This is a genomic window from Paenibacillus xylanilyticus, from assembly GCF_047246825.1.
Lineage (GTDB): Bacteria > Bacillota > Bacilli > Paenibacillales > Paenibacillaceae > Paenibacillus > Paenibacillus xylanilyticus_B.
The window spans coordinates 2543892-2601562 of record NZ_JBFOLB010000001.1; the positions used below are offsets into that span (position 1 = coordinate 2543892).

58 protein-coding genes, 6 tRNA genes and 1 riboswitch (2 of these 65 cut by a window edge) are annotated in these 57671 nt (G+C 48.4%); of the genes, 21 read left to right on the forward strand and 43 right to left on the reverse strand.

The window, feature by feature from the left end; genetic code table 11:
* Window positions 1–547: the 5' portion of a deoxyribonuclease IV gene (locus tag AB3N00_RS11335; protein ID WP_413034615.1), read on the reverse strand. It extends 581 nt beyond the left edge of the window; only the first 547 of its 1128 coding nucleotides appear in the window; it begins with the start codon at window positions 545–547; the stop codon falls past the left edge of the window.
* A gap of 168 nt (window positions 548–715) precedes the next feature.
* On the opposite strand from AB3N00_RS11335, the gene AB3N00_RS11340 reads away from it, so the two are divergent.
* On the forward strand, window positions 716–1186 hold the full coding sequence (locus AB3N00_RS11340) for a DUF2621 domain-containing protein (protein ID WP_413034616.1): 471 nt from the start codon (window positions 716–718) through the stop codon (window positions 1184–1186).
* Window positions 1187–1336: 150 nt separating this feature from the next.
* A complete protein-coding gene (locus AB3N00_RS11345; RefSeq protein ID WP_413034617.1) occupies window positions 1337–2248 on the forward strand; it encodes a TIGR01777 family oxidoreductase in 912 nt (303 codons plus the stop codon).
* Here AB3N00_RS11345 and AB3N00_RS11350 read toward each other — a convergent pair.
* From AB3N00_RS11350 to AB3N00_RS11425, 16 genes are all read right to left on the reverse strand, one after another.
* Window positions 2237–4018, reverse strand: a complete 1782-nt coding sequence (locus tag AB3N00_RS11350) for a DUF6382 domain-containing protein (protein ID WP_413034618.1) — start codon at window positions 4016–4018, stop codon at window positions 2237–2239. The two genes, AB3N00_RS11345 and AB3N00_RS11350, sit on opposite strands and share 12 nt — an antisense overlap.
* An 86-nt stretch (window positions 4019–4104) precedes the next feature.
* Window positions 4105–4614, reverse strand: coding sequence for a prepilin peptidase (locus AB3N00_RS11355; protein ID WP_413035252.1), 510 nt, complete (start codon window positions 4612–4614; stop codon window positions 4105–4107).
* A gap of 16 nt (window positions 4615–4630) precedes the next feature.
* A complete protein-coding gene (locus tag AB3N00_RS11360; RefSeq protein ID WP_413034619.1) occupies window positions 4631–5662 on the reverse strand; it encodes a TadE/TadG family type IV pilus assembly protein in 1032 nt (343 codons plus the stop codon).
* A gap of 29 nt (window positions 5663–5691) precedes the next feature.
* A complete protein-coding gene (locus AB3N00_RS11365; RefSeq protein ID WP_413034620.1) occupies window positions 5692–7836 on the reverse strand; it encodes a hypothetical protein in 2145 nt (714 codons plus the stop codon).
* A 68-nt stretch (window positions 7837–7904) separates the two neighbouring features.
* Window positions 7905–8576 (reverse strand): TadE family protein, encoded by a 672-nt coding sequence (locus AB3N00_RS11370; RefSeq protein ID WP_413034621.1) that lies wholly within the window; start codon window positions 8574–8576, stop codon window positions 7905–7907.
* A complete protein-coding gene (locus AB3N00_RS11375; RefSeq protein WP_175398267.1) occupies window positions 8560–8748 on the reverse strand; it encodes a Flp1 family type IVb pilin in 189 nt (62 codons plus the stop codon). The genes AB3N00_RS11370 and AB3N00_RS11375 overlap by 17 nt, the downstream gene beginning before the upstream one ends.
* 11 nt (window positions 8749–8759) lie before the next feature.
* On the reverse strand, window positions 8760–9629 hold the full coding sequence (locus tag AB3N00_RS11380; RefSeq protein WP_413034622.1) for a type II secretion system F family protein: 870 nt from the start codon (window positions 9627–9629) through the stop codon (window positions 8760–8762).
* Window positions 9630–9641: 12 nt separating this feature from the next.
* Entirely contained in the window at window positions 9642–10409 is a 768-nt protein-coding gene (locus tag AB3N00_RS11385; RefSeq protein WP_413034623.1) for a type II secretion system F family protein, read from the reverse strand.
* A gap of 56 nt (window positions 10410–10465) precedes the next feature.
* Window positions 10466–11728: a CpaF family protein gene (locus AB3N00_RS11390; protein WP_413034624.1), complete on the reverse strand. Its 1263-nt coding sequence runs from the start codon at window positions 11726–11728 to the stop codon at window positions 10466–10468.
* The gene (locus tag AB3N00_RS11395) at window positions 11725–12945 is read right to left on the reverse strand and encodes a ParA family protein (protein ID WP_413034625.1); all 1221 of its coding nucleotides are present in this window, start codon (window positions 12943–12945) and stop codon (window positions 11725–11727) included. Before AB3N00_RS11395 ends, AB3N00_RS11390 begins: the two co-directional genes overlap by 4 nt.
* A 171-nt stretch (window positions 12946–13116) precedes the next feature.
* The gene (locus AB3N00_RS11400) at window positions 13117–13500 is read right to left on the reverse strand and encodes a VOC family protein (protein ID WP_413034626.1); all 384 of its coding nucleotides are present in this window, start codon (window positions 13498–13500) and stop codon (window positions 13117–13119) included.
* 230 nt (window positions 13501–13730) lie between these two features.
* A complete protein-coding gene (locus AB3N00_RS11405) occupies window positions 13731–14594 on the reverse strand; it encodes a DUF6612 family protein (protein ID WP_413034627.1) in 864 nt (287 codons plus the stop codon).
* A 98-nt stretch (window positions 14595–14692) separates the two neighbouring features.
* Window positions 14693–15115 carry a thiol-disulfide oxidoreductase DCC family protein gene (locus AB3N00_RS11410; protein WP_413034628.1) on the reverse strand — a complete coding sequence of 141 codons (423 nt, stop codon included), beginning with the start codon at window positions 15113–15115 and terminating at the stop codon, window positions 14693–14695.
* A 150-nt stretch (window positions 15116–15265) separates the two neighbouring features.
* Window positions 15266–15544: a hypothetical protein gene (locus AB3N00_RS11415; RefSeq protein ID WP_175398259.1), complete on the reverse strand. Its 279-nt coding sequence runs from the start codon at window positions 15542–15544 to the stop codon at window positions 15266–15268.
* Between the two features lie 150 nt (window positions 15545–15694).
* Complete coding sequence (locus tag AB3N00_RS11420; protein WP_413034629.1) at window positions 15695–15940, reverse strand: zinc ribbon domain-containing protein; 246 nt, start codon at window positions 15938–15940, stop codon at window positions 15695–15697.
* Between the two features lie 205 nt (window positions 15941–16145).
* Window positions 16146–16565, reverse strand: a complete 420-nt coding sequence (locus tag AB3N00_RS11425; RefSeq protein ID WP_175398258.1) for an organic hydroperoxide resistance protein — start codon at window positions 16563–16565, stop codon at window positions 16146–16148.
* 434 nt (window positions 16566–16999) lie between these two features.
* Between AB3N00_RS11425 and AB3N00_RS11430 the strand changes: the two genes are divergently transcribed.
* Entirely contained in the window at window positions 17000–18295 is a 1296-nt protein-coding gene (locus tag AB3N00_RS11430) for an Nramp family divalent metal transporter (RefSeq protein WP_413035253.1), read from the forward strand.
* 166 nt (window positions 18296–18461) lie between these two features.
* Here the strand turns inward: AB3N00_RS11430 and AB3N00_RS11435 are convergent, their stop codons facing one another.
* Window positions 18462–19145, reverse strand: a complete 684-nt coding sequence (locus AB3N00_RS11435; protein WP_413034630.1) for an HAD family hydrolase — start codon at window positions 19143–19145, stop codon at window positions 18462–18464.
* Window positions 19146–19292: 147 nt separating this feature from the next.
* Window positions 19293–19688: a hypothetical protein gene (locus AB3N00_RS11440; protein ID WP_095289178.1), complete on the reverse strand. Its 396-nt coding sequence runs from the start codon at window positions 19686–19688 to the stop codon at window positions 19293–19295.
* Window positions 19689–19807: 119 nt separating this feature from the next.
* Window positions 19808–19981, reverse strand: a riboswitch (cyclic di-AMP (ydaO/yuaA leader).
* Between the two features lie 377 nt (window positions 19982–20358).
* On the opposite strand from AB3N00_RS11440, the gene AB3N00_RS11445 reads away from it, so the two are divergent.
* Complete coding sequence (locus tag AB3N00_RS11445; RefSeq protein ID WP_413034631.1) at window positions 20359–20835, forward strand: glutathione peroxidase; 477 nt, start codon at window positions 20359–20361, stop codon at window positions 20833–20835.
* 143 nt (window positions 20836–20978) lie between these two features.
* Here AB3N00_RS11445 and AB3N00_RS11450 read toward each other — a convergent pair.
* A tRNA-Leu gene (locus tag AB3N00_RS11450) sits at window positions 20979–21061 on the reverse strand.
* Window positions 21062–21486: 425 nt separating this feature from the next.
* Between AB3N00_RS11450 and AB3N00_RS11455 the strand changes: the two genes are divergently transcribed.
* The 3 genes from AB3N00_RS11455 to AB3N00_RS11465 all read left to right on the forward strand — a co-directional run bounded on the left by AB3N00_RS11455 (window position 21487) and on the right by AB3N00_RS11465 (window position 23360).
* Entirely contained in the window at window positions 21487–22188 is a 702-nt protein-coding gene (locus AB3N00_RS11455; RefSeq protein ID WP_413034632.1) for an urease accessory protein UreF, read from the forward strand.
* Window positions 22189–22455: 267 nt separating this feature from the next.
* On the forward strand, window positions 22456–22659 hold the full coding sequence (locus AB3N00_RS11460; RefSeq protein WP_175398254.1) for an XRE family transcriptional regulator: 204 nt from the start codon (window positions 22456–22458) through the stop codon (window positions 22657–22659).
* A 56-nt stretch (window positions 22660–22715) separates the two neighbouring features.
* Window positions 22716–23360 carry a hypothetical protein gene (locus AB3N00_RS11465; protein ID WP_413034633.1) on the forward strand — a complete coding sequence of 215 codons (645 nt, stop codon included), beginning with the start codon at window positions 22716–22718 and terminating at the stop codon, window positions 23358–23360.
* A 21-nt stretch (window positions 23361–23381) separates the two neighbouring features.
* On the opposite strand, the gene urtE is transcribed toward AB3N00_RS11465, so the two are convergent.
* The 5 genes from urtE to urtA form a co-directional block, all read right to left on the reverse strand.
* On the reverse strand, window positions 23382–24077 hold the full coding sequence (urtE, locus tag AB3N00_RS11470; protein ID WP_413034634.1) for an urea ABC transporter ATP-binding subunit UrtE: 696 nt from the start codon (window positions 24075–24077) through the stop codon (window positions 23382–23384).
* Window positions 24055–24864 carry an urea ABC transporter ATP-binding protein UrtD gene (urtD, locus tag AB3N00_RS11475; RefSeq protein ID WP_413034635.1) on the reverse strand — a complete coding sequence of 270 codons (810 nt, stop codon included), beginning with the start codon at window positions 24862–24864 and terminating at the stop codon, window positions 24055–24057. The genes urtE and urtD overlap by 23 nt, the downstream gene beginning before the upstream one ends.
* Window positions 24827–25918 (reverse strand): urea ABC transporter permease subunit UrtC, encoded by a 1092-nt coding sequence (gene urtC, locus AB3N00_RS11480; RefSeq protein ID WP_413034636.1) that lies wholly within the window; start codon window positions 25916–25918, stop codon window positions 24827–24829. The genes urtD and urtC overlap by 38 nt, the downstream gene beginning before the upstream one ends.
* Window positions 25919–25940: 22 nt before the next feature.
* Complete coding sequence (gene urtB / locus AB3N00_RS11485) at window positions 25941–26846, reverse strand: urea ABC transporter permease subunit UrtB (protein WP_413034637.1); 906 nt, start codon at window positions 26844–26846, stop codon at window positions 25941–25943.
* Between the two features lie 150 nt (window positions 26847–26996).
* Window positions 26997–28247: an urea ABC transporter substrate-binding protein gene (gene urtA, locus AB3N00_RS11490; RefSeq protein WP_413034638.1), complete on the reverse strand. Its 1251-nt coding sequence runs from the start codon at window positions 28245–28247 to the stop codon at window positions 26997–26999.
* Window positions 28248–28486: 239 nt separating this feature from the next.
* On the opposite strand from urtA, the gene AB3N00_RS11495 reads away from it, so the two are divergent.
* The 6 genes from AB3N00_RS11495 (at window position 28487) to AB3N00_RS11520 (ending at window position 33608) form a co-directional block, all read left to right on the forward strand.
* The gene (locus tag AB3N00_RS11495) at window positions 28487–28810 is read left to right on the forward strand and encodes an urease subunit gamma (protein ID WP_413034639.1); all 324 of its coding nucleotides are present in this window, start codon (window positions 28487–28489) and stop codon (window positions 28808–28810) included.
* 18 nt (window positions 28811–28828) lie between these two features.
* Entirely contained in the window at window positions 28829–29218 is a 390-nt protein-coding gene (locus AB3N00_RS11500) for an urease subunit beta (RefSeq protein ID WP_413034640.1), read from the forward strand.
* Window positions 29215–30933, forward strand: coding sequence for an urease subunit alpha (gene ureC / locus AB3N00_RS11505; protein WP_413034641.1), 1719 nt, complete (start codon window positions 29215–29217; stop codon window positions 30931–30933). Before AB3N00_RS11500 ends, ureC begins: the two co-directional genes overlap by 4 nt.
* Before the next feature lie 315 nt (window positions 30934–31248).
* The gene (locus tag AB3N00_RS11510; RefSeq protein ID WP_413034642.1) at window positions 31249–31944 is read left to right on the forward strand and encodes an urease accessory protein UreF; all 696 of its coding nucleotides are present in this window, start codon (window positions 31249–31251) and stop codon (window positions 31942–31944) included.
* A 64-nt stretch (window positions 31945–32008) separates the two neighbouring features.
* Window positions 32009–32731, forward strand: a complete 723-nt coding sequence (gene ureG, locus AB3N00_RS11515; protein ID WP_413034643.1) for an urease accessory protein UreG — start codon at window positions 32009–32011, stop codon at window positions 32729–32731.
* The gene (locus AB3N00_RS11520) at window positions 32646–33608 is read left to right on the forward strand and encodes an urease accessory protein UreD (RefSeq protein ID WP_413034644.1); all 963 of its coding nucleotides are present in this window, start codon (window positions 32646–32648) and stop codon (window positions 33606–33608) included. The genes ureG and AB3N00_RS11520 overlap by 86 nt, the downstream gene beginning before the upstream one ends.
* 89 nt (window positions 33609–33697) lie before the next feature.
* Here AB3N00_RS11520 and AB3N00_RS11525 read toward each other — a convergent pair whose 3' ends face one another.
* The 4 genes from AB3N00_RS11525 to AB3N00_RS11540 all read right to left on the reverse strand — a co-directional run bounded on the left by AB3N00_RS11525 (window position 33698) and on the right by AB3N00_RS11540 (window position 34660).
* Window positions 33698–34114: a helix-turn-helix domain-containing protein gene (locus AB3N00_RS11525; RefSeq protein WP_413034645.1), complete on the reverse strand. Its 417-nt coding sequence runs from the start codon at window positions 34112–34114 to the stop codon at window positions 33698–33700.
* A 209-nt stretch (window positions 34115–34323) separates the two neighbouring features.
* Window positions 34324–34406: transfer RNA gene (locus AB3N00_RS11530), tRNA-Leu, on the reverse strand.
* A gap of 17 nt (window positions 34407–34423) precedes the next feature.
* Window positions 34424–34499 (reverse strand) — tRNA-Lys (locus AB3N00_RS11535).
* A gap of 89 nt (window positions 34500–34588) precedes the next feature.
* Window positions 34589–34660 (reverse strand) — tRNA-Glu (locus AB3N00_RS11540).
* A gap of 313 nt (window positions 34661–34973) precedes the next feature.
* On the opposite strand from AB3N00_RS11540, the gene AB3N00_RS11545 reads away from it, so the two are divergent.
* Together AB3N00_RS11545 and AB3N00_RS11550 are read left to right on the forward strand one after the other, a co-directional pair.
* Window positions 34974–35750, forward strand: a complete 777-nt coding sequence (locus AB3N00_RS11545) for a DeoR/GlpR family DNA-binding transcription regulator (RefSeq protein WP_413034646.1) — start codon at window positions 34974–34976, stop codon at window positions 35748–35750.
* Between the two features lie 4 nt (window positions 35751–35754).
* On the forward strand, window positions 35755–36651 hold the full coding sequence (locus tag AB3N00_RS11550) for a Cof-type HAD-IIB family hydrolase (RefSeq protein WP_413034647.1): 897 nt from the start codon (window positions 35755–35757) through the stop codon (window positions 36649–36651).
* A gap of 31 nt (window positions 36652–36682) precedes the next feature.
* Here AB3N00_RS11550 and AB3N00_RS11555 read toward each other — a convergent pair whose 3' ends face one another.
* Window positions 36683–37354 carry an MgtC/SapB family protein gene (locus AB3N00_RS11555; protein ID WP_413034648.1) on the reverse strand — a complete coding sequence of 224 codons (672 nt, stop codon included), beginning with the start codon at window positions 37352–37354 and terminating at the stop codon, window positions 36683–36685.
* A gap of 204 nt (window positions 37355–37558) precedes the next feature.
* Window positions 37559–38158 carry a flavin reductase family protein gene (locus AB3N00_RS11560; protein WP_413035254.1) on the reverse strand — a complete coding sequence of 200 codons (600 nt, stop codon included), beginning with the start codon at window positions 38156–38158 and terminating at the stop codon, window positions 37559–37561.
* A 156-nt stretch (window positions 38159–38314) separates the two neighbouring features.
* Between AB3N00_RS11560 and AB3N00_RS11565 the strand changes: the two genes are divergently transcribed.
* Window positions 38315–39013 (forward strand): ArsR/SmtB family transcription factor, encoded by a 699-nt coding sequence (locus tag AB3N00_RS11565; RefSeq protein WP_413034649.1) that lies wholly within the window; start codon window positions 38315–38317, stop codon window positions 39011–39013.
* A gap of 217 nt (window positions 39014–39230) precedes the next feature.
* Here the strand turns inward: AB3N00_RS11565 and AB3N00_RS11570 are convergent.
* The 3 genes from AB3N00_RS11570 to AB3N00_RS11580 all read right to left on the reverse strand — a co-directional run bounded on the left by AB3N00_RS11570 (window position 39231) and on the right by AB3N00_RS11580 (window position 40022).
* Window positions 39231–39319 (reverse strand) — tRNA-Ser (locus tag AB3N00_RS11570).
* A gap of 6 nt (window positions 39320–39325) precedes the next feature.
* Window positions 39326–39401: transfer RNA gene (locus AB3N00_RS11575), tRNA-Asn, on the reverse strand.
* Between the two features lie 150 nt (window positions 39402–39551).
* On the reverse strand, window positions 39552–40022 hold the full coding sequence (locus AB3N00_RS11580) for a SprT family protein (RefSeq protein WP_413034650.1): 471 nt from the start codon (window positions 40020–40022) through the stop codon (window positions 39552–39554).
* A gap of 121 nt (window positions 40023–40143) precedes the next feature.
* Between AB3N00_RS11580 and AB3N00_RS11585 the strand changes: the two genes are divergently transcribed.
* Together AB3N00_RS11585 and cmpA are read left to right on the forward strand one after the other, a co-directional pair.
* Window positions 40144–40500 (forward strand): hydrolase/acyltransferase, encoded by a 357-nt coding sequence (locus AB3N00_RS11585; protein ID WP_413034651.1) that lies wholly within the window; start codon window positions 40144–40146, stop codon window positions 40498–40500.
* Window positions 40501–40716: 216 nt separating this feature from the next.
* Window positions 40717–40860 carry a cortex morphogenetic protein CmpA gene (gene cmpA / locus AB3N00_RS11590; protein ID WP_413034652.1) on the forward strand — a complete coding sequence of 48 codons (144 nt, stop codon included), beginning with the start codon at window positions 40717–40719 and terminating at the stop codon, window positions 40858–40860.
* A gap of 145 nt (window positions 40861–41005) precedes the next feature.
* Here cmpA and AB3N00_RS11595 read toward each other — a convergent pair whose 3' ends face one another.
* From AB3N00_RS11595 to AB3N00_RS11620, 6 genes are all read right to left on the reverse strand, one after another.
* Window positions 41006–43225 carry a Tex family protein gene (locus AB3N00_RS11595; protein ID WP_413034653.1) on the reverse strand — a complete coding sequence of 740 codons (2220 nt, stop codon included), beginning with the start codon at window positions 43223–43225 and terminating at the stop codon, window positions 41006–41008.
* Between the two features lie 277 nt (window positions 43226–43502).
* Window positions 43503–45692, reverse strand: a complete 2190-nt coding sequence (locus AB3N00_RS11600) for an alpha-galactosidase (RefSeq protein ID WP_413034654.1) — start codon at window positions 45690–45692, stop codon at window positions 43503–43505.
* 226 nt (window positions 45693–45918) lie between these two features.
* Window positions 45919–46269, reverse strand: coding sequence for a type II toxin-antitoxin system PemK/MazF family toxin (locus AB3N00_RS11605; RefSeq protein WP_024630714.1), 351 nt, complete (start codon window positions 46267–46269; stop codon window positions 45919–45921).
* 3 nt (window positions 46270–46272) lie between these two features.
* A complete protein-coding gene (locus AB3N00_RS11610) occupies window positions 46273–46554 on the reverse strand; it encodes a CopG family ribbon-helix-helix protein (RefSeq protein ID WP_056699650.1) in 282 nt (93 codons plus the stop codon).
* A gap of 262 nt (window positions 46555–46816) precedes the next feature.
* On the reverse strand, window positions 46817–48004 hold the full coding sequence (alr, locus tag AB3N00_RS11615) for an alanine racemase (RefSeq protein ID WP_413034655.1): 1188 nt from the start codon (window positions 48002–48004) through the stop codon (window positions 46817–46819).
* A 438-nt stretch (window positions 48005–48442) separates the two neighbouring features.
* A complete protein-coding gene (locus AB3N00_RS11620; protein ID WP_413034656.1) occupies window positions 48443–49657 on the reverse strand; it encodes a DUF4367 domain-containing protein in 1215 nt (404 codons plus the stop codon).
* Window positions 49658–49854: 197 nt separating this feature from the next.
* On the opposite strand from AB3N00_RS11620, the gene AB3N00_RS11625 reads away from it, so the two are divergent.
* The gene (locus AB3N00_RS11625) at window positions 49855–50142 is read left to right on the forward strand and encodes a serine hydrolase (protein ID WP_413034657.1); all 288 of its coding nucleotides are present in this window, start codon (window positions 49855–49857) and stop codon (window positions 50140–50142) included.
* 146 nt (window positions 50143–50288) lie between these two features.
* On the opposite strand, the gene AB3N00_RS11630 is transcribed toward AB3N00_RS11625, so the two are convergent.
* Window positions 50289–52148, reverse strand: a complete 1860-nt coding sequence (locus AB3N00_RS11630) for an ABC transporter substrate-binding protein (protein WP_413034658.1) — start codon at window positions 52146–52148, stop codon at window positions 50289–50291.
* 131 nt (window positions 52149–52279) lie between these two features.
* Here AB3N00_RS11630 and AB3N00_RS11635 point away from each other — a divergent pair, with 131 nt between their 5' ends.
* Entirely contained in the window at window positions 52280–53530 is a 1251-nt protein-coding gene (locus AB3N00_RS11635) for an MDR family MFS transporter (protein WP_413034659.1), read from the forward strand.
* A gap of 256 nt (window positions 53531–53786) precedes the next feature.
* Window positions 53787–55901 (forward strand): serine hydrolase, encoded by a 2115-nt coding sequence (locus AB3N00_RS11640; RefSeq protein WP_413034660.1) that lies wholly within the window; start codon window positions 53787–53789, stop codon window positions 55899–55901.
* Between the two features lie 97 nt (window positions 55902–55998).
* On the opposite strand, the gene AB3N00_RS11645 is transcribed toward AB3N00_RS11640, so the two are convergent.
* Window positions 55999–57054: a hypothetical protein gene (locus AB3N00_RS11645; RefSeq protein ID WP_413034661.1), complete on the reverse strand. Its 1056-nt coding sequence runs from the start codon at window positions 57052–57054 to the stop codon at window positions 55999–56001.
* Window positions 57054–57671 carry the final stretch of an HSP90 family protein gene (locus AB3N00_RS11650; RefSeq protein WP_413034662.1) on the reverse strand. 1218 nt of this gene lie beyond the right edge of the window, so 618 of the gene's 1836 nt are visible here — the last part of the coding sequence; the start codon falls outside the window, past its right edge; it ends in the stop codon at window positions 57054–57056. The genes AB3N00_RS11645 and AB3N00_RS11650 overlap by 1 nt, the downstream gene beginning before the upstream one ends.

Here is a 57671-nt window from a genome sequence, read left to right on the forward strand (position 1 = left end):
TATGGCATGTGTCCATACATACGGCAAGGCGTTCGTTGTGTGTTACTTTCTCCATGATCTGTGCGATCTCTTCGAAGCTGCGGCCCATTTCGGTTCCTTTGCCAGCCATCGTTTCAAGAGCGATTTTGACATCGGTCTCTTTAACACCGTCGAGCACTTCATTCAATCCTTCGGCAATCCGTCCGATGCCATAATGGGCATCCTTGTCCGTAAAAGCACCGGGATGCAGCACGATATTTTTGACGCCAATGGCATGTGTCCGGCGGATTTCTTCCTGAAGGAAGCTTACAGCCAGCTCATACGTGTTTTCTTTGTAAGAACCAAGGTTAATAATGTATGGCGCATGGACAACAATATCTTCCATTCCGCCCTCCTGCATGGCAAGCTTGCCTTCCTCAATATACATGGACTCAATAGGCTTGCGGCGCGTATTTTGCGGAGCACCTGTATATATCATAAACGAACTGGAACCGTACGAGGACGCTTCCTTCGTTGCACTCAATAATCCCTTGTCCGAAAAGGACACGTGGGAGCCGATTTTCAGCATCATTGATCCCCCTTTTTTCTGAATTATCCCTTATTCTAACGCGATTATCGAAATAAATCTAGAAATGCGCTATAATTCGGGATACAGGCTATTTTTTACAGCTAATTTGGAACATGGTGGGCGGAATCCGTCTTTCCGTGAAAATCAATGAACCGAGGTGACTCCGCAATGATTTTCGGATCCTACGCTATGACGTTGGCCAGCAGTTCCCCCAGCAATTGGTTTATGAATACGATCGCATTCTGGACCTTTCTTTTGCTTGGCAGCATGTGTATCGGCGGATTTTTTATGATGCGCAAGTTTTTGAAAGTGCTCCCAAAAGCGGACGGCAAGTCCAAACTGGATTGGCAAAATTATTGGGTCGAAGCGAGCCGCCACTTATGGACGGATGAAGCCAAGGCTTTCCTGGATCAACTCGTAGAGCCCGTACCGGGACCGTTTCGCGATATCGCCAAACATTCCATTGCTGCAGAGATTGGTAAAATCGCTGTTGAAAACAAAGCAACAGAGGTGTCCAGAGATCATTGTATTAAAGGATACATTATAGCCACACCTAAGCGTGATAATAAGTTTCTGGTTAAATTTCTGGAGAAAAACAAAATTGATTATTCGCCTTACAAACATTTAATGAATAAATAAGAACCATTCCAAAACGTGGATGGAATAGTCCACTCATGGTCCAACACACAAGCCCCACCAGGTAAGTCATACCCAGTCAGGCATTGCTTACCGCCGGGGCTGTTTGTTGATCCAATTTATGAAGTATAACAATATAGGGAGGGCAGAAACATGAAGATTGCCATTTGTGGAGGAACAGGATTTGTAGGAAGTGCACTTGTAGATTACTGGCTGCAAGCAGGACATCAGGTTCAGATTATTACTCGCAAACTGCCTGATCTTCATGATCCCGGCGAACGCCTTACATATATTAATTGGGAACAGTTAGAGGAGATGCCTCACTTACTGGAGGGTTTGGATGCGTTGGTCAACCTTGCCGGAGAAACACTGAATCAGCGCTGGACGACCAAAGCCAAGCTCGAGATTGTGCAATCCAGGGTAACGACTGTATCCAAGGTAGCCCGTCTATTAGATAAGCTGAAACATAAACCGGAAGTTGTCGTTCAGGCATCAGCCATGGCTATCTACGGAACATCCCAAACAGAGACATTTGATGAGAGCTGTCCGCAAAAATCAATGAACTTCCCATCTCGTGTCGCTGAGCAATGGGAGATCGCTGCAGATGCCATAAAAAATGTGAGACTGGTCAAAATTCGTGTAAGCCTGGTTCTTGGTCATAAAAGAGGAGCTTTTCCGTTAATGAAGCTGCCATATATGCTCGGGGTAGGCGGCAGAATTGGAAGTGGCAAACAGTGGACGACCTGGATACACATTTTGGATATTGTTAGGCTTATTGATTTTACGATTCAAAACAGGGAAATCTCGGGTCCGGTTAATGCATCCTCGCCGAACCCCGTGACCAATGACGAATTTGGACGCACGGTTGGCAAAGTATATCACCGACCACACTGGTTCCCGGTCCCCGGATTCCTGATTAAAACCGTGGTTGGAGAACTCTCTGTTGTGCTGCTTCAGGGGCAGCGTGTCATCCCTCAGAAGGCACTGGATTACGGTTTTCAATTCACATTCCCAACCCTCACCGATGCCCTGGAAGATTTGAAACATCGCGGTTTATCCGACTGAACGATAGGTATAAACGGATTCGGCCAAAGTAAATGTGTCCCCATCTTCCAGTGGATATTCTTTATAAGGTGCCAGCGGTTTGCCCTGAAGAATGGTTCCATTCACGGAGCCGAGGTCCTTAATAACATAGCCTGATTTGTTCCGGCTCAGTTCCACATGAGCCCGGGACACACCGGTTGTCGCATCCACCCACTGAACCATCTCTGCCGACCTGCCTATCACAAAAGAAGCTCCACGTACATCCATCCGTTCATTCCGATCACCTGCTGCCGATCTACGCTCCAGATAGAAGGCTGGAAATGCAGGAGCCACATCCTTCCCTGCTTCGACGGAGATACTCTGCAAATTTACGGTAGCCTCCGTTCCAAGGTCGTTTTGGTTTAACTCAGATGTTGATGCAGAGGCATAATCGGAATGTTGAGTTATGGGTACAAATTCTGATTCTGTATGTAACTGTTGAAAACGGGAATTCAAAGTGGTACCCGCATACCCCTGTTCAGGCGTATTGTTTTCCACCTTCGCATCAGAAGCATTCCAGCGCCAGCTTTCCTGATACATCTCCTCTGCTTCCTCTTCGTTTTTGTTTTTACCCAAGCCCAGAAAAGAAGCTTGATCAATCTTCTTAAGTTTTACGGCTTTTGATAAGCTGAATTTTCCTTTACTAATCCATGCCCAGCCTGCAACTGCAAGCAATGCAAGACTTAGAACGATGGATATGATCATTGGTGTTTGCCCGGGCTGTTCCATGTATGCGAATCTCCACACCAAGGCTATGCTGACCATGCAAATAAGGATGATATATGTTACCTTCGACGTTCCGGTCTTCGGATCCATTTCCAAGTCTTCCCCATGTGGAAGTTCGCTAGATTGGTGCAACGATGGATCTACGCTGCCTGCCAATGGTGGTGAAGCTTCCCTAGAGGGACGTGAATTTAGAAAGCTTGAAATCGGCTTACTGCCCTTCACCCCTTCCTGTTCTGGTAACGCGTCCGACTGCTGATGAAGATTGGACTGTTCATCCCGCATTTTGCCATGCTTGATCATTGGAAGGTCACTCTGTCTAAACGAACGTTGTACTTGAGGAAGAGCATACACTGGTTCAACATGAGCAGGACGTTCGTCGTTTCCATTCCCATTTTCTCTTGTTTCGATGGCACGGGATGACAGGAAAGCAGAACTACCTGATCCTCCTTGCTCATCTGCATATAGCTCAAGCAATAATTCACGCAGTTGTCCAATATTCCACCGTTCGTTATCACATAATTGCAGAACTCGCTGAATTCCTTCTCCCTGCAATTCCTGAACATAAGCCATCAGCCTGATTACCAGCTCGCGAAATTGTCCCGGAGTCGGATCTGCAGCCAACGAATCCTGAACAGGTACATAAACCATGCCCAGCTCTCCTTGCTCCAGTGATCCCTTTAAAAATATACTCTCTTCCTGCAGCATTAATTTACGAGGTTCCAGCATATATTGACGGCATTCCGTGAATGTGTCTGCGAGTTGAAACAACAGACCGTACAGCACATGCAGCTTGATTTTGCCTGCTTTCAAAACCTGCGACAACATTTTATACCCGGAAATATCATACTGAAGAGTGACATTCCGATCCATCTCACGTATGTGGAGAGGCAATAACCGTGGAATATGATTGGAGGACATCATGCCCGTCTGTACACGGCTTAATTCGTCCATCCGCAGCCCTTCCGCTTTTTCCAATACCATAAATGCTCCGCCGTTTCGAATAAAATCTTTCGTTAATCCATACATGCCAATCCTCTCTTTCCATTGATATGTTCTGCACTTTCCGTTATGGTGTGAAATTCATATTCATCTTACATATCTGATATATTTATTTAAATCATATAGACGTAGGCACTGATAAATCCTGGCATTACAGCCAGCATAAACGGAAATTTCAATGTTTTCTCCTTGCTAACCAGTTTGAGCGAACCCATCATGAAAAAGCCTGCAAGCCCACCTGCCATATGACGAATCCGTTTGGCTGAATCCCTGCGGAACAACAGAATGATTAATCCAATTGCTCCGGCATACAAAACGGAATACACAACAACGTGTATTCCAAAAGAGAGCCCCACCCAAGCTCCAATCCCACCAAACAGTTTCACATCTCCTGCACCTACTGCCCCGATAGCGTACATTAGAAACAAAATGCCGAAACAGGCTGCGAATCCCGCAGCAGAGAACAGTAAACCTTCCCAACCTCCCCAAACTCCATGGGCCAACACACCCAGGGCGGTCACAGGCAAGGTCAACCGATTCGGAATTTTCATGGATCGCACATCTGTTACAAAGGCAGCCATCACATATAAACCACAGGCTATATAGAACCAATCCACCTCCATCACCCCTTAAATATCCTCATTTTCTGGAAGCTACATTAAACTCAGTTTCTGTTTTGACTCCATCAGCGGTTTCCACTACAAATGTCCATGTGCCTTCCGTTGTACGTGTACCTACAAACCAGTTCCACTCAATTACACCATTCTCATCTGCTGTCGCCCAGCCGATATGTTTAGCCGTGCTCTCCCCCGACTTGTAAAATATCGTTAAGTTCGCCGTTGCCCCCGGCTCTACCTTAACCTTGATTGTCGCATTGTTCCCTATGTATGCCGGCTCCGGCTTGGATAACACGGTTACTGAACCTGAGACGTCCCCATTTCCCTCACCGCTGTTCGAACCTTCGCCCGTATCCCCGATCCATACACGCTCAGCGGCTGCAGCCTGAATCCGCAATGGTTTGCCGATGAAAGGTACTTTGATCGGCAGTTCATAACTTAATTCCAGCCTGAAATACGGATTGGTTTTGTTTTTGAGATCCGGCACAGATATACCGTTAACATGTACACGCTCCATATCCAGCAATACCGGATCAATAAATGGTTGAAGCAAAGGTTTCACGGCTGGATCAAGTACAGTTTCCATAACGGATGTCTTAATCTCCTGCAAAGGCTGCTCACCGCTGGCTGCAGCCGCACGCACCCAATGACTTAGCGGTTCCGGAAGCGATGAGGCGTACTCTTCAGCCCACTCGGTCAGGGATAACTCAGGTATTTTCCAGCCATTCCCCGTCTCTCCGCCGCCAGCCGAATCTGAGGGAGTGAACACAAGGGAGACCGGGTATATCTTGGTGGAGAGCTGCTTCACAGCTTCACCTGCTGTGCTCTGCAAGGCTGTCGAGATCAATGTCATTTGCACGATATAGATCAGAAACATGACAAAGAATAGAAATACAGGCAGAACGAGCGAAGCTTCCAATACGATGCTGCCTTGTTCCTTTCTCGTAGAGCATGCCTGCTCATACAATGACTTTAATCTTCCCCGTTTGCGCAACTCCGCTAACCGAATCCGCAATCGTGCATATTCCTTTTTCTGTTGATGCTGCTTCGCCATAATCCCTCCAATTGAAAAAACTGCATTATTCAATAGGAATAATCCGTCTTCCGATCTATGAATAACCGCCCATCTTCAACCTGGTCTGCATTACCCATAACCGCACCTATACTTTTCACAACTCCGGGTAAAAACCACAGTTTGATACTGCTGCGGATGTTACCTGAAGCATATGTTTGTTTTTCATCAGGATTCACGCCTGTATTCATTCGGATCAAAGCCAACATTCTGGACATCTTGCGTTCATTGTTACTATGCATTAACAGGAATAATCTTAGGTGGTCCCTGTATGTAAGCTGGACTTTGATATATCTGGACAACTCCACACTACCCTCTTTGCCGAGTTTCACCATATCCGCTATGGCGTGTGTAATCCCATATAAAATTGCAGCAGATAACACCAGAAGCGGATTGCCGAGCTTACTATTTTCAATCAAGCCCTCTGCCGTTCGAATCGCTAAACGCATACCAAAAATCTCTGCATATGCAGTAGCAATGTTACCTGAAGGATTATGAAAACCGTAGATGATATACTCCAGTTCCTGATTCTCCAGTTTGAAGACTTCACTTGAATCCCCGTTCCCTTCAGTCCAATCCAGCAATTGCCCAAAATCCATCGAATTGAAATAAGCGAGCGCGTACTCATTCTGAAACAATTCATCCCCAAGACGATCCAGAAGACCAGACATTCCGCCAAACAAACTGTCCATACTATTCATAGCGTCACCGCCAGAGTCGTACGGGTCGCCAGCAATTTCTGCCTTCTTGGCTTCCTCACGGCTTGCCTGGTTAAATGCAATATTTGCATTGTAATACTGCTCTAACTGCTTGAATGCTTCCGTTGATCCGGAGTGCCCCCTTTCAATCTGTGACAAAATTCGCTGCATGTCCTTTAATTTCCCCTTGGACTCTTTGTCATTAGCCTTACGCTGGGCATCAGATCCCCGACCATCCTCCAGCAGCTGTTTACTGAGAAGGATGACATTGGACGGACCGCTTCGTACATAAGTGTCCATGTATCGTTCCGTGACCTGACTGGCCTGTCTAACCGCCGGCTTAACAGGAACACCACTCTGACCAGTGACATTGCGAAGCTGTGTATTCAGTTCGATACTGTCTTTTCTAACATTATTAAAATCTGAAGTTTGAGAACGAATCCGTTCATTCAACTGGTCGAACAACGAGTCAGCTCTGACTAGCTCGGAAGCAAGCGAGCGTGTGTTTTTGGCTTCGCTGCCCGATCCGGTAGATGGTGGACTTTGTCCGGGAAGGGTCGAATTCCCTACTTTTTCATAACTCGCATTCTGTGGACGATTCTCTCCCTCAGCGATGACCCGCTTCATTTCCTCGTTGATTTTGCGCGCTTCTTCAATTTTGGCCTGAGCTTCCTCCAGTTTCGACTGATGAGCCTGTTGTGCCGGTTGCAGGACCCTGCTTATGCCTGTCACCACATGACCTACACCTGTCCTGTAACGAGCCAGCTCCAGAATATATTGCTGCTGGTTGAAGGGCAGTCCCTCGTCTGCTTGTTTTTTGCTCAAATAATCCGTATACCGTGCCGCGATCTCGGCAGCAGTCTCTGGTGTCTCTTCCATCATCTCATCGTAAATGGCAGGTGAAGGTGGGCTCATAATCAAAGCCGGAAGATCCTTCAATTTATTGGCTGAATCTGTCTGATTGGCTATCGCCTCATCCAGCAATTCCTCGCGCTTGTCATACAGCTTCTGCAATTTTTTGAGCAAGTCTACAGTATGTGCAGCTTCTTTCATTTCCTCCGACATCGGCTTGAAGCGATTGACCACTTCTAGTGTAAAATCAACCGGAGCCCGATATTTCATATCCTCCTGGATCTGGCGATTGAAAATGTCATATCTGCCCAATTCGCGCTCCATGCTCAGGGAAGTTGTATCCCACTGGATATCCAAAATTGGAAACCCGTCCTTCACCGCCGACGGCTTCACACTATCATTCAGCACCTTGGCCATAATAGCTTCACCACCGCTGTCCCCATACCCGAACAAGCCATACTCCCGCAGCGAAGTATCATATGCAGACATCACCGATCTCATCGCCGCGTGTGTCATGCGCTCTGCCTGTACTTTGAAAGCGGCTATCCGTGCATAATCAATGAACACAGCCACAAACATATAGATTCCAGCCAGGATTAAAATCAAGAACAGGGTTACAGCTCCAGATTCACCATTCTTTTTTCTGAACAGCGCTGCTCTCCTCCTTTCTCTGCTTATTGTTTTTTGCCAAAATGCTGCAGAACCTGCCCTGCTTCAGCCGCTGTGCCTGCTGCGGCTCCACCACTTCCCTTAAACTTGGCAGCATAATAACGGATCAGATCCACCGTTCGGATAAATTCTGCCGGCTCTACAACTGCTGATGATCCTTGCGTCAGAACATTGTTAGCTGAATCAAATAAAAAAGATGGCAGCGGCAAAGATATAACCTGCTCCAGCTCGGTTGTAACTTTTCGCTGGACCAGAGAATTCTGATACTCAATCGTTCCGCGCATGCCACTCGGCATGCCTTGTACTGCTTGGGATAATTTCTTCTCGGTGAGATTCCCTCCTGCCCCTGCTGGCACCGGAACACTAATCTGATTATCCGCGCCGGCCCACCCAAACAAGGCTCCGAGCAATCGGTCATCTGTTAGTCTCCAGTACAGATTGTCATGTTCATCTGCCACAACTTCACCTGTCATGGGTTGCTTGTGACTGTTATCCCAACTGTAGGCGGCACGTTCCGCTGCTGCATATGCATGTTGGTTTAAAAAGGTCTTTTGGTACATGTACATGGAGAAAAACAGAATTAATACGAGAATAAACAGCACCACCGGGAAGACCAGGGAAGCTTCAATTGTGAAGCTCCCATCCTCCTTTTTGAACCTTTTACTCAAAGAATTCATCACTCTTCTTGCTAACTTGACCAAGTAACCGAGTGACCAAGGTTTTAATTTGATCTTTGAAGATCAAGGCAATAATGATAATGACGCCAATAATCAAAATCAGCTCCAGCGTTCCAAGCCCGTCCTCTTCCTTCCAAAATGCACTTGCCTTGCTTTTCATCAATTCCTGCATCCCAATTCCCCCTACATATTCATCATCATAAAAGCAGGTGCACCGATCATGACCACAATCGTAAAAAAGATCAACACCATCGGAAACACCAGTTTGGAAGAAGCCTGCTCCCCCTTTGCCCGACTGACAGCCTTGCGTTTCTCCCACAACACATGTGACAGATCCCGCAGCGCGAGTACAAAGTCACCTCCCCCACGCCGGAAATTCAGCAGCACCGTCGTCGTAAAAATCGTGACTTCCTGCACACCGCAGCGGCGGCTGAACTGTTCAAACGATTGTTGAAACGAGTAGCCATTATTCCAATCGCCCACAGTCTTTCGCAGCTCGTTGTACAGCGGATGGTCGCGGTCTCCCTGACTGGCAACACAGTGAACGATAGCCCTTTGCACGGTTTCTCCGGCACCTACCAGCAATACAATCCGGTTTAACAACTCAGGCAGCTCCATGAGAATATCCTGATCCCTTCGCTGCACCTTGGTATGAAGATCCTTGTAGAGTGCAAAAGGCAGTGCAGCACCAAGGGCAAGCCCGCCTGCCATGCCTCCGAGGCCCATATCCCCAACAAGGGATAGCAGACAGCCCACAAGCAGCATCAGCCAAGCATAAGTCAACATTTCAGCACTATAGAGCATCGTTTTCTCTCCACTGTGCTGTATGCCGTACATTTTCTGAATGGCATGCTGCATGCGGAACATCAGCACAGGCAATCTGCGGCCTGCCTCGAATCTGTCCAGTAAAAACAAAAAGGGACCATGCAGCTTTTTCAGACGCAATCCCTCCATATGAAGTTTGCGCAGATGTCGGTAGGTCTGTCCTCGCGTTCGATCCAGCACCAGCCATCCCGCTCCGAGCAACCCACCGAATATAACGGGAAGCAGCATCGAATCAGCTCCTTATACTTTGATATCCATAATGCGTGCAATCCACAGATAACAGCAGGCAAGTACTGCCAAGGCCCCACTGGAGATCAGATACCCCATTCCGCTGTACAGCGGCTCCATAAAATCCTTGGCCGTCAAATTTAAAAAGATTAGAAATATAAACGGAGCGGCGAACATCGCCTTGGACTCAAACCTTTTCTGAGCCACAGCGACCATAATATCCTGTTGAATGTCCAGCTTCTCGCCAATCACAGCAGAGGTTCGGCGGACCACCTCAACCAGATCTCCGCCCGTCCGCTTGCAGGTGATGAATACATCGGCAAAATTCGTAATATCTTCGATACTGGCCCGGTCCGAAAAGTCCTGCAGTGCCTCCTCAATGGGTTGACCATACTCCATCCGTGTCCGCAAAATGGTGAACTCACGGATCAGATCGGTATCCGATTCGGGATTGAGCATCCGGAGATCCTCAACCGATTCCTTAAAGCCATTTTCCACCGATTTTCCCGCAGCCAATGCGGAAGATAACGCATATAACGCTTGTTTAAAATGCAAGCTGAGGGTCATTCTTCTTCGTTCCAGCAGCACCTTTGTCCAGTGTTTCGGCACCCATATGCATCCCGCAGCCAAAATCATTCCAGCCAGCCAGTGATGATAGAACAGAATACCGACACCGAAGAATAGTACTCCACTAATCAGCATGCAGACGATTCGTTGTCTACGGGATAGCGTATATACGGTGTAATCCGTTAATGCCTGTCTGGATTCACCCAACCTCATCACCTTCCAATAGCTTAAATTCTCGTTGTTATCCGATCCTTTATCTCATTGTAGTATCATCCTATGTACTCATTCAGCCAATCTCCCAGCCCGGCCATTTGGATTTTCTCCACCTGCTTCAGCGTTCCGACCTGCACCAATCCGCCAATGATCTTGCCTTCACGTTCTTCCCTCTCCTGAAAACGAAAGAGTGGATTCAGCAGCACTTCTCCGTCCTGCATGCCGATGACTTCACTGATCTCCGTCACCCGTCTTGAACGGTCTCTCAACCGGGATAAATGGACAAAGACATCAATAGCTGAGCTGATCTGCTGCCGCACAACTGCAATTGGAAGTTCCGCTCCACTGAGCACCATTGTTTCCAATCTGCTGATCATGTCCGTAATATTATTTGCGTGGCCTGTGGATAAGCTTCCATCATGCCCGGTATTCATGGCCTGCAGCATATCCAAAGCCTCTGCACCCCGCACCTCACCAATCACAATGCGATTCGGACGCATCCGCAGTGAAGACTTGATCAGATCCCGAATGGAGATTTCACCCTTACCCTCGGTATTGGCGTTCCGTGTTTCCAGCGATACCAGATTTGGTACCGTGACAATCTGCAGCTCGGCGGAGTCTTCAATCGTAATGATTCGTTCATCCGCAGGGATAAACTGGGATAAGGCATTCAGAAAAGTCGTTTTCCCAGACCCGGTCCCGCCACCGATAAAGATATTGTATTTGCTGCGTACCAACTGCTGAAGCAGCTCTGCAGCTTCCTCATGCAAGGCACCTTTATCGATCAGGTCCGACATTTTCATCGGCTCACTCGGAAACTTACGGATCGTCATGGTAGGACCTTTCAGAGCAATCGGCGGCAACACAATATTGACCCGGGAACCATCCTTTAACCGTGCGTCCACAATCGGGGAGGACTCATTCACAATTCGATTCACCCCGGATACAATCATCTGGATAATATCCTCCAGCCGTTCTCTGGATTCAAATTCAAGCTGAATTTGGATCACTTCACCATCCTGCTCGACAAAGATCTCCCGGTGACTGTTAATCATAATCTCCGTGATATCAGGATGATCCACAAGCGGCTGAAGAATATCCAACCCCCGAAACGAATCAAACAGCCGCTGGACCAAGGTGTGCCGTTCTCCAGAAGTCAGATCATCAAGCATCGGATCAGACAGCACTTTTCGCTCAATCCCCTGCCATAGTTCCTTGTCTCCGGCAGTAGAGGTTAAATCCAGGCCTGCCCTGACTTCCCGACGCATGTTCTGGAATTGTTCTTCACGGTCCATCATTCTATTGGATACATCGCTCATATTGCCCACCCATCGCCATTTTGGATGCGACCTGTCTGTTTCAGATCCTCTTCTCCGTTCTCTATAAGCATGGCACACAGCCTCTTTATTTCACGCTGAAATATGGGAGAGCTTAGCATCACTTCCTCCTGGCTAAGCTGCTTCCAGGAAGGAATATAAGGCAGCACCGCATTCAGCTGCAGATCAGGTCGTGGTAAAGCATTAACTACACTGTCCCGGTATTTATTCACAACAAAGCAGGCACGATCCAGCACACTTTGGTGCAGATCTGGCTTTGTTCGCTCGGCATGCAGCATCCACTGTCCCCATCGGTGCATGGCGGCCAGATCATCTTCAACCAGCCATACCAATGCATCTGCTGCTTCCAGAATACCTTCACTTCGGCCATCCCAACCAGAATCTCCATCCAGAATAAGCACGTCATACTGCCCAGCAATGGATAAGTATTGAATAAGTCCCGTCGTATCTTCACACGACATTTGCAGCAATTCCTTCCGGTTCGATAATGGCCAGAAGACATCTGCCTTCAGCCCTTCATGCCGGAGTACATAACCATCGGTCCCCTTGGTTAAAATTTGTTGCTCTTGCTTGCCTGATCCCTTTTTGCTGGCCTTAAGGTCATACAACAGTCTGGACAACCCCGTTTCTGCATCTGGCATACGCTGTACACTGCGGTTTAATCCCTTCTCCAGAAATGGCAGCACACTATCCAGCGTCTCCAGATTGAGATAAAGCACAGCGTATCCGGCCAGCCCCAGCTGCTTCGCCATATGCAGTGCAACAGCGGTCTTTCCGCTCCCTCCCGAAGCTGACACCACTCCAATGGAGAAGGTTTGCTGTCCTCGACGATGTACCTTTTTACGACGCGGCTGCCGGCTTGCATTCAGAACCGCATCCAGCAATGTGGGCAGAGGTTGATACTTCATCAATCGCTTATCTTCCTCCACATCCTCATGACCTTCACTGAGCAGCAGCCAAGGAACATCCGCCCCCCCCCCCATACTCTCCAGCCAGGGATTCAGAAATTCAGGTTCTGCAATAACCAGATCCGGCAGTTCCTGTGTTTCATGTTCATGCACATACTCCTGAAACGATTCCCACTGTGAAAAGGCGGTAAATCGCATCGTTGCACCAAACGGGCTCCCCTGTACAAAATCAAGCCAGGCACTGATGTACTCTCTGTCTTTTGAAGCAAGTACGGCCTTCAGTACAATCAATTTCTCCTTCCCTCCCTGTACATAAGCACAAAAAAAAGCACCGTCCACTATCCGCATGAAATGCAGAATATGGACGGTGCTTCCGTCACGTGCTATGAATGTATGGATAATATAGCATACAATTTCTGGACGAGCAAGAGATTTATACAATTAACAATACTGTCGGCATCCTCATGAATGATAAGGTGCAGCAAATTCAATGATGTTACGGTCTGGATCCAGGATAAAGATCTGCGCAAACCCGGCAACACTTTCCGGTCTCGCTTCGTACTCAATCCCCTGCTGTTCCAGCCAGGCTATCGTGTCTTTATGACTTTTCACCCAGATGGCAAAATGACCATCCGTTGTATCAATCCCTGCCTCACGCAGCGTATGTCCCTGAGGGTGCTGAAGCAGATGCAGCTGCTGACTGCCAATCGCATACCACGTGCCTGTGGAGCGGAACGGTGGACGTTCAATCTCCTGCATGCGCAGCAGCCCCGAATAAAATTTCTTGGCTGCTTCCAGATCACGCACAGCCAGGCTAACATGGTGTATATGAGCATACTCAATCATCGCTTGAATCTCCTTCCACTTTTATGACATCACATTGTTTAATCGCTTCCACGACTATACTATAACATCATGCTCGCTGACCAGTTGTTGGAGAAAAAGAAAACACCCCTGATTCAAGATGGCCCCCCTGGGTTCGCACATACTTGAATCAAAGATGTCTTCAATTTATAAACCAATAAACCAAGTTACATTGATGGCCAAGGGATCATTTCTATGATCTTACCATTCCCCTATTTTGTACTGTCCAATGCTTCCTGCGGAATTTCAATCGCTTCTACCTGGTTATGGTTGGAGAAGCTGCTGGTCATTTTCATGTCCATCGTAACTTTTTGTCCCTCCTGCTCCATCTCCATAACCATGTTTACATCCGTACCAACAGGCAGATAAGACTCCTTGTTCACCATATATTTCATCTGCATGCTCGTAATATTCATTTGTTCAAGCATCGCTTGCGTCTGGGCGTCCGATCCGTTCTGCTCCATTACGGATTGAGCCAATTCCTTCACGTTATCCCCAGATACGTCAGCGTTAATGACATAATTGTCGCCCTCTTCGGTAATTTCGGTGTCTTCCGCAATCTTGTTGAATTGCTCCAATTCACCTTCCGGGTTCATGCTTGCCTGCATTTGCTCAATCAGCTGTTTCGTTTGATCATCAGGAATTTTAACCCATTGGTCTCCCACCTGCGAATAGATCGTATCGGCAGTGATATACTGCTTCACGTTTTGGGCTTCCTGTCCGGACATTTCCATGTTCATTTCCTGATAGATCATCATCGGATCCTTGATGATATCCATCTTCAGCGATGTTTTAACCTGCTGATCCTGCGACTGCTCGCCAGCCTCCAGTTTCAGGTTTTGATCAATGGTTGCATCGCTTGAGAAGCTTTTCATTTCTTTGGCAGCTTCGCTGGTTTTGGTAATCAATTCTTCCAATGTAGGAATCTTTGTTTCCTCCACTGCAGGTGTATTGCCCTCGTTTGTCGTTTCGTTACCCGCTGGCGGCGTTGCAGTGCTGTTATCTGCATCGCTTCCGCATGCTGTCATGCTTACTGCCAATAATGCCCCGATAATGAGTGTAGTCCACTTTTTCAAATGTTTTTCCTCCCAAAATAAATATGATCCGTACTCATTACCCAAATGTTTCCTTTATTAATCATATTTGCGGATACAATGTGTTGTAAAATAGCATTTTATAAAAATCGATTCTTGATCTCTGGTGTTGGCAGCATGCATGCATCGTCCTTGCCAAACCACCGGTAACGATTGCGAGCTACCCAGTTATATACCGCATTACGAATGAATTTTGGCACAATGATGAAAACATATAGTAATGGATATGGAAATTTCAATCCTTTGGCCAACCTCAGTGCAGCTGTTGAACGTGTATAATACTGGCCATCTTCAATGAGGACAAAGGTATCCATGCTGTCTGTCGATAAATTTCCTTTCTTCAGCAAATCCTTGGCTACATCGGATTGAAGTGATGCAAAATGATATTTCCCTTCCGGATCACGTTTAATAATCCATTTCGTTAATCCCTGACAGAAGTGACAAATCCCGTCCACGAGTACAATCGGGTGTCCTTGATGCTGATCCGCTCGAATTGATGTCATAATCGTGACCTCCTCATATATGGCTGTTAGATTAACTTACCCATTTTTGCCCTTCACGTTCGGCACTCGCAGAAGATTATACAATCCATAAGAAAAATAGAATAGAAAAAGAGCGCAGGCTTTAAGCCTACGCTCGTATCTGTTCGGCAATTACTCAGCAATCGCCTTTTCCATCCACTCGTCTTCAATCATTTGTTGATGCAGGTCACCAGCCCATTGGTCCATGCATTTGCAAATAAAGTCTTTGCGGCATACCGGACAAGGCGTTTTCTGCAGACGGCTGATCGCTGTCATCTTCCATTCAGGAGATTTGGAGTAGAATACGCGGCACTGCGTGCCATCTACCAGCTTCATTGTAAATTCATACAATCCGTCTTTTTCGTTTTTGCTAGCTACTTGCAATTTTGCAATACTTGGTCTATAAGACATGGATATCACCTGTCAATTCAAATTTGTTTCCTGCATGACACTTCTCAGTACTAAGTCATATTAAAGAAATTTTTGTTCGATGTCAACTCAGGGTGGGACGAACTGTGCTGCTTTTTTGAATTGATTCCAAGCGGACCAAGTTATGCCACTCTATCCGCCGAATAAAATATCCAAAATCGTTCCTACCTGACCCTGTTTTTTTCCCTTTAATACGTCCGGGTCGAATACCTCCACATAACCACAGGCAGAACAGGCTACAAACAAATAGTGATTATGCTGAATGTCGAACATTTTGCTAAGACCGGCTCCCGACATGGACACTTCCTTGATATTGCAATCCGTTCCCCGACATTTCGTACACACAAACCTTCGTTCAATCATCTCTTCAATACTCATTTGCGTTCCCCCTTTTCAGATGCCTGGCATGAAGCAAGAGTATAATTATGTAAAAGAGTACGCGATCTGACCTGCAATTTCCTGCATTTCATTTGAAATATAAAATACAAAACCCTGCCGTTTGCCAGCAGGGCTTGTACCGTACACAGGTATCCCATGATAGCCTGCTTCATATTTCTATCCCTTTACTCCAGCGAGTACAGGTTTAAACAACGTTTAATACAACATCGATGTTGCCACGCGTGGCTTTGGAATACGGGCAAAAATCATGAGCTTTGCGAGCCAGATCCTCTGCCTGACTGTGGTCAACACCTGGCATGCTTACATCCAGACGAACCGACAACTGAAATCCATCATCTGCAGGGTCTTTTCCAATGGATACATTACTTGTTACAACCACATCTTCCAGTTTTACACCAGCCTTGCGCGCTACGTTTGCAAGAGCACTTTCGTAACATGCGCCATATCCCGCTGCAAAGAGCTGCTCAGGGTTCGTACCTTCTCCGCCGGAGCCGCCCAGCTCTTTTGGCATTTTCAAATCGTGTTTGAGCACACCATCCGATGATGTCACTGAACCTGTACGTCCACCTTTGACTGTTGCTGTTGCTGTATATAAAGCTTCCATTAGAAATCTCTCCTTCACTCCAATATTTTTTGCTGCCTACACTTCAATTTAAACTTCTGGCTCATTTTGAAACGTTTGCTGATTACAATCAGTTTCTGCATCCATGCCCTTTCCATGCATCTGCCTTCCATTTCGATAGCGTCATATATTATTTGGGGCGTAAATTTGTTAACTTCCCAAGGTTGGGTAATATACTAAAGGCCTGCTCCCTTTTCAGTTTATTTTGTCCATCTACATAAAAGTTGCACTAGACAAAAATTATTGAATGAGTACAATGTAAGTAAAGACATATACTTTCAGACATATCGAATGAAAGCTTCCGGCCTTCATCCTCAGAATATCAATACAATCAATATTAAAAAGTCAGGTGATTACGCATGAGTAAAAAAAATCCATTCAACTCCCCTTCGGTTGAGCCGTTGGCTGCGGCAGGCATGGCTCCTTCCCTCGGGGAAGCTCACAGCTCCATGAAGGTTCCAAAAAACGCCGCCTGGTGGAAAAAATTCCTCGCCTTTGTCGGCCCCGGTTATCTGGTCGCTGTTGGTTATATGGACCCAGGTAACTGGGCAACAGATATCGCCGGTGGTTCACAATTCGGTTATACCCTTTTATCCGTCATTTTGATCTCAAATCTTATGGCAGTGGTACTGCAGTCACTCGCTGGCAAGCTCGGTATTGTTACAGGACGTGATCTGGCACAGGCTTGCCGCGAGCGGTTCAGTATGCCGGTTGTTATTATGCTATGGGTTTTGTGTGAACTGGCCATTGCAGCCACTGATCTGGCCGAGGTCATCGGTTCAGCCATCGCGCTGAAGCTGCTGTTCAACATTCCCATGTTGTACGGCGTCATTATTACGGCCGTGGATGTCCTGCTTATCCTTTTGCTGCAAAATAAGGGCTTCCGCGCACTGGAAACGTTGGTTATCGTGCTAATGGCAACCATTGCCCTGTGCTTCGGGATTGACCTGTTCCTTGCCAAACCCGATATGGGTGGAGTACTCACCGGTTTTGTACCAAGTGCCGAAATACTGCAAAATCCGGCGATGCTGTACATTGCCATCGGTATCATCGGAGCAACGGTCATGCCGCATAATCTGTATTTGCATTCTTCGATCGTACAGACCCGTCAGATCGAACAGACGCCTCAGGGAAAAAGAGAAGCCATCCGGTACTCCACCATGGATTCAACCATCGCGTTGACGCTGGCCCTGTTTATTAACGCAGCCATACTCATTGTGTCCGCCGCTGTATTTCACAGTGCAGGCATGACTCAGGTTGCTGAGATCACAGATGCATACCACCTGCTTACACCACTGCTGGGCACGACAATTGCGAGTATCCTTTTTGGTGTCGCACTGCTAGCGTCAGGTCAGAACTCTACATTAACAGGCACACTCTCCGGACAGATTGTCATGGAGGGATTCCTGAATATTCGAATTCCGGCTTGGCTGCGCCGCTTGGTGACCCGGTTGATTGCAATCATTCCTGCTGTTATTGTGACCGCCATCGCCGGGGAGCACGGAACCGAAGAATTGCTGATATTAAGCCAGGTGATCCTCTCGTTGCAGCTGCCGTTTGCCGTCATTCCACTCGTGATGTTCACAAGTGACAAAAAAAGCATGGGGGCATTCGCCAACAAGCTGCGGCTCAAAATCATCTCCTGGATCATCGCTGCCGTGATCGTTGTCCTAAATGTCTATCTGATCATCCAGACCATCATGTTGTTCTAATCTGAAAATGAGGGCAACATGGTCCCGTTAGCCGGATGTCAACTCAAAAAGGCTGATCGCTTCAAGTAGTTATACTTGAAGCGATCAGCCTTTTTATATCGCCGTACATTTGCCTTGTCCACTATTTAATGACGCTCCCAAGGCTTCTATAAAGATACCTTACCCGCTATTCTTCGATAGACACGAGTAAAGGAATAAGCTGTTCCAGAGTTTCAATCGTCCAGTCCGCGTGCTCCTGACCCTCCAGTTCAGGCTGAAACCGTCCATAACCCTGCAGAATCCGAATTGTTCGCATCCCCAGCTTCTTGGCAGGAATGATATCGTTATCAATCCGGTCTCCAATCATTACAGCTTCCTCGGGCTCGCATCCGGCCTGTTTCAGAGCCACTGCATACAGCTCCGGGTCGGGCTTGGATACGCCTTCTTCTGCCGAACAGGCCAGTACATCCACGTATCTGCGCAGACCATAGCTCTCCAGGCGCTCTCCTGTCCCCGGGCTCTGGTTGGCAATAATGCCAATCCGATAATGGCGTGACAACTCCTTTAGCACAGCATCAGCTGCAGCGAAAGGCTTCTCCAGCTCCTTCCGGAACTTCAGCTTCTCCTGAATCTGCTCCCTATGACGTTCATCACTAATTAATGTTCGAATCGCTACCTTCATGGGCCACTGCTCATATTTACGGTAACAGGAGGCGAATATCTCTCGAACCATCTCAATTTTCACCGGATATCCAAGTGAACAGGCTTCTCTTACGAACTGCCCGATAATATCATCCACCGGCTCCCATTCGTCTACCAACGTATCTCCTACATCAAAGAACAACCATTTTAATCCATGTACATCCGGCACGCCTACTCCTCCTTGTTAGCCATGAACGCAACCTTTATCAATAAAAAAGAAGACCCACCATCATGCATGAGTCTCCTCAGAATTCCATTTTTCCATAAATTCAATTATAACAGGCACCTCACACCGGATCAATCGGCAGTCATCACATTAACCATTAAGCAAAAAGCCAACCTCTCCATTGAGGGAATACACAATTCGGTCTGCTCCCATTCCACGGTAAATGCCTTTGGGATGGCTCTGTTCGGTGATCACGCATAGCGATTTGGAGGTCCATGAACGGCAGATCTGCAGATAGCGGCAGGTCAGGTTCAGACTGTTCTCAAAAATAAAAACGTTGCCTACGCTGGACTGCGGTAGAAACCACTTCTGTGCTTCAGCCGTATTCATGCGGATCACGTTCTCCACTCCGATTCTGCGGAGTTTCCGCTCTTCCCCTGCACTGTTGGTCAGAACGGCAAACGGCATCTTTTTGTACATCAACAGCTTGATAAACTTGCGCCCCGCTTCATTCGGTGCAGTTACTAAAATCATCTCATTATCCATCGTTCGTTCCTCCCTTGGCGTGAAAAGACAACAAAAAAGAAGCGTGGGGGACCAAGGCCTCCCCGAACGCTTCTTAAATAACCCATGACGAAGACGCCATGAATATGCGTGCGGCTTGTTGCCTCTCCCTTTAACGCTTACGAGGTTAGCTGACGGATTCGGGCGCGAGAGTCGCCCTATTTCCGGCTTGCACCGAAAAATTCACCCCATGGATCAGCTGCATTGGACAGCCATTCCGATTGGTTCCCCCGTTTCCCACCCATGAATGAATGGAAACTCAGCGATTAAAACATCGTTCGAGTTTCGTGTATTGATCAGAGCGATATTATCGTTTGTTTCGTTTTTCATGTTAAGTTTAATTGAAATAGAAATTACGATATGAATCATACACCCGCGCCATGTTGGTGTAAAGTCTGTACAGATCACCGAATTGACGAATTTATGCCATTACATATTAATAATAGCGCTTACAACAACTCCGTTCTCCATCCATCTCGATCAAGCTCACTAATTCTCGTCCTTATGAAAAATGTCTGGAATTTAAGGATCATTTAAACATCCAATAAAGGGCTAATATCACATAATTAATTTTGCATTATCTAATTGTAAACAATATAATATAAGTATACGAATAAAGAACTCAAATATCATTATATGGAGGCGATACATCATGACCGTTTATGACTACAAAGTCAACACCCTTCGGGGACAGGAAGTGGAAATGTCCGACTATCGCAACAAGGTGCTGCTGATTGTAAATACGGCGAGCAAATGCGGACTGACCCCGCAATTTGAAGGTCTGCAGGAACTCTACGACAAATTCAAAGACCGTCAGTTTGAAGTATTGGGATTTCCAAGTAACCAGTTCGCCCAGGAAAAAGGATCATCCGATGATATTGCCGAGTTCTGCCAGATGAATTACGGTGTAAGCTTTCCCATGTTTGAGAAGATCGACGTGAACGGCTCAAGCGCTCATCCTCTCTTCCAACATCTGACTACAGAAGCACCTGGACTGCTCGGTTCCAAAGCCATCAAATGGAACTTTACCAAATTCCTTGTCGATCAGGACGGACGTGTCGTGAAACGTTACGCTCCAAAAACGACACCTGACCAAATTCAGGCAGATATCGAGAAGTTGTTGAAATAAAGGCACCACACAGAGGCCATCATCAGCACAGAACCCCAGGAATTCAAGGTTCTACTGGGAATGGCCTTTTGTGGCGCTATTTACAAACGCAAAAAGAAGAGGCTTTCCTCCATCGGAAAACCTCTTCTTATCGTACTTTATAATGCGGTCGAGAGGACTCGAACCTCCACGGGCATACGCCCACTACCCCCTCAAGATAGCGTGTCTGCCATTCCACCACGACCGCATGTCGTAAATAATCGGCAACAAAAATGATTATACAGGGTTATGATATAAAAGTAAAGCACTTTTTAAAATGTGCCCTTTTCCTGTGTTTTTTCTGCAAATATCGGTTCTTATCGTCATGATCGCTTAACGATTGCATACATTAAGTTTCGAATTATTTTCCATCTATATTCATGTAATTTGGCATCCCAATAAGACATTCCCTCGAGTCCCATCCCCCTTTTTACATCTAACTTACCTATTTAAGTTATATAAGTTAACATTAAAATTGTTTTGAACTAAATTTCAAAGATTATATTGACAAAATACGGATATTTGTGTGAATATATATATCATATAATTCGGATTTTTAAACATAAGAGGCACGAAAGAGGAATATAAATGTTATTTAACATAACATTTAACGAACATAGGAGGCGAAAGACCGTGAACCGTGGGAATAAGCTGCTCGATTATGTCAAACTGCTTGATTCCTCCATCCAGGTCGGAGGTTTTACCCATTCCTTTGGTATGGATGTGCATATCACTGAAGGTAGTATTCGAAATGCTGCAGATCTGGAATCCTTTATGCGCTGTCAGCTGCACCCCAGTATTGTTCGACTTGAAGGTATGGCAATCAAGGGCATCTATAGCGCAACAGATCATAACGACACATGGCGAACAGCTCTCATTGACAAATTGGTTCACGTTCAGCGAACTCCTGCTGATCAAAGGGATCAAGCCACTGCCATGGGCAAAAGACTGATCAAGCTGGCCCGAGCTCTTCATCCCTGGATTGAATTCAGCCAGCTCGAACAGACCCTTGCCAAATACGAGTCTGTAGGCTGCCTCTCCACTGTTCACGCCTGGATCAACCACCACCTCGAAATCCCCGTCGAGGAAGCGGTCATGGGTTACATGCACTCAGCCATGAGTGCATGTATATCCGAAGCATCTAAAGTCCTCCCTCTGGATAATGAAACTACGCAGGAACTGCTGGTTCGCCTGGCCGCGGACCTGGAACATGAATGGAATACCGTCAGCGCCTCTGCTGCGGATGGACCGGCACAGCCAACCTCAATGTCCATGAAATCGTTGTTCCCCAGCTTCCATATGCTTGGCGCAGGGCTCCATGCCTACCGAGCCTAATCCTGTTCACCCCAAGACACTCGCGTCCTCACCCTTCCTCGGACGATAAAAAGCACGCAGCAACCTCCTTGCTGACGTGCTTTTTTGTCATTCTCTCCTAGCTTTTTACACGTTTTTACGTCATTCATTGACATAAAAACACTAAAATACATCATTTTTAATTGTTACATGACGTAATTACGTATATAATAAGATACACAGCTCGTATCTTCCTTTATTTTACACAACCGAAGGCGGGTTGAATACTTCGATAAGGGGTGAACCCTTTTGAACAAAAAGAAACCCGTGACTCCGTTCGGATGGGCCATCAAGCGACGCCTGACTGAGCTTCAGATGGACCAAAAAACCTTTTGTGAACAGCACGGCATCCCGCCGTACCGTTTATCCAACCTCATTCATGGCACACGAAAAGCAACCCGGTTCCGAAACCAGGTCGCAGATCTTTTGCAAATTCCGGATGAACTGCGATGAGACGCCATCACCATGCCGCCCCGATCCTGTAACTGATTGCCAAGGAGGGCCCAATCATGAGCTACTTTACGACTGACCTGGAAAGATTGTCCTTCCAGTCCATACGACATCAACTCATTATCGTCGACCGCAACTGGAGAATCCGCAGCTGCAATACCGCATGGCAAAATGGACTTGGGCAGCTATATTCCGAGCAGAATAGATCAGACATCCACCGTTTACCTTCCGATTATCTTCATCTGCTTCAGACATGGGCAGCTTATGAGGAGAGAACGAGAATCGAGGCAGTCATCCAGCATTTCGAGAAGACTCAGCACCCCTTCGCCCATTGCCATACATATGACATATCCTTGCAATTTGCGAACCTGGACATAAGGTGGTTCCGTCTGGAACTAACGCCCTTACCCCAGTCAGATCCTTCGCTTCCGGTAGAACTCGCCCTGATTGCGCACACAGACATCACGGAGCAGAAGCAGATCGAGCAGCAACTGAAGCAAGCTCTGTCAGAGGTGCGTACACTACGCGGACTGCTTCCCATTTGCGCGGTCTGCAAACAAATCAAGGATGAACAGGGCGTCTGGAATTCAGTTGAAAGTTACCTGGAGAAACACACCCATGCCGAATTTACGCACGACATCTGTCCAGACTGCATCCGACGCCTGTACCCCAAGTACTCCAATATTTTGGACAAAAGATCATGACCGGACCAGGCATACTCCGGTTTATACTGACAGATGGTGTTCAAATTGAGACATATCCAGTTCCTGCGGTGAACCTTGCAGTGCAATTGCACCTTTGTCCATGACATAGATATAATCCGCAGCACCACGCACAAAGTCGATGCTCTGTTCAACGAGCAGGACCGAAATGTCGCCCCTCGCCTTGATTTGCAGGATGACCTGCCGGATATCCTCAACAATCGAAGGCTGTATGCCTTCGGTTGGTTCATCCATCAATAACAAACCAGGCCGCGAGGCAAGCGCTCGCGCAAAGGCAAGCTGCTGCTGCTGGCCACCGCTCAAATCTCCACCTTGACGTCCATACATGGTCGCAAGGACCGGGAACATCGCGAGCACATCCTCAGGGAATGCCTTCACTCCCGGCGCGGCTGTCTCCAGACCGAGCAGCAGATTCTCCTTTACTGTCAGCTGCGGGAAAATCTCACGCCCCTGAGGAACATATCCAATGCCCGCTTTGGCCCGTTTAGCCGGGTCCAAAGCGGATATGTCCTGCCCTTTCCACTGTATGCTCCCCTTCCGGGTTTTGAGCAGCCCCATCAATGTTTTCATCAGTGTTGTTTTGCCGACACCGTTACGGCCCATCAGACATACCACCTGTCCAGGCTGCACATCGAGATTCACACCACGCAGCACATTGCTTTCTCCGTAACCAGATTCAATTCGTTGCAATGACAGCATGATCATCCCTCCTTTTGCCCAGGTAGACTTCAGCTACCCGTGGATCTTCCTGAACCTCCGCCATGGTTCCTTCCTTCAACAGCTTGCCTTCATGCATCACCGTCACCTTCGCCGCATACTCACGGACAAACTCCATGTCATGCTCTACAACCACGACCGAACGCTCCTGTGCAATACCCTGTAACAAACGGCCCGTTTTATGCGTCTCTTCATCGGTCATTCCCGCAACCGGTTCGTCCAGCAGCAGCACACGCGGTTCCTGAAGCAGCAGCATGCCAATTTCGAGCCACTGCTTCTCTCCGTGAGAGAGTGCTCCTGCTCGTGTATATACACGATCCTGTAATCCAATCTGCTGAATAACCCGTTCCATCGCAGCATTTATTTTCCCATACCGCGGAATACGAAGAGTCTGAAGAGGGGAGCGCTGACTTTCTGCTGCCAAAGCCAGATTTTCCTGTACAGTTAACCCTCCGAAGATGGACGGTGCCTGGAATTTGCGCCCCACGCCTTTCCGGACAATCTGGTGCTCTTTCAGACGAGTCAGCTCCGTGCCATCCTCCAGCCTCACAGTGCCGGAGAGAGGTTTTGTTTTTCCGCAAATCACATCCAGCATTGTCGTTTTCCCCGCACCATTGGGGCCGATCAGAAAATGCAGGTCATGCGCATGCAGCTTCAAGTTCATGCCTTTGACCGCAACGAATCCGCCAAAAGCCACGGTAATATCCTCAGCCATCAACACAGGTGCGGCCTCAGTAGACTTCAGGTTTTTCCTGACTGACTGGGACATGTACAACCTCTCCTCTCCGCTTCAGCAATCGAACGACATTGCGATAGACTCCGACAAGTCCGTTAGGCATAAATAAAACGACCGTTACAAAAAGCCCGCCCAGAACAAACAGCCAACCTTCAGGATACGCTTCACTTATCCCCGTTTTAGCAGCGTTAAGCACAACTGCCCCGATCACAGCTCCAATCAGTGTGCCGCGACCGCCCAAGGCAACCCACAATACCATTTCAATGGAGGGGACAATCCCCATCATGGAAGGCGAGATAATACCAACCTGCAGAACAAAAAGCATACCTGCTATCCCTGCAAGTGCCCCCGAAAGGGCAAACGTTAGCGTTTTGTATCCTGCCGGATCATATCCAAGGAAACGCACCCGGTTTTCTCCGTCCCGGGAAGCTTCCAATACCTGACCAAATCGGCTGTTCACCATTTTCCTGCAGAGCAGATATGTGAGCACCAGGATCGCAAGCGTGATATAGTACAACGCAATCGTTGTCCCTGCAGAATGCAGTGTGAAACCGAAGATCGAGTTATATCCGGTTATACCATTTGTACCTCCAGTCCACTCCTGTTTGCCGATAAACAAGGTGACCGTAATGAGTACAAGCGCTTGAGTCAAAATGGTAAAATACACGCCGGTAATCCGGTTACGGAACGTAAACCAGCCTAAAACAAAAGCTAGTAAAGCCGGAAGGGCAATGCCCAGAAATAGCGCCACCGGAAACGACCGGAAAGGTTCCCAGAACCAGGGCAGACCCGTCAGACCACTCCACCCCATGAAATCAGGCAGGGAAGCACCACTGGCCTGCAGCTTCAGATACATGGCCATGGCGTAACCCCCAAGCCCAAAGAACACCCCATGTCCCAGACTAAGAACCCCACCATAACCCCAGATCAGATCAAGTCCTATTGCCAAAATGGCAAGTGCGAGGAATTTGGCCAGCAAACTAAGCCGAAACTCCGTAGAGATTAATGGGGCAAGACACATCAGGATGAGTACGACCGCCCAGATGATTCTCGTTTTTAAACTGCCTGACTTCAGAAGTGCCGACATCAGATAACCCCCCTTTTTCGTGTTAATCGAGACTCCGCGTCCGCATGGCAACCAGCCCGCGCGGCTTCCATTGCAGAAAAGCAACGATACATACGAACACCAGCACTTTCCCAATTGAAGCAGATGTGTAGGTTTCGAATAACGTGTTGAACATGCCAATTCCAAGTGCACCACATACCGTTCCTACCAGTTTGCCAACCCCTCCGAGAACAACGACCATAAATGCATCTACGATATAATAGGTTCCGAGCGAAGGACCAATCGGCCCGATTAACGTCAGAGCACATCCCGCAATTCCTGCGATTCCCGAACCGATGGCAAAGGTCATGCCATCCACCCGACGGGTAGAAATCCCAAGACATCCCGCCATGCTCCGATTCTGCATGACAGCCCTCATCCGTCTCCCTGAAGAAGTACGGTAGATATACAGATACATACACAACAGAACCACTGCAACGAGTGCGATGATAAAGAGCCGTTTATACGGAAATACGATGCCGTCAGAGATTGCAAGACCACCATTAAGCCAGGATGGGCTGGACACACCAACGTTCGGCGCCCCGAAAATGGTACGTGCCAGTTGTTGCAGCATCATCCCTACTCCCCATGTAGCCAGCAGACTGTCCAGAGGCCTTCCATATAAATGTCGAATCAATACTACTTCCAGCAGCCAGCCGACAAGTGCCGCCACACCAAACGCGATCGGCAGAGCCACGATAAAGTAAACTTCAAACCACGCAGCCGGAGCATACGAAATGAACAGATTTTGCGTCACATATGTTGCATAGGCACCAATCATAATCAACTCGCCGTGAGCCATATTGATGACATTCATGAGACCAAACGTTACCGCGAGCCCCAGCGCAATCAGCAGCAGGATCGAACTGATGCTGAGCCCATTGAACATTTGCAGAACAAACATATCCATTGCCATCCCCCTTTCCCATGCTGAAAGCCTCTCATTACAGACATATAGATATTGCAGAAACTCACATTAACGCTTTAATGTGATGTTGTGAGAGGGTGTGTTGTACCACCCTCATCCGTGAATTCAGAAGTTTGGACTTGAAGCATCGTGTCATTGACTGCTAAGAGAAGCTCCCCATTCGTAGGTTTTCAAATAAGGGTCTGGCTTGACAGGTGAACCGGAGTTCCACAATTCCTTGAACTGACCATCTTCCTGCACTTCACCGATCCGGACGGTTTTGTAGATATGCTGATTCTCTCCGTCTACAGTCACTTTTCCTTCCGGAGCATCAAACTCCAGTCCTTTTGCCGCCTCTTTAACCTTCTCCACATCGGTTGATCCCGCTTTTTCGACAGCTGCTTTCCACAGATACACCGCTACGTATCCCGCTTCAATCGGGTCAGCCGTTACCCGGTCTGCACCATATTTTTCTTTATATTTCTCAACAAAAGTTTTATTTTCAGGAGTATCTGTTGTTTGGTAGTAGTTCCAAGAAGCCAGATGCCCTTTCAACACATCAGCACCAATTCCACGAATCTCCTCTTCCGCCACACTTACCGACAGGGTCGTCATCTGTTCCGAGGTGATGCCAGCATCCTTCAGTTGTTTGAAAAAGGCTACATTACTGTCTCCGTTAAGCGTGTTGTACACCACATCCGGCTTAGCAGCCTTAATTTTGCTAATGATGGTACTGTAATCGGTATGGCCCAGCGGCGTATATTCTTCACCAACCACCTCTCCACCCTCAGCTGCCAATTGAGCTTTGATGACCTGATTCGCTGTTTTCGGGAAAACATAGTCCGAACCAAGCAGATAAAATTTCTTGCCTCTGTTCTCAAGCAACCAGGTTACCGACGGCACGATTTGTTGATTCGTTGTTGCTCCTGTATAAAAAATGTTGGGAGATGACTCCAGTCCTTCATATTGCACCGGATAAAATAAGAGACCTTGATTCTGTTCGAACACCGGGAGCATGGCCTTCCGACTCGCCGAGGTCCACCCGCCAAATACAGCGGCTACCTTATCCTGCTGAAGCAATTTTCCAGCCTTTTCCGCAAAAGTCGGCCAATCCGAAGCCCCATCTTCGACGACAGGCTCAATCTGTTTACCCAGGACGCCACCCGCTGCATTGATCTCTTCGATCGCAAGCATCTCGGCATCTTTGACAGACACCTCGCTGATCGCCATCGTTCCACTCAAGGAATGAAGAATGCCAACCTTGATTGTCTCATTGGATGCAGCAGCCTCTCCCGTTCCACTGGAACCTGAAGCTTCAGGCGGCGTTCCCCCTTCTACACATCCCGTTAAAGCAATGACCGCACCGAGCAAAATACCCCATAATTTGACCGACCTCTTCTTCAATAGCCTACACTCCCTTTTTTTAGTCTATTGACGAACATTAAGGTCATTTATATCCGAAATGTTCGTTGATCCAAATTATGGAGGGTCCAACTCTTCATGTCAATAATGCTTACATAATTTTATTTCACGCCTGCTCGTTTCATGCATGCTGCTAATATGTTTCAAACCTTATTGACAAAGGATTCACCCTGTGTGAGTATATTTAACATATAACATGATCCATGAAGATATATACTCTTATGGGAAAGGTCGGATTGCCCTTGCACTGGACGGAGCAGGAAAAAGAAAAACTGCTGATTACTGTAGCCGCCAATCTCGCTCGCGAACGCAGAGGACGCGGACTTAAACTAAATGTCCCCGAAGCTATCGCTCTGTTAACCTCCGAGCTCATGGAACGAGCACGAGACGGAATGAGCGTAGCAGAATTGATGAGATATGGCGGTACTATTCTTACACGTGACGACTGCATGGAAGGGGTATCAGATATGATCCCGGAAGTGCAGGTGGAAGCCACATTTCCTGATGGGACAAAACTGGTTACCGTGCATGAACCCATACGCTGAGAAAGGCAGGAGATTGCCATGATCCCAGGTGAATATCGATTAAAACAGGACGAGATTGTCTGTCATCCTGATCGCCAAACGATACGACTAGTTGTTTTGAATCGCGGAGATCGCCCCGTACAGGTCGGCTCTCATGTTCACTTCTATGAAGTGAATGCTGCGCTCGACTTCGACCGCACGGCGGCTTTCGGACATCGTCTGCATATCCCTGCAGGCACCGCCGTTCGTTTCGAACCCGGTGAGGAGAAGCCGGTTGAACTGACTACGTTTGGCGGCAAACGTCAGATTCATGGATTTAATGGATTAACGGAAGGATCGGCTGACCAGCCGCCAGATCCGCAGAGGCTTGAAGCTTTCCTGAAGGCATTCGCACCACCTCCTATACAGGACGGGGGCGATCCATCATGAAACGCATGTCTCGTGAACAATACGCTTCCATGTTCGGACCCACCACCGGGGATGCCGTAAGGCTGGCAGATACGGAGCTCTGGGCAGAGATTGAGCACGATTACGCTGTATATGGAGACGAGAGCAAATTCGGAGGCGGGAAAGTCATTCGGGACGGCATGGGCCAGTCCGCATCGGCTCTTCGCAGTCAAGGCACACCGGACACCGTGATTACCAACGCCATCATTATTGATCATTGGGGTATTGTAAAAGCGGATATCGGTATCCGCGACGGAATCATCTGTGCCATCGGCAAATCCGGCAATCCGGATACAATGGACGGGGTTGACCCCCTGCTTGTAATCGGCGCTTCCACGGAAATCATTGCCGGTGAAGGCATGATCGTAACTGCTGGCGGGATTGATACCCATATTCATTTTATTTGTCCGCAGCAGATTCAAACGGCATTGTCATCAGGCGTAACGACCATGATTGGCGGAGGCACAGGACCTGCAACAGGTACGAAAGCAACCACCTGCACACCCGGAGCCTGGCATATTCACCGCATGCTGGAGTCCGCCGAGGCTTTCCCCATGAATATCGGATATCTTGGCAAAGGGAACAGTTCGACCACAGCCCCGCTCATTGAACAGATTGAAGCTGGCGTAATCGGCTTGAAGTTACATGAAGATTGGGGCACGACACCAAGCGCCATTGATGCCTGCCTGACTGCTGCCGGAGAACATGATATTCAGGTGGCCATTCATACCGATACCTTGAATGAGACGGGATTTTTGGAGAATACACTCGCTGCCATTAACGGCCGCACCATACACACCTATCATACCGAAGGTGCCGGGGGTGGACATGCACCGGATATCATCCGCGCTGCTGGCGAATCATACGTGATCCCCTCTTCTACCAACCCGACACGCCCTTATACGCGAAATACGGTTGAAGAACATCTCGACATGTTGATGGTGTGTCATCATCTGGATCCGGCAATCCCTGAGGATGTTGCTTTTGCTGATTCCCGGATTCGCCCCGAGACGATTGCAGCTGAAGACATTTTGCATGATCTCGGTGTGTTCAGCATTATCAGTTCAGACTCCCAGGCGATGGGCCGGGTAGGCGAAGTCATTATTCGCACGTGGCAGACTGCGGACAAAATGAAGAAACAGCGCGGCAAGCTGGAATTGGAGCCAGGCTCACCATCCGACAACGATCGGATCAAGAGATATGTCGCCAAATACACCATCAATCCAGCCATCGCTCACGGAATCGGCCATCTCGTCGGCTCTGTGGAAGTCGGCAAGCTAGCTGATCTGATCGTCTGGAATCCAGCCTATTTTGGGGTTAAACCCGAAATGGTGATCAAAGGCGGCATGATTACCTTCGCCCAAATGGGTGACCCAAACGCTTCGATCCCGACACCTCAACCCGTGTTCGGCAGACCGATGTTCGGATCATATGGTGGAGCGATCGCCAAAGGATCCATCACTTTTGTCTCCCAGGCTGCCGCTGATGCCGGCATCAAGGAAACGCTTGGACTGAACAAGCGGGTGGAACCTGTCAAAGGCTGCCGCTCGGTGAGCAAAAAGGACATGATTCACAACGACGTGACACCTCATATTGAAGTGGACCCCGAAACCTATGAGGTCCGCGCCGATGGAGTATTGCTCACCTGTGAACCTGCAGATGAGCTGCCAATGGCACAGCGCTATTTCATGTTTTGAGATCTAATATAAAATAACAAGAATATACAAGGACTGTTACACTTGTCACTAAGCTGGCAGAACAACCTTCCGATCGCTGTTATCCCCAGATTTCTTTGATCCCTTTTTGATAGGGGTAAATCTTGTGATAAAGGCGAAGTCAATGCTTTCGATGCAGCTTTCTTGCAGAAAGCTTTCAGCTCCGTTTCTTCAGGTTCGTCCTGCCCTCTTCGTTATCGTGTTAACTTATGCCCATCCTATATTCTCAAATTATTTTTATATTAGATTTTGATGATTGGAAGGGAAATAAGATAGAGAAAAGAAAGGAGACTCGTCATGATGCATAGTGGTACGAAGCTGCTTCGTTATGTTCAACTGCTCGACTCGGCCCTGCCCATTGGCGGGTTCTCCCACTCGTTTGGTCTGGAAGCATACACTCATGACGGTACCATTCGAACTACCTCCGAGCTCGAACAATTCATTCGCAGCCAGCTTCATTCGAGCCTCGTCCGGCTCGACGGGCTCGCTATTAAAGGAGTCTACCGAGCATTGGAGGAACGGAATGCCGCCCTACTCGCCCTCTATGACAAGCGAGTGCACGCTCAGCGCACACCCCGGGAAATAAGGGAAAGCGGACACAAGATGGGTAAGCGACTTCTGAAACTCGCCCGTTCTCTCTACCCTTGGATGGACTTCTCGCTTATTGACGAAGCCAAGCAGGAACACGGTGCTTTTTGCTGCATTACCACCATTCATGGGTATATCAACTATCAGTTGGAGATTGGGTTGGACGAAGCGGTTACCGGACATTTGTATACTTCTGTTAATGCTTATGTAAACAGCGCCCTGCGTCTCCTGCCGATCGGGCAAACCGAGGCCCAGATGCTCATACAAAAACTGCTCGACGACATTGAGTCCGAATGGATTCAGATTCGGGATCACGACCCGGAAGACATGCACAGCTTCGGTATTGCCCAGGAAATCTATGCCATGCGGCATGAAAGCTTACCTGCCCGTCTGTTTATGTCCTAATAGCAATAATGATCAATATCGATTTTCTATTAAAATAAAGAAGATAACCAAGGAGGAATTTGTTATGTGTGGAGGAGCTAATCATACGCATCATCCGGAGTGGGAACGTAAGGCATTCGATCGCAGCAGACCTATGCGAATCGGCATTGGAGGCCCGGTAGGTTCAGGTAAAACAGCTCTCGTGGAGAAGCTTTCCAAGGCACTGCGTACCCGTTATAGTCTGGCAGTTATCACCAACGACATTTATACCAAGGAAGATGCCGAGATCTTGCTGCGCCAAAACGCCCTTGCACCTGAACGCATTATCGGCGTAGAGACAGGTGGATGCCCACATACGGCCATTCGTGAGGATGCTTCGATGAATTTCGAAGCTGTGGATGAATTAATCGAACGTTTTCCCGATCTGCAACTCATCTTCATCGAGAGTGGCGGCGACAACCTCTCTGCTGCTTTCAGTCCGGAACTTGCTGATGTCTTCATTTATATCATTGACGTTGCCCAAGGGGAAAAACTGCCTCGCAAAGGCGGTCCCGGAATCACACGCTCAGATCTGCTGCTGATCAACAAGACCGACCTCGCCCCTTATGTTGGCGCAAGCCTGCAAGTCATGAAGGATGATACCGAACGCGTACGGGAAGGACGCCCATATGTAATGTCGAACCTAATGAGCGGTGAAGGTGTTTCCGAGATCGTGCACTGGCTTGAACATCAATACATGGATGACGATGCTGCCGCTGCGCATCAGCATTCACACAGCCATGACCATGGCTCAGCTCACACCCATTAATTCATCTTCCGTATTGGAAGGGACCGCAACGAATACGGGCATTCATGCTGAAGGAGCTGTGATGCGACGCAGCGAGCTTCGAGCCACATTCGCTCTTCAAGGGGGACGCACGATCATGACGGATCGTTTTTACAGCGCCCCTCTCCGGTTCAGTCGGTCCTTTCGCCCTCCGGGCGGTGGGAGCGGTTTATGCATCTACACATCCGATGTCTCCCCTGGCGTTCTTAACGGAGACCATTATCATTCCAAGTGGCATTTGGACGAAGGCACCCATGTGATGCTGAGCAGCACGTCAGCTACACGACTCCACCCCACGCCTTCGCTTCCCTCGTCGGTCAATCATCACTTCCAGCTCCAAAAGGGGGCTGTGCTTGAATATTTTCCGGAATGCGTTATTCCGTTCAAAGGCAGTTCCTCTTCACTCACTGCCACCTTCCACCTGGAAGAGCAGGCCATTCTCGCTTATGCAGACGTCTGGTCAGCGGGGCGGATTCACCGAGGTGAATCGTTCCAGTTCAACAAGTATCGAAATTTAACCGAGATATGGCAAGGTGATCAGCTGGCCGTGTGGGATCGATTCGGAATGGAGCCGGGGAGCGATGAACCAAAACAATCAGCTGCATTGCTGGGTTTCACCCATACTGCCGCACTCTGGATGATCGCCCCCGGGCTCGGAGCTGCAGAACTGGAACTCGTCAGGTCTGCATTGCCTCAAGACGGCCGAATGCTTGCTGGCGCAAGCCTGCTCGCAAGTGGAGGAATCGGGGTTCGTCTGCTCGGCATGGCTGCCTGGGAACTTCAGGAACAGTGCCTGCAGATCTGGAATACGGTTCGACCCGATCTATTAGGCAGTGAGATTCTTGCATTCCGCAAATGAACTGTGCATGGTAACTAGGCACAAACGAAACAATGAAAAAAACCTCTGAGCAGCTCCGGAATATATCCGGGTTGTTCAGAGGTTTTGCATTAGACCGATTCATCCGCTTCAGGTTTATGATCTTCCTTGTACCGATAGTCATTAGCATTTCTGCTCTCCTTGGACTTGCGGTAGCGGATAAATTCAATATATTCACTAATAAAAGACTGTTCCACAGTCGATAATTCACTCTCCTGGCAATCCAGTTGCCGCAACACGTCAAAAAAATAATCTTCCCGTTTTTCCCGCACCATCGCTTCCTTGGATGGACGCCCGATCATGAGCCAATCCAGACTCACATCAAAAAATGAAGCGATCTCTATCAGTTTATTCGTACTCGGAATAGACTTCCCACGTTTCCAATCGCCCAAATTTCCGGTGCTGATCTTCAGTTGTTGACAGAACGCTTTCTTCGTCATCCCTCGTTCGGCAATCAGGTGTTCAATTCGCTCATATATCGACTGCATACAGGACCGCCTTCCAACCGTAATAATCTAAAATCTCATCTCAAACATAACCTATCCTCGGGAAACACAATATAGATAATTATACCACAACGTCTATGAATCCTCAGCCCTTTAATCGCCAGGGTGCATTTCACTCGGCATATAGCAAAATACAAAAATAGACCCTCATGGATAACCATGAGAGTCTATCTTCGATGTTGTTCATGTAATGCGGTCGAGAGGACTCGAACCTCCACGGGCGTACGCCCACTACCCCCTCAAGATAGCGTGTCTGCCATTCCACCACGACCGCATATTCAAATGTAAAAATGGTGAGCCATGAAGGGCTCGAACCTTCGACACCCTGATTAAAAGTCAGGTGCTCTACCAACTGAGCTAATGGCTCTTGCTGTAACTTCACCGATGTGCCATATCATCTCTTGTTTTAAGAACAATGACTTGCGAGGTTTCCTTATAAAAAAGGTGGTGAAGATATGACCCGTAGGGGATTCGAACCCCTGTTACCTCCGTGAAAGGGAGGTGTCTTAACCCCTTGACCAACGGGCCTTATTAACAAGTTGTCTTTCTTGGCGACAAGAATGAGTATACCATAATAAAATAAAATAGTGCAACACTTTTTTTAAAAATTTATCTTTATGAGCTTTTTTTTCAAAAAAGTAACCTTGATTGTCTGCTATATAGCCGCCCTAATCCTTGGTTAACATACCAATGTCATCAGAATCCTGACATATTGTAAAAGAAAGATCAAAACACTTATAAAAACTTATGTTCACTTATAATATTGCAAATACAATTACAAATACTTATAATTAGAATATCAGTTATTACACGGTCAATCATTAGCAAGGAGGCGGCATGTTTGTTTCAAGAAGAACGAATGCAGCTGATTATCGAACATCTTCGCAAACATAACCGAATCTCGGCCGACGAGATCGTCTCCCTCTTCGACGTCTCGCGGGATACGGCTCGCAGGGATCTGATCAAGCTGGAAGAACAGGATGCCATTATCCGCACACGCGGTGGGGCGATCCTCCCCTCTCCTCCACGTGAGTATATCTCCTACAAGGATCGCCTGCTCTATGTTTCGGAAGAAAAACGGGCCATCGGGAAACTCGCTGCGGCCATGGTACGCCAAGGTGAGAACATCATTCTGGATTCGTCCACCACGGTGCAGGCCTGTGCTGAACATCTGAATGGCAAATCCTGCACGGTCATCACCAACTCCATTCATTCCGCTGATCTTCTCTCCAATCACTCGGCTGTCCATATTCGTTTACTCGGCGGTAAAGTCGACAAGGAACAGCGTTATGTCTATGGAGCCTCGGTTATAGAGACGCTCTCCCATTACTATGTGGATAAAGCCTTTATCGGAATTGGCGGGATTACGATGGATGGATTCAGCGCTTCCGAAGAAGAAGGCAAGATTAAGCAAAAAATGATGCAGGCTGCCAAGGAGGTCATCGTGCTCGCTGACCGTTCCAAGTTTGATAAACGGTATGGCTATCGTTTTGCCGACTGGTCACTGGTGGATGTACTGATTACCGATCAATGGCCTTCAGACGATTGGCGTAACTTTCTAGCTGAACAACAGGTCGAGATTCTCATTCCTGAACCAACAGAAGATAAGGAGTTGTAAGTATATGAAATTATTTGCCACGGATTTGGACGGAACACTATTGAACAGAGACAGTCAGATCAGTCCGGAAAATGCAGCTGCCATTCAGCGGGCCCAGCAAGAAGGGTTAAAGGTTACGATTGCAACAGGACGCGTCTACTCTGACGTTGTGGGCATTTGCCAGGAAGGCGGGATTAACACACCTGTCATCGGGTCAAACGGAGCTACCATTCATGATGCCGACGGCAACCGTCTGTATCATCTTCCGCTTGAACGTGAGACGGCAGCATCCGTTATGCAATGGCTGGAAGATCATGAGTGCTATTATGAAGCATCTACCCAGCAGGGAATCTACGCTCCAATTAGCAGCCATGAAGCCATGCTCGCCGAGATGGACCGGATTCTGGGCACAAGCCCTGGCGAGGATGTAGAGCGCCTGATTCGAGCCGTTAAAAAGCACTATGACAAGAAAGACTACCATCGTGTCCATTCCCATCAGGAGATTCCTGCGGAAGCCCATATCTACAATATCATGGCCTTCTCACTCGACCCGGATCAATTGCAGGAAGGAAGAGCGTACTTCGCTTCCAGGTCCGACGTCGCCATGGTGGTATCCTCTGAACACAATTTCGAGATGCAGCATCCCGATGTATCCAAAGGCAACGCCTTGACCAAACTGGCTGCCCATCTCAACATTCCCATGGAAGATACAGCAGCCATCGGTGACAATTTTAATGATGTTTCCATGTTGAAAATGGCAGGCCTCGGCATCGCCATGGGGAATGGCGAACCGGAGATTCAGGCACTTGCCAAGGCTATAACTTTGACCAATGTGGAGCATGGTGTCGCTCATGCCATTCACTGTGTACTGGATGGAAAACCGGTTTCCCGACCTGAAACCGTGGTTGAAGGCGGTCAATAACCCCTGCTGCTGCCAGGGAATGGTGATCACTTTACTTCAATTCAACTGTTTTTACATGTGGCACATCCTGCAATATAACGATCAATTGCTCTCCCCGGTACGAACCGGGCATCTGTACGGTGAACTCAAGCACAGTCTCCTCACCCGAGTCTGTGCTTGTTTGCCGTTCCGTTTTAAATCCGATGACCGAAATTTTCTCCTGCCCCAGCAGCGCCAATATGGCTTTCAGGCTCTCTGCTTCCTGTCCCAGATGAATGGTCAGCGTTTCTGTTCTCGCCGAAACAAGCCAGCGTGTGGGCCGATGCAGCAGCATCTGAGCAAGTACAATCAGGAGGGTTACACCTGCTCCCGTCCAGTAGAGCCCAGCACCCACGGCCAGTCCCATACCCGCCGTTGCCCAGATGCCCGCGGCTGTCGTCAATCCCCGGACTGTGTGACGCTGCGTGAAGATCATCCCGGCACCGATGAAGCCTACCCCACTAACGACCTGTGCAGCAATTCGTGAAGGATCCAGCGACAGATTGCCCCATCCCGCCTGATCCTGAAATCCATACTTCGATACAATCATCATTAGCGCTGCACCTACAGCAACCACAAAATGAGTTCGTATCCCCGCTTCTTTCATCCGGTTTTTGCGTTCATACCCGATAAGTACGCCGCAAATCCCCGCTATGAGAACTCGCATTAGATATTCCATTTCCATACTTATCACCTCTCTTATGTATATGCTTACATGTACCTTTCTTTACTATTTACCCATTCCTTGTCCAATAAAATAATTAAATAATCGATTATGTCGGCTTGCTTTCAATTCAAAATGGCAAATAAAAAAGTGAAGACCTGTATGGCCTCCACTTGTACATTCTGCATTACATAGGATGTTTCTATTCTTTCTTTTACCCCGATCCTATTCAGCACGGAAGTTCTCCCCTTGTCTCTCCCCCAAACCAAAGTAATGGCGAAAATTATAGATTAGCGGATCCCATTTCGCCGGATCAATTTTATTTGGTCCAGATATAAGCTTCTGTTGTGCATGGACCTTCAGCGCTTTCACCTCAACAACAGCCATATAAGGCGTATGCTCAGGTGTGCGGATGTGCTGCACCAATGCCTCAATCTGAAGCGGGCACTCCGCTATTTTCTTAGGTTGAACCAGAGTCGAGTCTTGAGCTGTTAGGCCAGCTGCTTTAAATTTATCGAAACAAAATTCGTAACCCATTTGTTTTTTCTCCTCAGGAACCGGATATGTACCCGTGTACCGTCCCAAAGATTCTACTTTTCTCCACATGGACGCATCCGGCAAATTTATTACACATTCAGGGTGTCTTCTTAAATTCTCATACGCTTTCCCCTGAATACCCAAGCCAATGACAAGACAATCTCCTAGTGCCCAGGAAGAGGACAGTGGGGACAGGTTGGTTGACCCATCTTCGTTCAGCGTGCTCAGTATCAAGACTGGGGTTCCATAGTATAAAATGCTTGGGTTAATCGTTTCGTGTTGATCCATCTCCATTCCTTCGAAAGATCCTTCTCTAGTATTTTTCTGATTCATTGGTGTACTCCATCTCCTGTCTCCTTCATTCGGCCCTCCGCCATGAGAGCTTGACCCCTGCGAGAGCCTGTCCTGATTGTAATACGCCAATAGTTCAAGTATCATCGAAGTATGAATGCATATCCAAATATATCTGTTATCGCGTCATTAATTGCTGATCCGAGTCGGGCTGTTTTTCTCGAAGCACTGCTGGGTGGACAGGCACTGCCAGCTGGTGAGCTTGCCTATATGGCTGGTGTCACACCCCAAACGGCGAGTAATCACCTTGCCAAACTCGTTGAAGGCGGACTGCTTGTCGTTGAACGGCAAGGAAGACACCGCTACTATCGTTTGGCAGGCCAGGAGATTGCTTTTCTGATTGAAACGATGGGCAGTATCGCCCCTCCTGTTCAGGTGCGGTCTCTCAAACAGTCCAATCAGCTGCAGCACCTGAGCTTTGCTCGTACCTGTTATGGTCATCTGGCTGGAAAACTTGGGATCTCTTTGTGCGATGCCTTATTGCGAGAGGGATACCTCCTGGAGCCAGAAGACGATCAGGCCAAGGATTATCACATTACGGAGAAAGGAGTACAATGGTTAACTTCATTCGGAATTGAACTTCAGGTGAAGCCGGGGTCCCGGCGGGCCATTGCCCGTAAATGTCTGGACTGGAGCGAACGACGTCATCACATATCCGGACTGCTTGGAGAACAATTGGAACGCAGGCTCGCTCAGCTGAACTGGACACGCAAGAAACCGGGCAGCCGTTCGGTTGAAGTTACGGAAGCCGGCAAGAAGGGTTTATACGAGGTCTTGGGAATCTCACTGTAGATGAAGTAGTGGCGATCACCAAATGAGAAAAAGCAAAAAATCCCCTTCACGATGACTCGTTAGACGATTCATCGTGAAGGGGATTCTATTCGTGTAAATCAAAACGGAGAGAGAGGGATACTCTCACTTCGTTCGAGACTGCGATGTATCGCTATCGAAGCCTATGCTCCGACGAACCTCTAGGGTTCTCATCCCTTTACAGTGGAGTAAATCAATACGGAGAGAGAGGGATTCGAACCCTCGCACCGCTTACGCAGTCTAACCCCTTAGCAGAGGGTCCCCTTATAGCCACTTGGGTATCTCTCCAAGAAATGGCTCCCCGAACAGGACTCGAACCTGTGACAACTCGATTAACAGTCGAGTGCTCTACCAACTGAGCTATCAGGGAATAATCTCGAATAAACATAATTTATCATGATTAATAAGCCAAGTCAATAATCTTGTCTACACTTTCTTGCTAGCTGTTAAAATGGGGGCACACGCCCCTTATAGAGACACATTCTATCCTCTACAGATGATTGTGTTTTATCATCATTGACTACTCGTTAGAGATGGTATGGAGCCCCAGCTTGCCGGCACAACGGCCGCACCTGTAACGTTTGGGATCCATTTTCCGTTTGCGCAGATATTCCGTACCACAGCTCTTGCATACAAGCTTGTAACGATAAGGCAGCGGCTTCCTGCCCTTGCCGTCCGGAAGGGACTGACAGAACCGCGAACCCCCTACCTTTTGCAAAAGAGACTTGAATTCCGGGTCCCTGTGGCGATAACCGCGTCCACGAATATGAAGATGGTAGTGACACAATTCATGCTTGATGATTTTCTCGACCTCATCCCGCCCGTACGCTTCAAGCTGATGTGGATTAATCTCAATTCGATGACTCTTAAGCATATATCGCCCGCCGGTTGTCGTCAGACGTCGGTTAAACAGCGCCTCGTGGGTGAACGGAACCCCGAAATGCTCCAGAGATACCTGCTCAATCCACCGCTGCAACTCGGCATTATCCACCCGGTTTCCCCTCCTTTCACACCCCTCGGACCGTTTCAATTTCCGGTATAGTACTTGAATTTTAACCATTTCGTAGGCTACACTGTCAAGTAGAATGTATGAGGGGAGATTATTACTCGTTATGCCTACAATGCGCTATGTCATCCTGCAGCAGGAACAGCAATTGCAGTTTGTGGAAATGCCTGCCGATTACGCCTATCAGCTTAGTGCACTCAACCTGCGCCTGCACAAAGAGATTGATAAACTTACCGCAGCAGATGTACCTGTCCTGCCTTGGGCCATCGCTGAATGTGACAATCTTGATCTTCTGAACGAGCAGCTGAGCATTACCAGCGGGCTGGATTATATCAATGCGTTGGAGCAAAGTTTCGCCGCACTGCGTGAGACTCACTATCCGTTGATTTCCTTACTCACTGAAATTCGGGCGCTTCAGGCCCAATTGGAACAATGGTACGAAGAAGAAATGGAATCGCTCTGATTCATTATTCCTCATCTTTTCACCTGAATAACCGAACTTGAAAGCGCATTTCCCTAAACGGGATTTTGCGCTTTTTATCATATTCTGAACCGACATCGTCGAATGACGAGGCTGGATATTGATTTTTCCTGGCTCACCACGGGTTAATCCGCACAGTCCAGGCTGTTGCCACATATGCTAACGTACAGATGAATTATGCAAGAGGAGGAGATACCCTTGCCTCAATGGCTTTGCAATCAACTGATGCGTGCATTTCACAAAAAGGACAGCAGACAGATCAAGCTGCTGAACGAATGCTGGTTTTTTTACCGGAACAAACCTGCGGGTGGCACACCGCGCAGCGCGGATCGTGAACTCTAGAATCCGACCTCACTCTTCATGTCCACATACAAGTCTCTCTCCCTTCATTAACTCATTCGAAGAATATGGAACGGACGACAATACCATTAAAACCAACAACAAACAGCCTTCCCATTACAGGGAAGGCTGTTCTCCGATCTTTGAATTAGGAAGACTGCTGCGAGGCAGGCTTTTTCATTGTCAGGCCGACCCGGCCTTTTTTGGTATCCACATTCATAACCCATACCGTTACATTATCACCAACAGAAACAACATCCATCGGATGCTTGACGTAACCATTACTCAGTTGTGAGATATGGACAAGCCCATCACTTTTGATTCCGATATCCACAAAGGCACCAAAATCAATAACGTTGCGAACGGTACCCTGCAGTTCCATGCCTTCGACCAGATCCTCAATTTTCAGCACATCTGTACGGAAAATAGGCAGAGGCATCTCTTCACGCGGGTCACGTCCAGGACGCTGCAAGCTATCCAAAATGTCGCGAAGTGTAGGCACACCCACGTCCAGTTTGACAGCCAGTTGTTCAGGCTGCTGCTCAGAGAGAAGCACGGACAGTTCTTTGCTTCCCAGCTTGTCCAGTTCAACCTGGAGTTCCTTGAACAGCTGATCGACAACCTTGTAGGACTCCGGGTGAATCGGTGTACGATCCAGCGGATTCTCACCCTCACCAATCCGCATGAAACCGACGCATTGCTCATAGGTTTTGGCACCCAGGCGAGGTACCTTCTGCAACTGGCGACGGTTCGTGAACCGTCCGTTCTCCTCGCGGTACTTCACGATATTTTTAGCAATGGTGGCATTCACGCCGGCAACATAGGACAGAAGAGATGGCGAAGCCGTGTTAACATCCACGCCGACATGGTTAACCGCAGATTCTACGACTGCTTTCAGACTTTCCTCCAGAATCTTCTGGGAAACGTCATGCTGGTATTGGCCTACACCAATGGCTTTGGGATCAATTTTGACCAGTTCAGCCAGCGGATCCTGTACACGACGTGCGATGGAAGCTGCGCTTCGTTCCGCCACGTCCAGATCCGGGAATTCCTCCTGTGCAAGCTTGGAGGCGGAATACACACTTGCTCCGGCTTCATTAACAATCAGGTACACGAGGCTCTCATCGCCATTTTCCTGAATGATCTCGGCCACAAACTGCTCCGTTTCACGCGAAGCCGTACCGTTACCGATAACGATGAGGCCAATGTCGTACTGCTTGATCATCCGATGGAACACTTCAGCCGCTTCGCGCTTCTTGTTATGCGGCGGTGTCGGATACGTAACAGCCACTTCCAACAGTTTACCTGTGTCATCCACTACGGCCAATTTACAGCCCGTACGGTAGGCTGGGTCGACCCCAAGGACACGTTTGCCATGAATTGGCGGCTGAAGCAGCAGATTGCGCAGATTAGCGGAAAATACCGAGATGGCCTGGCTTTCACCCTTTTCCGTCAGTTCGGCACGAACCTCACGCTCAATCGACGGAGCAATAAGGCGCTTATAGGCATCTTCAATCACAGCGCGCAATATATCCTGTACCACAGATGCTCCTTTGATAACCTGACCTTCCATATGACGGTGGGCAGGCTCTGGCTGTACATCGAGACCCACTTTCAGAATGTTCTCACGCTCCCCGCGGTTAATGGCGAGTATCCGGTGCGGAGGCATCTTTTTGGCCAATTCACGATAGTCATAATAGTTCTCGTATACAGATTCCTGCTCAGCATCCTTCGCTTCCGAAGTCAGCATGCCGTGATCCAATGTGTACCGGCGAATCCATGCACGTATCGCTGCGTCATCCGCAATATTCTCGGCCAGGATATCCTTTGCTCCCTGGAGAGCTGATTCAGCATCCTCGACTCCGAGTTCAGCATTGATGTAACGCGAGGCTTCTTCCAGAGCATTTCCCTGTTTAGGTTGGCTCCAAATCCATACAGCCAGCGGCTCAAGCCCTTTTTCTTTGGCAACACTGGCACGCGTTTTCCGCTTCTGACGATATGGACGGTACAGGTCTTCCACTTCCTGAAGCTTGACCGCTTGGGTAATGGACTGTTTCAGTTCTTTAGTCAGCTTGCCTTGTTCTTCTATAATACGGATGACTTCCACTTTGCGATCCTCTAGATTACGCAAGTATACGATGCGTTCCTCGATGGACCGCAGCTGGTTCTCATCCAGCTCTCCTGTCATTTCTTTACGGTAGCGGGCGATAAACGGAATCGTATTGCCTTCGTCCAGAAGCTCCGACGTCGTGCGCACCTGCTTCAAGGACAGTGACAGTTCCTTGGCTACCTGTTTGATGATTCTTTCCTGGCGTTCCGCCTTTATTGTTTCTTCATTGGGTTCCAGAACCGTTCCCTGTTCAGACAAATAAATCCCTCTTTCCTTCCTGAATCGTTTCAGATCAAGCATGTTCAGGGCAGCTATGCTGCAGTAATCACAGTATCAAACCTGCATTCAAGCAGATTGCTCTTCCCTATATTATCACAAAATTCCGTTCAGTTTTCCAGCATTCATCCTGGTTACAAGTTCTTACAATCCAGATCCTGCTTCATAACTTCACCTAACCCAAGAGAAAAGACCGAAAAACGTCACCCCGACGTATTCCGGTCTTCCCCGAAAAGCACTGCATTAAACGCTGGATTAACTATACCCGTTCAAATCGGAACATCTCGCTCAGATAATCACCCGATGCACGGCCTACAGAAATTCCGCCATACATCAAGGCATCTCCTGTATACGTCTCGGTGCTGCCTTTCAGACGGTAATCCGCATCCGGATCCAGTCCTTTCAGCTTGAGACGTTGAAGCGGCGCATTCGGTTCAGACAACACACGGAAATAGAATACAACCGCTTCGCTGCCGTCCGGTGCAATAAACATCCATGCCGTTTCATTGCCCTCGAACGGGCTAAGCAGACGGCGGAAGGTTCCATATTGAATGGTACCCCGAATTTCCTTGTACAGCTCAACCTGGGCCTTCACAATAGCATTCTCTTCCTCAGTAAATCGGGTCAAATCAAGCTCATAACCGAAGTTGCCTGACATGGCAACATGTCCGCGGGTCTCCAGCGAAGTGATTCGGTTCACCTGATGATTCGGTACTGCAGAGATATGTGATCCCATGGAACTTACCGGGTACACCAGACTCGTTCCGTACTGGATACGCAAACGGGACACGGCATCCGTATTGTCGCTTGTCCACGTTTGTGGCATGTAATACAGCATTCCCGGATCGAAGCGGCCGCCGCCACCAGAACAGCTCTCAAACAGAATATTAGGGAATGAGGACGTAATGCGTTCCATCACTTCATACAATCCAAGCATGTAGCGGTGTGCCGTCTCTCGCTGTCTATCCGCTGGCAGCAGCGCAGAACCCACTTCCGTCATATTCCGGTTCATATCCCACTTCACATAAGAGATCGGTGCAGATCCCAACACGTCACTCAGCATGCGTACGATCTCATCCCGTACATCCTGTCTGGAGAAGTCCAGCACCAGCTGCTGTCTTCCCTCTGTTCGGCGACGGTCAGGCACATGCAGACACCAGTCCGGGTGCTCCCGGTACAGGTCACTGTCTGGCGAGATCATCTCAGGCTCGAACCACAGTCCAAACTGCATGTCCAGTCCGGTTACCCGGTTGGCCAAATCCTCAAGCCCCTGCGGCAGCTTGTTTTTATCTACAATCCAGTCACCGAGCGAGGAATTGTCGCTGTCACGATGTCCAAACCAGCCGTCATCCAGCACAAACAACTCAATACCGAGCTTCTGCCCCGCACGCGCAATCTGTTCAATCTTGTCTGCATTAAAACCAAAATAGGTTGCTTCCCAGTTGTTTACCAATACCGGACGCTCCGTATTACGGAACTTGCCGCGAGCGAGTCGTTCCCGATAAAGTTCATGATAAGACTGGGACATGCCATCAAGTCCCGTATCAGAATACACCATGACCGTCTCTGGAGTTTGGAAAGCTTCTCCGGATTCCAGCTTCCAGCTGAACTCAAACGGGTTAATGCCAAGTGATACACGCGTAGTGTGGAACTGATCCACTTCAGCTTGGGCTGTAAAGCTTCCGCTGTAAACGAGACTGAAGCCGTACACTTCCCCCTGATCTTCATCCGTACCTGGAGTCATGAGCGCAATAAACGGGTTCTGTTGGTGGCTGCTTGAACCGCGGCGGCTTTCCACGCCTTGCAGGCCGGAAGCAAGAGGGCGACGGACAATATCGCGTTCCCGCGTCCATGCACCCGATAGCTGCAGCAGCTCATAATCGGCATGCGGGAAGTCTACGGATGTGCTTAGTGCACGCGCCACGTTCACCGAGGTAGCGCTCTCATTTATGATACGCATGGACCGCGTAATGGCGTTGAAGGACGAATAAGCTGTATAGGAGAGCTCAATGCGGACTCCTGCCACGCGGTCTTCCATCTCAATCACCAGCGTATCCGCTTCATCTGCAGCTTCCACATAGGTTGCCGGCAATCCCTGAAGGGCAGGTTTTCCTTTTTCCAACCGGTGGCCAACATATGTGAATTCCGAAACGCTTGAACCATTCTCAAGTTGAAGCTGAACTGCAGGGTTACGGAAATCACTTGTTCCATAGACTGGCAGTTCCAGTGGCAATGTATCAAATGAAATTGTCCGATCTTCCGGTACCGGATTCGGGCTGAAGGAAGCACGCTCGGTCCGAACATGCAGCCAGCTCAGGTCCGTGTCGCGTAATTTTTTGCCATAATACAGATGTACCAAATATCCCGAAGGCAGCACCTGGAATACATAACTCGCCTTGCGGGTCTGTAAATGAAATTGTAATTTCTCCTGGTTAATATAAATGCTCATATGTCTCCTCCACCTCTATATACGTCATGGCGTAAACGGTTTCTCAGGTTCATTATAACGAAAAGCCTGCCAATGTTCTACGCTTTCATTTTAGTTTAATCAAAAGAGCGTACCGCTGCCCTTGGGCTGCAATACGCTCCTTTGATCTGTTGTCTGTAATTGTGTGTTCCCCGCAAGGAACATCCCGTTACGGACGGCGGGCAGCCCAAACAGACCGCCTCGCATCCTAAAAATCGATCAAACCCAGACTGATCTGCAACGCCTCATTGACCAATTTCATGGTCTCCTCGTCCAGATGGGTAATCTTGTCAGTCAGTCTTTGTTTGTCAATCGTCCGTATTTGCTCGAGCAAAATAACCGAGTCCCGGTCAAAGCCATGTGCTGCAGCATCAATCTCTACATGCGTCGGAAGCTTTGCCTTCTGAATCTGGGCGGTAATAGCCGCCACGATACAAGTTGGACTGAACCGGTTACCGATGTCATTCTGGATGACCAGCACCGGCCTGACTCCACCTTGCTCGGAACCGACAACGGGAGAAAGATCCGCAAAAAAAACGTCACCGCGTTTTACGATCAATGTCTACACCCCGCTAACTAAGCGGTCCAGAGTGCTGTCCGCATCTTCCTCCGCGTGAAAGGCCTCGGATGCCATGGTTAGATTAATTTTTGCCATCTCCATGTACCCGCGCTGCATGGACTCACGGATGTAACGTTTCTTCCGCTCCGTCAAATACAGCTTCATGGCCTGCCTAATCAATTCGCTGCGGTTGGAATTCTCCAGCGCTACGATGCCATCCACTTCCTGCAGGAGATGATCAGGCAAACTGATCATAATCCGCTTGGTGTTCTGCAAGTTGGCCACCTATCTTCCACCCCCACAAACCTTTCGCCATTGTGAACCAGTATTACGTTTTTCCAGAACTTTTATACAAAGGAATATATATGCCCCGAGTATATCAAGTATGCTGTACTCCATTATAAACATGGGGGGCAATATTCGTACAGACCAAACATCTCTTTTCAGGATTTTTCATCCTCGTCAATATAACAACATTCGAGATGCTCCGACAGTTTTCCTTCTGTTCCGAAAAAAAGTTTAATGGAAATAGCGTCCAGTTGACCTGTCAGGATGTCAAAAGAGGATTAACCTTGACGACTTCTACACCGTTCCGGAAATAGATTCGCGGAATCCGGTGGGCCATCATGCAGATCACCTCGTAGGCAATCGTACCAAGCTGGGTAGCCACTTCATCTGCGGTGATGATACCATCAGATTGATGACCGATGAGAACAACCTCTTCGCCGGCTTGAATTTCTTCCGCCTCTTCAGCGAAAGATTGCAGCGACACCATACACTGATCCATGCAGATCGTACCGACGACGGGAACGCGGCGGCCACGTACAAGCACTTGAGCTTTACCTGTCAGCATTCTTGAGAATCCGTCTGCATAGCCGATAGGCAGGGTCGCAATTCGTTCGTTCCCTTGTGTCACATAACGGGTTCCGTAGCTGACGCCCCAATGAGGCGGCAGCGTTTTGACCAGAACCGCCTTCGTCTTCAGTGTCAATACCGGGATCAGCTTCACTACCTGATGATTCACCTCGGCTGAAGGGTACAGCCCATACAGACTGATGCCCACTCGAACCATGTTATAGGATAATTCCGGTGTATCAATGGCAGCGGCACTGTTCGCCGTATGTATAATCGGGATGACACATCCCTGATCCCGCAGCGCTTCAACCACGCTTCGAAACCGTCGATACTGCTCCAGTGTATAGGTCTTGTCTTCTTCATCCGCCTTGGCATAATGGGTAAACATGCCTTCGAGCAGGACCTGCTCCATGGCTGCCACTTCCTGTATGAAAGCAAGAGCTTCCTCACCGGGAAGCAGACCCAGCCGTCCCATACCGCTGTCGATTTTGATATGAACCTTCAGTTTATTATGGGAAGATCCTGTATCGAGATCTCGAATCGCTTCAAGCACTTCCCTGCTGAACAGGGTTATGGTCACATCATGTTCCCTGGCCACAGCAATGCCTTCAGGCGGTGTATAACCCAATACCAAGATCGGAGCCTTGATTCCGTTTTGCCGCAGTTCAATCGCTTCGTCCAGAAAAGCGACACTCAGATAATCCACTCCGATTCGTTCCAGTTCTCTGGCCGTCTCCACAGCTCCATGTCCATAGGCGTTGGCCTTGACACAAGCTAGAAACTTCATGCCTTGCGGCAGTGCTGAGCGGAAAGCATCCACGTTGTTTCTCAAATGATCCAAGTTGATTTCCGCTTGGGTCGGCCGATATTGTCCTTGCACGTTCTGTCACCTTCTCTAGTCATCTTAATCCGACTCACATATCAGACTCCATCGTAATGCTCAAGCATGTGACTGTCAAATGAACAGAAGAACAGTGACTCAAAACGCGTGCCTCGCTTGATTTCGAAGCTGGAAGCGGATGAAGAAACAGGCTGATAAGCGAAACTGCCATGAAACCAAAATACGGATTCACATCATCTCTATCTGCCTATACCGATTACTTACCCGGTTCATCCCGCAAATAAGCGTGTTTTGTATTTATTGGGTCAACCTGCCCATTTCACCGTTCAATTCTTAAGCATTGCCCATGACGACACGACTTGCTTTTACTCCCCATGATATGCTGCGGCTACCTAACTGTGTACATCAAAAAGCACCGGGAAACAAGTCCCGATGCTCCTTATCATTCCTAATGCCCTAGTGACTATACCTTTTACATCATTTACCTGACTGCTCCTGCATGGATGTGGCAATCTGGACCATTTCACTCTCCGGCAGATCGGCACTGGTTATTCTGTATTCGATTCCATCCGTCATCCATGTCAGCGTCTGTAATGCATCTCCGCTCAGCATTCCCAGTGTGAATCCGAGATCCACAACGCGAGATGGGGCAAGGGATACAGCTCTGTCCTGTGGTCTGGCTTCGAAAATCGTATAATTGTACGTCCCTTCGTAGCGGAGCATGACCGAGTAATCCCCGGATTCTTCCACAATCTGATCGTCCTTCAGCTTGACCCCTTCCGGAGCGTAAGTCGGTTCAATCACTCCAAAACTGCCGGCCTCTTCCGGTTCCGTCATGGTAGGCTCCTCTGTGCCTGGATCGACACTGGCCGAATCTTGAGGTTCTTGCTGTTCGTTGTTCTCGTTCACACCAGTTTGTCCGTCACTGACTCCTTCACTAGAACCTGTGGTAGGTTTTTGGCCCGGGTCAGTCTCAGAGCTTGCTGGCTCCTTGGTGCCATTCTCCCCTGCCTGTTCGGCCGGATTACTGCCTGTATCCGCTCCGCTGTTTCCTTCTGTCCCAGCTGTCATGTTCCGCTGCATATCGAATGCATCTTTGCCGAATTCTGCACCGAATTTGAAGCTGTCAAATTTGACATCAACCACTACGTTTGCATTGGAGTCAGATACCTCCACCTGCTTAGGCGCATAATCACTTTTGTTCAGCCAGATTTTCTGTCTGACCAGTGCATGCGTATTGTAATTGGCAGCTACATCAAATACATAGCTTTCCTTTTCATCCGCGAACTGACGAGTTGTATCGCCTGTAATGCTGCGAATCAGTGTCTCATAGAGATAGACCTGGCCCTGGTTATCCGGCCAGTTGCTCTGGAAGCGGAAGCTTTTGTTCTGGCTCGGTGTCAGAACGAATACGCCCTCATCGTTACGCAGTACAATCTGGGTAACATCCTTTTTGGCATTGGTAAGAGCAATTCGGTAATATGAAGGCTTCTGATGCCACACCTCGACCTTATACTGCTGCGGCGTATCTCCGGTGTGCAGTGTCATGACACCTGCTCCCTGGTAACTTTCCATCTCTCCTACGACTTCGTTCAGATCTTTGACCACGGCTGCCGCATCCTTCTTCCCGCAGGCGGCAAGTAAGGCCGATAAGACCAATACCATGGCAAGCATCCATGATATTCGGCGCATGACATCATCCCCTTTAGCACATGTTTTCACTTCAGGATTGTGCGTACAGCAGAACCCCTACTTGATTAGTACATGTCTATGAGGGACTTGTTCGATTTATGCGGACTGGTTTGACAAGCTTTCAATCTCCTTGTTAGGACAAGTGCTGCCAGACAAATCAGTCTCCGGCTGGATGTTAACTTTATCCAAACGACCCTGTGACCATAGAGCGCCTGCCCATTGGCGATATGTTATGTCAGCGTTCGGGACTCCCTAGACATGAGATGATATGGTACAACTCTGCACGGACCAGTGAGGAACTCGTAAACGCTCTACAGTATCTTGAACCGAATGAGGATTTCAGGAATAAGTGGCAATATCAAAACCTGATATACATGGCAGCAGGCTACTTGGTCGGTAAGTTGAAGGAAACTTCCTGGGAGAAGCTCGTTCAGGATCACCAAGGAACAAATGGAAGAATTGTACAGTCCCCAGATGCCGTGTGATTCTCCCTTTCATGGCCCAGAATTGCAAAGCTCGTTCCATTTCCATTCCATTTCTAATGGAACCGGGTACGAAACCTATTGAGTTTATTAAGAAAAGCGCAGAATAACCGCTCGCTCTTCAAGGCTCATCCCGCCTGTGGCTCACCTTACCACAGCGGGATGTAAGCCGGATAACTCGTTTCCTCATTCTCGGCGTCCGGTTTGCGTTTCACCCACAAACGGCGCAAATCCGGCATCCCAAATCCGACAACCTTGTAATCGCGGAGTGAGGGATGATAGGCGTGTTCTTCCCTGAAACTGTATGCGGGGAGCAGCAAAGCCTCGTCAACAAGTCTGGCTTCCAGCTCCAGCAATGCTGCCAATCGCTCGCCACCATCCTGAATTCCTACGATGCGCCTGCACTCCTGATCCAATTCCCTTTTCCAAACATCATCCATGGCAACAAGGAACAACGTATTCTGAAAGGTATACATGGTCAACAGGCCCAGCATGGCATGCTCATCGAATACCTCTCCTGTGTATACGAGATCACATGACCCGAATTCATCATGATATACCGCACTAACCGGATCACCTGGCACTATGGTTACATGTAATCCGATCTGTTCACAACGTTGAACGAACCAGAGCATGTCTGTCTCCATCTTCTTTCCATCCTCCACCCATAACCGCAGCGTTTGGCCCGCGTAGCTGCTTCGTTTCAACAGCTCCTCAGCTCTGATCAACGAGGTTCTCGTGTTGGACTCCAATGGCTCCGTTCGCTTCTGTTGTATAGAGCAGCCCACAATTTCTCCATCCGTTGGTTTCCAAAAATGCTCCCGTACCAGACTATATGCAGGCTGTGTGCTCGTACCCGGGAATGCATCCATCATCTCCTGCTGATTCAACAGCTGCTGCACAGCCCGGCGAAAATATATATCCTGCTGCGGACCTTCTTTTCGCATATTAAATGTCATATACACCCCGCCCTGAACTTCATGCTGAACTGCATGAGGCTGTCCATCCGGAAACAAGTCCTGCTTGATCACCGACTCTATCAGTCCGGACTGCGGAAGCTGCCACACCTCAACCCGATCAATGTAGGCACGCCCTCTGAAATAGGTAGGGAATACGTCCAGAACCAGCAGTCTGGGGTGATTACGCGTTAAACGATAAGGTCCTGTTCCAATGGGATGCATCCGGTCGGGCTCCACATCCCGCGGCAAAATCGATGCACACATGCTGCTCATCAGATCCGGAAACATGAAGTTTGGGCTATGCAGCACAAAACGTACGGTCAGAGTATCAAACGTCTCAATTTTTGCAATCGTGCCAAACAGTGGCCGGCAGGGATTGTCGATATCCAAAATAATTCGTTCAAACGTGAACTTCACATCGTCTGCTTCGAGTACTCTGCCATGATGAAAAAGAACGCCTTTGTGCAAATAAAATGTCCACTCCGTCCCTTCCGGGTTGCTCTCCCATGCCACAGCAAGACTCGGCTCACACATCTGACGCTCAGCATTGTAACGTACCAATCGATCAAACACCTCAGCCACTATGCCCACTTCTCCCCACATGGCAGCCTGGGTCGGATCCAATGTCTCAAACGGAAAGTTCTGTGGTATCCGCAGTGTGTCAATCCTTCCCATAGCACCCTGGTCGGAACGAAGACCAAACTGGTCCTGTAATCCTTGCATCAACATTTCCCGTAACGAAAACGGCAGCCTGGCGGCCAATTCATATGCTTCTTCCAGCCTGTTGCCTTGCAGGAGGCGATCAAACCGCTCTCTGGCTACCTCAAGCAAGGGTACACAAAAGACAAGTACAGACTTTTTTCCCCTGCCGCGCTTCGGATTCCATCGTATCCAGTTGTTATCCATGAACTTGTTCATAATCAGATTCATATTGCGCATGGTGCAGCACAAATGTTGTGCAAGTTCACCAATCGTCGTATGCAATTCTTCCTCATCGTGAACGTTCGGAAAGGTCATACGCAATTGAATATAATGGTCTGCTACTTCCACTGAATTTCCTGCCCTTCTATCCTTGCTAAAATACGAAATCCTTTCACACGCTTCTACAGTTTTTCTTCAGGTTTTCCTCCATTATACTCAGTAACATCTACATGACCAACGGGAAGGAAGAATTGCATCTGATGAAATATGCCGATTTGCACCGCAATATCAAAATTCGTATTATCACTGATTTTTTTACGGACCTGACCCAGAAATCCATCATCCCTTTTATGGCGATTTATCTGAGCGTGCAGATGGGGGCAGGTTGGGCAGGCCTGCTGTTGACAGTCAATATCGTTTCCTCCATGATCGCTGGCTTGGGCGCAGGATACTGGTCAGATCGGATTGGACGAAAAAAATTGATGGTTGTCGCTCAATGTGTTCAAGTGTTCGCCTTGTTCTCGCTGGCTGCGGCCAATTCTCCCTGGCTGAATTCGGTAGAACTGACTTGCATCATGTTTTTTCTTAGCAGTCTAAGCTCCGGAATTACCATTCCGATCGCTAATGCGATGATCGTGGACGTGAGCAGTGAACATGAGCGACATTATGTATACGGATTACAGTATTGGACGACCAATGTAGCTGTTACGTTTGGAGCTTTGATGGGCGGGTTGTTATTCGACTCCTTCCGATTCGTCCTCTTCAGTCTGGTATTTGCAGAGAGCCTGATCACATTGTTCATTCTAATGTTTTTCATTCAGGAAACTATGGAAAGAACGGACTCCAGTCAGGTCGCCACCCCGATCAGGAAAAACATGCTGAAGACCTATGGAGGTGTACTCAGGGACAAACGGTTCATGGTCTTTTTCACTGCATCGGTGCTGGCTGTTTCTCTTGAATTCCAACTGGATAAATACATCGCCGTCCGTCTCAAAAGTGAATTCAGTGCCCAACTGCTCCACTGGGACATTTCAGGACTGCACATGTTCAGTCTGATCATGGCCATCAACACGGTAATGGTCGCCTTGGTCGCTATCCCCTTCTCGAAATGGATGGCACGTTTTCAATCCAGATCCATCATGACAGTCGGCATGTGTCTCTACACGGCCGGGTTTGCCGTATTAGCATTCAGCAACTGGGCATTTCTCCTAATCGGGTCTGCTATTCTGTTGACGATTGGCGAACTCATGTATTCGCCAGTACGCCAGGTTCTTCTTGCCGGGATGATTCCCGATTCGAATCGGGCGGCTTATATGGCCGCAGATGGCATGAGTTATAATGCAGCTGCCCTGCTCGGCAGCCTGGGATTAACGATTGGAGCTTTTCTGCCTTCATATGCTATGGCAGGCCTGTATGTCATTATTGGTGCATCTGCACTCGTATTTTTCCGACAATCGCTTAGGCCCTTATCCGAGCCCAGTAAGTCTTTGCCATGTGCAGAAGCTTCATGAGCTTATGACAAGAAAGGGAAGCCGTTTGGCTTCCCTTTTCCTATACGGCTTTGCTCCCCTTTCTAATTCGCTTCTGTTTGCAATCTGGATGGATAGAAAAACACTTCGCAATCCACTTTTGTGAAACCTACTTTGCCAATAGGAAGTAATACACAGTGATCAGGTTTTTTTTCCAAAATTTACGTTAAGGAGTGTTTACATGCATCTATCCAATCGAAGGACCCGCTTCAGAACCACCTCGCTAACAGGAGCTTTCATGGCTTTCATCTTGTCGTTAAGTCTCTGGGCACCAGCGGTTCATGCGGAAACCGCAGCAGTCCCGGTCACAGAAAAAGGACAAACTAAAGCGCTGACGAACGAATCAGCATCAGCATTTCTCGATACGTTTTTCGATTCTCCCGAAGCCAAGGCACAGTATGTTGGCGCTTCCGTTGTTGTCGTCAAGGATGGCAAAGTACTCGCGGAAAAAGGCTATGGCTATGCCGATCAAGAGGACAAAACACCTGTCGATCCGAAGAGTACTGCTTTTCGCGTAGCCTCGGTCTCCAAAACATTTACGGCAGCAGCCGTTATGCAATTGGTAGAGCAGGGCAAGGTTGATTTGCAAGCGGATTTTCAAACCTATGTAAAGGGACTTGAATTCGATAATCCTTTCGACAAACCCGTCACTGTGGAAAACCTGCTTACACACACCACCGGATTCGAGATTCGGGATCCCCAGCAGGAAGACATCCACGCTGATTTCAACAAAACGGTCACCATGGAGGAATATGCACAGCAGCACATGCCTCCTGTCGTTAGAGAACCTGGCAGCGCCTACATGTACGACAACTTCTCTTTCCTGCTGCTCGGTATGATTGTAGAAAATGTGAGCGGCGAACCATTTGAGACATACATGCAGCAGCACATTTTCAAACCACTGGGTATGGATAACAGCAGTTTTGTGCTGAGTGACAAATTCAAGGATCAGCTTGCAACAGGCTATGACGCGGTACATAAACCGCTCGATCTGTACACCATCTCCCCAACACCAATGCCGCAAGGAGGCATGCTGTCCACAGCGGAAGACATTGGGAATTTCATGATCGCTTTCCTGAATGATGGTGTGAAGGACAATGAGCGTATTCTGAAGGAATCTACCGTCAAAAGTATGGAGCAATATCGCTCTTCCATCCATCCGGTACTTCCGGATACAACGTATGGATTTGAAGCAGCATTCCAGCTGCCTGGTGCAGGCAGCAGTCCCGAAATTATTACCAAAGCAGGCGACCTGGTCGGTTTCAGCTCTTATCTCTTCCTCATCCCTGAGCAAAATACAGGCGTCTTCCTTACGTACAACCAGGCGGGAGCTCTTCGCAATCTGTTCTACCCGGCTTTCATCCAGACCTTCTTCCCGCAATATGCGGAGCCGGTCGAATTCAAGGACTTCACACCCCAATCCACAGAAGAACTGCAGCGCTTTGCTGGGCTTTACGCCGATCTAAGACTTAGCACGATTGTTAGCTCTCTGAAAGACGGCACAGAATCGGGACAACTGAGTATTTCGGATGCCTTCCTGGGCCAACGTCCCCTGATTCAAGTGGATGAAACCCTGTTCAAGGATGAGTTAACTGGTCAATTCACAGCCTTCAAGGAGAATGCAGACGGAACGATCTATATGAAGGAGCCTTACCTCAATCCACTGGGATATGAGAAAAAAGGGCAGCAGCCTCAGGGATTCCGGGATGTTCGTCCGGAGAGCCCTTATGCCGAGGCCATCTATGGATTACAGTCGCTCGGTCACTATGACAATGATGCAACTGAAGCTTTTCAACCCAAGTCAGCTGTTACACGTGCTGAATTCATTGAAGATGTTCTGAAAATGAGTGGACTCAAGCCAAGCAAAACAACACCGCCAGCTGATACGGACTGGGCCAACCATCCAGCAGCAGGCTACATCCAGCTCGGCTATGAATCCGGCATGATCACAGGTGCGGATTCGAAACAGTTTAAACCGGATCAGGTCATTACCCGCCAGGAAGCCATGGTCATGATCTGGAGATCGCTGCAGCTGCAATATCCGAATGAGCTGTTCCAGGATGTGAAACTTGCTGGCCATACGGATAAATGGGCTGTACCCGCAATCCAGATGATGGTTAAGCTCGGTATCCACGGACCCGAAGTGAAAGTATTGGAGGATGGCTCTGTGGATGTCCTTGCTCGCAAACCGCTTATTCGTCAAGAAGAGGCAGCCATCATGTATCAACTGTTTACTCAACCAACGGATAAGATTGTTTCTGAACTTATGGCTCAGCAGCCTCAACCAGCAACCTCCAATGTTGATGAAGCTGTTGAGGAACAGCCTTCATCTGCCAATACGGAGACACCTTGAATCACCGCTGTGTAACGCATCTCTAGACACGTTAAACAGGTTTGTTCGGAAGGAGTATATCCTTCTTCGAACAAGCCTGTTTCTTATCCCGTTTTAGCTATACTCCGATCAACATCGAAGAAACATGCTGATTGCCATTACGCTGATCATACTTGGCTGCAGCTGCCTTGGCATGATCCGCAAAATAATCAGCCAATGTGCGCAAGTCTCCGGGATCTCCTGCATACGGGAAGGAAGCAGGAAGCCGCAATCGGAATTCTGGCGATTCGTCCGCCCAGCGGCGCAGCAATTGGGCTGCTCTGGCGTAGAACATCATTTTGGCAAAGGGGTCCTCATGATCCACTGCCAGTACCAAACTTTCTTCCAACACATCGATTCCCTTCGACGGATTGGTTCGTGACAGATAATCCATCTGTTCTGCAAAACTCTGAACAAAATCATTTTGACCCTTTATCAGCCGGTAGCCCTTCTGCTGATGCTTGTCCGCTTCCTCAATCCGTCCAAGCCGATAAAGCGGCATCAGTACTTCAGATAAAGTCAGGTGCGGAATCTCCGCACAGCTCATCCGTCCCTTCAAGATCGGCTTGGCCGCTTCCAGGACCTTCTCATCGTCTCCCACCAGGATCCAGTAGCGCATGATTTCATCCTGTTCACAGGCTTCACAATCACTCATAAAGTCACGGTCCATCGTTTTGAACTTGGTATAGCTGCTTCCCGCTTCCTCCAAGTCGCCAAGATCCATGAATATGCGGAAGCGATAATACCAGTAGGAACGCTCACTGTAGCCAAAAGACTTGAAACGCCGTCCAAAGTCTTCCAGAAGTTCCATCATCTTATCGCGAGAGACCTCGGGAAAACTGGAGAGTTCGCCCAAGATCCATTTATATGACCACATTAATGTCTCTTCGTCATAACGCTCTGGCTCTTGATCAAACTTGCCAAGCTGCCAGGAAAAAGCAATGAGAGCTTTCATCGGATATCCACAGAACGTGGCTGTCTCCACAATCTCGGATCGTGCTTCGTATGCTTCTTCCTCCATGCCGTTTACGTCAGCCACTCGAGCCGCTTCTTCAAGCATGCCCAGCTTCGCAGTTCCATTAGGCAAGCCATAGGCCTCATCCATCAAATCCTCGAAATCCATCTCTGTATTCATCAGGCATCCCCTTTCCAATCCGTATTTGCACGTAAACCCCAATCAATAAAACGAACGATACCCTGATTCAGCACCTCAAGCTCCTGTCGGTTCATGGCATAATGCCCCATCATCAGGGCGTTCACATAGAGCATCTCGATCGCAATCGGGGTCATTTGGGAATCTGGCGTCGTTAGCACGCGCTGAATGATTGGATTATTCACGTTCAGATACAAGGTTGAGTATCCAGCAGAGCTGATTCCAGCGGATAATGAGCCAAGTACGGAAGAGAACAGCTCTGTACTCTCCTCACTCGCTTTTTCCAATGCACGAAGCGTAGAAGATTCCTGCGATAGGGTGAATAGTACCGGCAGGTCTTCCGGCTTGAAGCCTTTCACTTCAGCCCGGCAGCGGAAACGCTGAAGTGCAGCATCAGCCAGACGTAAAGCATCATAATATTGATTGCGTTCCGCCGGCGGTACATCGGTAAAGCTGAGCGAAACCTGATCCGGCTGCAATCGCTCGGTATGCACATTCCTTACCGCAAGCGGCAGCGCAGCCATTAATTCGTTGTCGTAGATGTACCCGCCATTAATAACCAACAGGGATTGTGCCGAGGCTACATGGTGAATCTGACG

Excerpts from the sequence above, each read along its gene's own strand:
- AB3N00_RS11430 (WP_413035253.1), top strand. The coding sequence starts at position 17,000 with ATGGCTCCTTCCCTCGGGGAAGCTCACAGCTCCATGAAGGTTCCAAAA.
- ureC (WP_413034641.1), top strand. The coding sequence starts at position 29,215 with ATGAAACGCATGTCTCGTGAACAATACGCTTCCATGTTCGGACCCACC.
- AB3N00_RS11555 (WP_413034648.1), bottom strand. The coding sequence starts at position 37,354 with ATGGAAATGGAATATCTAATGCGAGTTCTCATAGCGGGGATTTGCGGC.
- AB3N00_RS11585 (WP_413034651.1), top strand. The coding sequence starts at position 40,144 with ATGCCTACAATGCGCTATGTCATCCTGCAGCAGGAACAGCAATTGCAG.
- AB3N00_RS11510 (WP_413034642.1), top strand. The coding sequence starts at position 31,249 with ATGATGCATAGTGGTACGAAGCTGCTTCGTTATGTTCAACTGCTCGAC.
- ureG (WP_413034643.1), top strand. The coding sequence starts at position 32,009 with ATGTGTGGAGGAGCTAATCATACGCATCATCCGGAGTGGGAACGTAAG.
- AB3N00_RS11370 (WP_413034621.1), bottom strand. The coding sequence starts at position 8,576 with ATGAATTCTTTGAGTAAAAGGTTCAAAAAGGAGGATGGGAGCTTCACA.
- AB3N00_RS11385 (WP_413034623.1), bottom strand. The coding sequence starts at position 10,409 with ATGAGGTTGGGTGAATCCAGACAGGCATTAACGGATTACACCGTATAT.
- AB3N00_RS11445 (WP_413034631.1), top strand. The coding sequence starts at position 20,359 with ATGACCGTTTATGACTACAAAGTCAACACCCTTCGGGGACAGGAAGTG.
- AB3N00_RS11425 (WP_175398258.1), bottom strand. The coding sequence starts at position 16,565 with ATGGAAGCTTTATATACAGCAACAGCAACAGTCAAAGGTGGACGTACA.
- urtC (WP_413034636.1), bottom strand. The coding sequence starts at position 25,918 with ATGTCGGCACTTCTGAAGTCAGGCAGTTTAAAAACGAGAATCATCTGG.
- AB3N00_RS11420 (WP_413034629.1), bottom strand. The coding sequence starts at position 15,940 with ATGAGTATTGAAGAGATGATTGAACGAAGGTTTGTGTGTACGAAATGT.
- AB3N00_RS11640 (WP_413034660.1), top strand. The coding sequence starts at position 53,787 with ATGGCTTTCATCTTGTCGTTAAGTCTCTGGGCACCAGCGGTTCATGCG.
- AB3N00_RS11565 (WP_413034649.1), top strand. The coding sequence starts at position 38,315 with ATGAATGCATATCCAAATATATCTGTTATCGCGTCATTAATTGCTGAT.
- AB3N00_RS11500 (WP_413034640.1), top strand. The coding sequence starts at position 28,829 with ATGATCCCAGGTGAATATCGATTAAAACAGGACGAGATTGTCTGTCAT.
- AB3N00_RS11600 (WP_413034654.1), bottom strand. The coding sequence starts at position 45,692 with ATGAGCATTTATATTAACCAGGAGAAATTACAATTTCATTTACAGACC.
- AB3N00_RS11345 (WP_413034617.1), top strand. The coding sequence starts at position 1,337 with ATGAAGATTGCCATTTGTGGAGGAACAGGATTTGTAGGAAGTGCACTT.
- AB3N00_RS11550 (WP_413034647.1), top strand. The coding sequence starts at position 35,755 with ATGAAATTATTTGCCACGGATTTGGACGGAACACTATTGAACAGAGAC.
- AB3N00_RS11645 (WP_413034661.1), bottom strand. The coding sequence starts at position 57,054 with ATGAATACAGAGATGGATTTCGAGGATTTGATGGATGAGGCCTATGGC.
- urtE (WP_413034634.1), bottom strand. The coding sequence starts at position 24,077 with ATGCTGTCATTGCAACGAATTGAATCTGGTTACGGAGAAAGCAATGTG.
- AB3N00_RS11410 (WP_413034628.1), bottom strand. The coding sequence starts at position 15,115 with ATGACATCAATTCGAGCGGATCAGCATCAAGGACACCCGATTGTACTC.
- AB3N00_RS11355 (WP_413035252.1), bottom strand. The coding sequence starts at position 4,614 with ATGGAGGTGGATTGGTTCTATATAGCCTGTGGTTTATATGTGATGGCT.
- AB3N00_RS11440 (WP_095289178.1), bottom strand. The coding sequence starts at position 19,688 with ATGGATAATGAGATGATTTTAGTAACTGCACCGAATGAAGCGGGGCGC.
- AB3N00_RS11465 (WP_413034633.1), top strand. The coding sequence starts at position 22,716 with ATGAGCTACTTTACGACTGACCTGGAAAGATTGTCCTTCCAGTCCATA.
- AB3N00_RS11390 (WP_413034624.1), bottom strand. The coding sequence starts at position 11,728 with ATGAGCGATGTATCCAATAGAATGATGGACCGTGAAGAACAATTCCAG.
- AB3N00_RS11415 (WP_175398259.1), bottom strand. The coding sequence starts at position 15,544 with ATGTCTTATAGACCAAGTATTGCAAAATTGCAAGTAGCTAGCAAAAAC.
- urtB (WP_413034637.1), bottom strand. The coding sequence starts at position 26,846 with ATGGATATGTTTGTTCTGCAAATGTTCAATGGGCTCAGCATCAGTTCG.
- AB3N00_RS11560 (WP_413035254.1), bottom strand. The coding sequence starts at position 38,158 with ATGGATCAACACGAAACGATTAACCCAAGCATTTTATACTATGGAACC.
- AB3N00_RS11620 (WP_413034656.1), bottom strand. The coding sequence starts at position 49,657 with ATGCGCCGAATATCATGGATGCTTGCCATGGTATTGGTCTTATCGGCC.
- AB3N00_RS11340 (WP_413034616.1), top strand. The coding sequence starts at position 716 with ATGATTTTCGGATCCTACGCTATGACGTTGGCCAGCAGTTCCCCCAGC.
- AB3N00_RS11635 (WP_413034659.1), top strand. The coding sequence starts at position 52,280 with ATGAAATATGCCGATTTGCACCGCAATATCAAAATTCGTATTATCACT.
- AB3N00_RS11495 (WP_413034639.1), top strand. The coding sequence starts at position 28,487 with ATGGGAAAGGTCGGATTGCCCTTGCACTGGACGGAGCAGGAAAAAGAA.
- AB3N00_RS11350 (WP_413034618.1), bottom strand. The coding sequence starts at position 4,018 with ATGTATGGATTAACGAAAGATTTTATTCGAAACGGCGGAGCATTTATG.
- AB3N00_RS11375 (WP_175398267.1), bottom strand. The coding sequence starts at position 8,748 with ATGCAGGAATTGATGAAAAGCAAGGCAAGTGCATTTTGGAAGGAAGAG.
- AB3N00_RS11360 (WP_413034619.1), bottom strand. The coding sequence starts at position 5,662 with ATGGCGAAGCAGCATCAACAGAAAAAGGAATATGCACGATTGCGGATT.
- AB3N00_RS11400 (WP_413034626.1), bottom strand. The coding sequence starts at position 13,500 with ATGATTGAGTATGCTCATATACACCATGTTAGCCTGGCTGTGCGTGAT.
- AB3N00_RS11525 (WP_413034645.1), bottom strand. The coding sequence starts at position 34,114 with ATGCAGTCGATATATGAGCGAATTGAACACCTGATTGCCGAACGAGGG.
- urtD (WP_413034635.1), bottom strand. The coding sequence starts at position 24,864 with ATGTCCCAGTCAGTCAGGAAAAACCTGAAGTCTACTGAGGCCGCACCT.
- AB3N00_RS11380 (WP_413034622.1), bottom strand. The coding sequence starts at position 9,629 with ATGCTGCTTCCCGTTATATTCGGTGGGTTGCTCGGAGCGGGATGGCTG.